This is a genomic window from Paenibacillus sp. NEAU-GSW1 (genome assembly GCF_009737085.1).
Taxonomy (GTDB): Bacteria; Bacillota; Bacilli; order Paenibacillales; family Paenibacillaceae; genus Pristimantibacillus.
On sequence record NZ_WOVL01000011.1, the window covers coordinates 1 to 57,381 of the forward strand.

The 57,381-nt window shown below is 51.8% G+C and carries 55 protein-coding genes, 1 pseudogene and 1 riboswitch; of the genes and pseudogenes, 48 read left to right on the top strand and 8 right to left on the bottom strand.

Annotated features, from left to right (window positions below; genetic code table 11):
* Nucleotides 1-498 (top strand): annotated as a pseudogene (locus GOM71_RS25135) (transposase); the annotation flags it as partial.
* Between the two features lie 67 nt (nt 499-565).
* Here the strand turns inward: GOM71_RS25135 and GOM71_RS10195 are convergent.
* On the bottom strand, nt 566-1,879 hold the full coding sequence (locus GOM71_RS10195) for a glycosyltransferase family 4 protein (RefSeq protein WP_253944789.1): 1,314 nt from the start codon (nt 1,877-1,879) through the stop codon (nt 566-568).
* A 187-nt stretch (nt 1,880-2,066) separates the two neighbouring features.
* On the opposite strand from GOM71_RS10195, the gene GOM71_RS10200 reads away from it, so the two are divergent.
* The 10 genes from GOM71_RS10200 to GOM71_RS10245 all read left to right on the top strand — a co-directional run bounded on the left by GOM71_RS10200 (nt 2,067) and on the right by GOM71_RS10245 (nt 12,359).
* A complete protein-coding gene (locus GOM71_RS10200; RefSeq protein ID WP_156280604.1) occupies nt 2,067-3,608 on the top strand; it encodes a spore germination protein in 1,542 nt (513 codons plus the stop codon).
* 19 nt (nt 3,609-3,627) lie between these two features.
* A complete protein-coding gene (locus GOM71_RS10205) occupies nt 3,628-4,842 on the top strand; it encodes a Ger(x)C family spore germination protein (RefSeq protein WP_156280606.1) in 1,215 nt (404 codons plus the stop codon).
* Nucleotides 4,843-4,862: 20 nt separating this feature from the next.
* Nucleotides 4,863-5,957 carry a GerAB/ArcD/ProY family transporter gene (locus GOM71_RS10210; RefSeq protein WP_156280608.1) on the top strand — a complete coding sequence of 365 codons (1,095 nt, stop codon included), beginning with the start codon at nt 4,863-4,865 and terminating at the stop codon, nt 5,955-5,957.
* 45 nt (nt 5,958-6,002) lie between these two features.
* A riboswitch (TPP riboswitch) is annotated at nt 6,003-6,114 on the top strand.
* A 153-nt stretch (nt 6,115-6,267) separates the two neighbouring features.
* Nucleotides 6,268-7,305: an ABC transporter substrate-binding protein gene (locus GOM71_RS10215; RefSeq protein ID WP_156280610.1), complete on the top strand. Its 1,038-nt coding sequence runs from the start codon at nt 6,268-6,270 to the stop codon at nt 7,303-7,305.
* Between the two features lie 54 nt (nt 7,306-7,359).
* Nucleotides 7,360-7,662 (top strand): thiamine-binding protein, encoded by a 303-nt coding sequence (locus GOM71_RS10220; RefSeq protein WP_156280613.1) that lies wholly within the window; start codon nt 7,360-7,362, stop codon nt 7,660-7,662.
* Complete coding sequence (locus GOM71_RS10225; RefSeq protein WP_156280615.1) at nt 7,652-8,431, top strand: ABC transporter permease; 780 nt, start codon at nt 7,652-7,654, stop codon at nt 8,429-8,431. The genes GOM71_RS10220 and GOM71_RS10225 overlap by 11 nt, the downstream gene beginning before the upstream one ends.
* Nucleotides 8,431-9,225 (top strand): ABC transporter ATP-binding protein, encoded by a 795-nt coding sequence (locus GOM71_RS10230; protein WP_156280619.1) that lies wholly within the window; start codon nt 8,431-8,433, stop codon nt 9,223-9,225. Before GOM71_RS10225 ends, GOM71_RS10230 begins: the two co-directional genes overlap by 1 nt.
* A gap of 4 nt (nt 9,226-9,229) precedes the next feature.
* Nucleotides 9,230-10,039 carry a TatD family hydrolase gene (locus GOM71_RS10235; protein ID WP_156280621.1) on the top strand — a complete coding sequence of 270 codons (810 nt, stop codon included), beginning with the start codon at nt 9,230-9,232 and terminating at the stop codon, nt 10,037-10,039.
* Nucleotides 10,040-10,376: 337 nt separating this feature from the next.
* Nucleotides 10,377-11,558: a glycosyltransferase gene (locus GOM71_RS10240; RefSeq protein ID WP_156280623.1), complete on the top strand. Its 1,182-nt coding sequence runs from the start codon at nt 10,377-10,379 to the stop codon at nt 11,556-11,558.
* Nucleotides 11,559-11,570: 12 nt separating this feature from the next.
* The gene (locus GOM71_RS10245) at nt 11,571-12,359 is read left to right on the top strand and encodes a glucosaminidase domain-containing protein (RefSeq protein ID WP_156280625.1); all 789 of its coding nucleotides are present in this window, start codon (nt 11,571-11,573) and stop codon (nt 12,357-12,359) included.
* An 82-nt stretch (nt 12,360-12,441) separates the two neighbouring features.
* On the opposite strand, the gene GOM71_RS10250 is transcribed toward GOM71_RS10245, so the two are convergent.
* The gene (locus GOM71_RS10250) at nt 12,442-12,780 is read right to left on the bottom strand and encodes a L,D-transpeptidase (RefSeq protein ID WP_156280627.1); all 339 of its coding nucleotides are present in this window, start codon (nt 12,778-12,780) and stop codon (nt 12,442-12,444) included.
* Between the two features lie 387 nt (nt 12,781-13,167).
* On the opposite strand from GOM71_RS10250, the gene GOM71_RS10255 reads away from it, so the two are divergent.
* Nucleotides 13,168-15,018 carry an acyltransferase family protein gene (locus GOM71_RS10255; RefSeq protein ID WP_367649542.1) on the top strand — a complete coding sequence of 617 codons (1,851 nt, stop codon included), beginning with the start codon at nt 13,168-13,170 and terminating at the stop codon, nt 15,016-15,018.
* A gap of 88 nt (nt 15,019-15,106) precedes the next feature.
* On the opposite strand, the gene GOM71_RS10260 is transcribed toward GOM71_RS10255, so the two are convergent.
* Nucleotides 15,107-15,286 (bottom strand): hypothetical protein, encoded by a 180-nt coding sequence (locus GOM71_RS10260; protein WP_156280629.1) that lies wholly within the window; start codon nt 15,284-15,286, stop codon nt 15,107-15,109.
* A 382-nt stretch (nt 15,287-15,668) separates the two neighbouring features.
* Here GOM71_RS10260 and rsmD point away from each other — a divergent pair, with 382 nt between their 5' ends.
* On the top strand, nt 15,669-16,262 hold the full coding sequence (rsmD, locus tag GOM71_RS10265; protein ID WP_367649543.1) for a 16S rRNA (guanine(966)-N(2))-methyltransferase RsmD: 594 nt from the start codon (nt 15,669-15,671) through the stop codon (nt 16,260-16,262).
* Entirely contained in the window at nt 16,249-16,770 is a 522-nt protein-coding gene (coaD, locus tag GOM71_RS10270) for a pantetheine-phosphate adenylyltransferase (RefSeq protein WP_156280631.1), read from the top strand. Before rsmD ends, coaD begins: the two co-directional genes overlap by 14 nt.
* Here the strand turns inward: coaD and GOM71_RS10275 are convergent.
* Nucleotides 16,765-18,009 (bottom strand): nucleoside recognition domain-containing protein, encoded by a 1,245-nt coding sequence (locus GOM71_RS10275; RefSeq protein WP_156280633.1) that lies wholly within the window; start codon nt 18,007-18,009, stop codon nt 16,765-16,767. The two genes, coaD and GOM71_RS10275, sit on opposite strands and share 6 nt — an antisense overlap.
* Before the next feature lie 126 nt (nt 18,010-18,135).
* On the opposite strand from GOM71_RS10275, the gene GOM71_RS10280 reads away from it, so the two are divergent.
* A complete protein-coding gene (locus GOM71_RS10280; RefSeq protein ID WP_156280635.1) occupies nt 18,136-19,203 on the top strand; it encodes a S16 family serine protease in 1,068 nt (355 codons plus the stop codon).
* Here the strand turns inward: GOM71_RS10280 and GOM71_RS10285 are convergent.
* Complete coding sequence (locus GOM71_RS10285) at nt 19,193-20,437, bottom strand: nucleotidyltransferase (protein WP_156280637.1); 1,245 nt, start codon at nt 20,435-20,437, stop codon at nt 19,193-19,195. The two genes, GOM71_RS10280 and GOM71_RS10285, sit on opposite strands and share 11 nt — an antisense overlap.
* Nucleotides 20,438-20,605: 168 nt before the next feature.
* On the opposite strand from GOM71_RS10285, the gene GOM71_RS10290 reads away from it, so the two are divergent.
* From GOM71_RS10290 to trmD, 18 genes are all read left to right on the top strand, one after another.
* A complete protein-coding gene (locus tag GOM71_RS10290; RefSeq protein ID WP_253944790.1) occupies nt 20,606-21,106 on the top strand; it encodes a YceD family protein in 501 nt (166 codons plus the stop codon).
* A gap of 37 nt (nt 21,107-21,143) precedes the next feature.
* Nucleotides 21,144-21,317: a 50S ribosomal protein L32 gene (gene rpmF / locus GOM71_RS10295; protein WP_042160385.1), complete on the top strand. Its 174-nt coding sequence runs from the start codon at nt 21,144-21,146 to the stop codon at nt 21,315-21,317.
* A gap of 208 nt (nt 21,318-21,525) precedes the next feature.
* Complete coding sequence (gene fapR, locus GOM71_RS10300; protein WP_156280952.1) at nt 21,526-22,122, top strand: transcription factor FapR; 597 nt, start codon at nt 21,526-21,528, stop codon at nt 22,120-22,122.
* On the top strand, nt 22,106-23,095 hold the full coding sequence (gene plsX / locus GOM71_RS10305; protein ID WP_156280641.1) for a phosphate acyltransferase PlsX: 990 nt from the start codon (nt 22,106-22,108) through the stop codon (nt 23,093-23,095). The genes fapR and plsX overlap by 17 nt, the downstream gene beginning before the upstream one ends.
* 10 nt (nt 23,096-23,105) lie before the next feature.
* Nucleotides 23,106-24,092 carry a beta-ketoacyl-ACP synthase III gene (locus GOM71_RS10310; RefSeq protein WP_367649544.1) on the top strand — a complete coding sequence of 329 codons (987 nt, stop codon included), beginning with the start codon at nt 23,106-23,108 and terminating at the stop codon, nt 24,090-24,092.
* 18 nt (nt 24,093-24,110) lie between these two features.
* Nucleotides 24,111-25,037, top strand: a complete 927-nt coding sequence (gene fabD, locus GOM71_RS10315) for an ACP S-malonyltransferase (protein ID WP_156280643.1) — start codon at nt 24,111-24,113, stop codon at nt 25,035-25,037.
* Nucleotides 25,038-25,066: 29 nt separating this feature from the next.
* On the top strand, nt 25,067-25,816 hold the full coding sequence (gene fabG, locus GOM71_RS10320) for a 3-oxoacyl-[acyl-carrier-protein] reductase (RefSeq protein ID WP_156280645.1): 750 nt from the start codon (nt 25,067-25,069) through the stop codon (nt 25,814-25,816).
* 126 nt (nt 25,817-25,942) lie between these two features.
* Nucleotides 25,943-26,176 (top strand): acyl carrier protein, encoded by a 234-nt coding sequence (gene acpP, locus GOM71_RS10325; RefSeq protein ID WP_042160396.1) that lies wholly within the window; start codon nt 25,943-25,945, stop codon nt 26,174-26,176.
* Nucleotides 26,177-26,365: 189 nt separating this feature from the next.
* Complete coding sequence (gene fabF / locus GOM71_RS10330) at nt 26,366-27,607, top strand: beta-ketoacyl-ACP synthase II (protein ID WP_156280647.1); 1,242 nt, start codon at nt 26,366-26,368, stop codon at nt 27,605-27,607.
* Complete coding sequence (gene rnc, locus GOM71_RS10335) at nt 27,597-28,295, top strand: ribonuclease III (protein ID WP_156280649.1); 699 nt, start codon at nt 27,597-27,599, stop codon at nt 28,293-28,295. Before fabF ends, rnc begins: the two co-directional genes overlap by 11 nt.
* Nucleotides 28,296-28,454: 159 nt before the next feature.
* On the top strand, nt 28,455-32,045 hold the full coding sequence (gene smc, locus GOM71_RS10340) for a chromosome segregation protein SMC (RefSeq protein WP_156280653.1): 3,591 nt from the start codon (nt 28,455-28,457) through the stop codon (nt 32,043-32,045).
* 256 nt (nt 32,046-32,301) lie between these two features.
* On the top strand, nt 32,302-33,306 hold the full coding sequence (ftsY, locus tag GOM71_RS10345; RefSeq protein WP_156280655.1) for a signal recognition particle-docking protein FtsY: 1,005 nt from the start codon (nt 32,302-32,304) through the stop codon (nt 33,304-33,306).
* Nucleotides 33,307-33,435: 129 nt separating this feature from the next.
* Nucleotides 33,436-33,804, top strand: coding sequence for a YlxM family DNA-binding protein (ylxM, locus tag GOM71_RS10350; protein ID WP_367649545.1), 369 nt, complete (start codon nt 33,436-33,438; stop codon nt 33,802-33,804).
* 17 nt (nt 33,805-33,821) lie between these two features.
* A complete protein-coding gene (gene ffh, locus GOM71_RS10355) occupies nt 33,822-35,195 on the top strand; it encodes a signal recognition particle protein (protein ID WP_156280659.1) in 1,374 nt (457 codons plus the stop codon).
* A 49-nt stretch (nt 35,196-35,244) separates the two neighbouring features.
* Nucleotides 35,245-35,517 (top strand): 30S ribosomal protein S16, encoded by a 273-nt coding sequence (gene rpsP, locus GOM71_RS10360; RefSeq protein ID WP_042160406.1) that lies wholly within the window; start codon nt 35,245-35,247, stop codon nt 35,515-35,517.
* A 25-nt stretch (nt 35,518-35,542) separates the two neighbouring features.
* Nucleotides 35,543-35,773, top strand: coding sequence for a KH domain-containing protein (locus GOM71_RS10365; RefSeq protein ID WP_156280661.1), 231 nt, complete (start codon nt 35,543-35,545; stop codon nt 35,771-35,773).
* 88 nt (nt 35,774-35,861) lie between these two features.
* The gene (gene rimM, locus GOM71_RS10370; protein ID WP_156280663.1) at nt 35,862-36,386 is read left to right on the top strand and encodes a ribosome maturation factor RimM; all 525 of its coding nucleotides are present in this window, start codon (nt 35,862-35,864) and stop codon (nt 36,384-36,386) included.
* 4 nt (nt 36,387-36,390) lie between these two features.
* Nucleotides 36,391-37,131 carry a tRNA (guanosine(37)-N1)-methyltransferase TrmD gene (gene trmD / locus GOM71_RS10375; RefSeq protein WP_156280665.1) on the top strand — a complete coding sequence of 247 codons (741 nt, stop codon included), beginning with the start codon at nt 36,391-36,393 and terminating at the stop codon, nt 37,129-37,131.
* A 75-nt stretch (nt 37,132-37,206) separates the two neighbouring features.
* On the opposite strand, the gene GOM71_RS10380 is transcribed toward trmD, so the two are convergent.
* Nucleotides 37,207-38,646, bottom strand: coding sequence for a CAP domain-containing protein (locus GOM71_RS10380; protein WP_173275480.1), 1,440 nt, complete (start codon nt 38,644-38,646; stop codon nt 37,207-37,209).
* Between the two features lie 240 nt (nt 38,647-38,886).
* Between GOM71_RS10380 and rplS the strand changes: the two genes are divergently transcribed.
* From rplS to GOM71_RS10415, 7 genes are all read left to right on the top strand, one after another.
* Nucleotides 38,887-39,228 carry a 50S ribosomal protein L19 gene (rplS, locus tag GOM71_RS10385; RefSeq protein WP_156280669.1) on the top strand — a complete coding sequence of 114 codons (342 nt, stop codon included), beginning with the start codon at nt 38,887-38,889 and terminating at the stop codon, nt 39,226-39,228.
* Nucleotides 39,229-39,342: 114 nt separating this feature from the next.
* On the top strand, nt 39,343-40,023 hold the full coding sequence (lepB, locus tag GOM71_RS10390) for a signal peptidase I (protein ID WP_156280671.1): 681 nt from the start codon (nt 39,343-39,345) through the stop codon (nt 40,021-40,023).
* A gap of 54 nt (nt 40,024-40,077) precedes the next feature.
* Nucleotides 40,078-40,989, top strand: coding sequence for a ribosome biogenesis GTPase YlqF (gene ylqF, locus GOM71_RS10395; protein ID WP_156280673.1), 912 nt, complete (start codon nt 40,078-40,080; stop codon nt 40,987-40,989).
* A 72-nt stretch (nt 40,990-41,061) separates the two neighbouring features.
* Nucleotides 41,062-41,676, top strand: a complete 615-nt coding sequence (locus tag GOM71_RS10400) for a ribonuclease HII (RefSeq protein ID WP_156280675.1) — start codon at nt 41,062-41,064, stop codon at nt 41,674-41,676.
* 146 nt (nt 41,677-41,822) lie between these two features.
* Nucleotides 41,823-43,850: a hypothetical protein gene (locus tag GOM71_RS10405; protein WP_156280677.1), complete on the top strand. Its 2,028-nt coding sequence runs from the start codon at nt 41,823-41,825 to the stop codon at nt 43,848-43,850.
* Nucleotides 43,847-44,158 (top strand): EscU/YscU/HrcU family type III secretion system export apparatus switch protein, encoded by a 312-nt coding sequence (locus GOM71_RS10410; protein WP_156280679.1) that lies wholly within the window; start codon nt 43,847-43,849, stop codon nt 44,156-44,158. Before GOM71_RS10405 ends, GOM71_RS10410 begins: the two co-directional genes overlap by 4 nt.
* On the top strand, nt 44,148-44,552 hold the full coding sequence (locus GOM71_RS10415) for a YraN family protein (RefSeq protein ID WP_156280681.1): 405 nt from the start codon (nt 44,148-44,150) through the stop codon (nt 44,550-44,552). Before GOM71_RS10410 ends, GOM71_RS10415 begins: the two co-directional genes overlap by 11 nt.
* Nucleotides 44,553-44,601: 49 nt before the next feature.
* On the opposite strand, the gene GOM71_RS10420 is transcribed toward GOM71_RS10415, so the two are convergent.
* Together GOM71_RS10420 and GOM71_RS10425 are read right to left on the bottom strand one after the other, a co-directional pair.
* On the bottom strand, nt 44,602-44,922 hold the full coding sequence (locus GOM71_RS10420) for a C40 family peptidase (RefSeq protein ID WP_173275483.1): 321 nt from the start codon (nt 44,920-44,922) through the stop codon (nt 44,602-44,604).
* Between the two features lie 186 nt (nt 44,923-45,108).
* The gene (locus tag GOM71_RS10425; protein WP_156280685.1) at nt 45,109-46,653 is read right to left on the bottom strand and encodes a YifB family Mg chelatase-like AAA ATPase; all 1,545 of its coding nucleotides are present in this window, start codon (nt 46,651-46,653) and stop codon (nt 45,109-45,111) included.
* Between the two features lie 337 nt (nt 46,654-46,990).
* Here GOM71_RS10425 and sucC point away from each other — a divergent pair, with 337 nt between their 5' ends.
* From sucC to codY, 8 genes are all read left to right on the top strand, one after another.
* Nucleotides 46,991-48,151, top strand: coding sequence for an ADP-forming succinate--CoA ligase subunit beta (gene sucC, locus GOM71_RS10430; RefSeq protein ID WP_156280687.1), 1,161 nt, complete (start codon nt 46,991-46,993; stop codon nt 48,149-48,151).
* Nucleotides 48,152-48,191: 40 nt separating this feature from the next.
* Nucleotides 48,192-49,127 carry a succinate--CoA ligase subunit alpha gene (sucD, locus tag GOM71_RS10435; protein WP_156280689.1) on the top strand — a complete coding sequence of 312 codons (936 nt, stop codon included), beginning with the start codon at nt 48,192-48,194 and terminating at the stop codon, nt 49,125-49,127.
* A gap of 181 nt (nt 49,128-49,308) precedes the next feature.
* Complete coding sequence (gene dprA / locus GOM71_RS10440; RefSeq protein WP_156280954.1) at nt 49,309-50,439, top strand: DNA-processing protein DprA; 1,131 nt, start codon at nt 49,309-49,311, stop codon at nt 50,437-50,439.
* A 25-nt stretch (nt 50,440-50,464) separates the two neighbouring features.
* A complete protein-coding gene (topA, locus tag GOM71_RS10445; protein WP_156280691.1) occupies nt 50,465-52,561 on the top strand; it encodes a type I DNA topoisomerase in 2,097 nt (698 codons plus the stop codon).
* Between the two features lie 127 nt (nt 52,562-52,688).
* Nucleotides 52,689-54,026 (top strand): FADH(2)-oxidizing methylenetetrahydrofolate--tRNA-(uracil(54)-C(5))-methyltransferase TrmFO, encoded by a 1,338-nt coding sequence (gene trmFO, locus GOM71_RS10450; protein ID WP_156280693.1) that lies wholly within the window; start codon nt 52,689-52,691, stop codon nt 54,024-54,026.
* A gap of 258 nt (nt 54,027-54,284) precedes the next feature.
* Nucleotides 54,285-54,833: an ATP-dependent protease subunit HslV gene (gene hslV, locus GOM71_RS10455; protein WP_156280696.1), complete on the top strand. Its 549-nt coding sequence runs from the start codon at nt 54,285-54,287 to the stop codon at nt 54,831-54,833.
* Between the two features lie 16 nt (nt 54,834-54,849).
* On the top strand, nt 54,850-56,250 hold the full coding sequence (gene hslU, locus GOM71_RS10460; protein ID WP_156280698.1) for an ATP-dependent protease ATPase subunit HslU: 1,401 nt from the start codon (nt 54,850-54,852) through the stop codon (nt 56,248-56,250).
* Nucleotides 56,251-56,284: 34 nt separating this feature from the next.
* Entirely contained in the window at nt 56,285-57,055 is a 771-nt protein-coding gene (gene codY / locus GOM71_RS10465; RefSeq protein ID WP_156280700.1) for a GTP-sensing pleiotropic transcriptional regulator CodY, read from the top strand.
* The last annotated feature ends 326 nt before the right edge of the window (nt 57,056-57,381 follow it).

Consider the following 57,381-nt stretch of genomic DNA (forward strand, 5'->3'; position numbering starts at 1 on the left):
CAAGACATTAGCAAATTCGAGCATTGGTTGTATGACGAGAAAGAAGACACGTGGACATGCGCAGCAGGACAGAAACTTCTATTCCGTTATGAAAGTCGAAGCACCACGGAAAGTGGTTATGAAATTACCACTCGCCATTATCGCAGCTTTTCCTGTGAAGGCTGCCCGCTGAAGGAACGATGTACGAAGGCACAAGGCGAGCGTGAAATATGGAATATCTTCGCCTCAAACGACAAGCGAGGGAGCAATTAAAGAGCGAGGATGGATATGCATTATCGGTTCGACGCATGCACGAACCAGAGCGTGTGTTTGGCCAAATCAAGAATAACCGAGGATTCCGCCGGTTCCTGCTTCGAGGCTTGCCGAAAGTCAGCCTAGAGGTCGGGTGGGCTTTCACTTGCCCATCATTTGCTGAAGAAAGCTGCAAAGGATAAAAATCTAAAAATAGCGTTGCAGGTCCACAACGCTATTTTTATGAAATTCACTTTTGTAATTTAGATGCGAGTCATTTCTCTAGCGAGCGAACCTCTTTTGAGACGGCCCCTTCTTGCTTAATGATTTACAATTAAAGCAAAGACAGCTGCAAAAGCCGCTCCCTCATTAGTCTGCCGGACGCTTGCGGCGAGTAATGGGTGCGGATCGTGTCTTTGCCGCGTTCAGCGATCTGGTTGCGCCACACCGGATCTTCGACGAGACGGCGCATATAATCGGCAGCGGCGGGCACATCGGGCTCAGCCCATATTTGATCGCGTTTATACGGCCCCCAGTCCTGGCCGACCTGAACAAGCTTATACGGAACGGGACAAGAATTCGATTCGTTCATGAAGTCGGTATTGCCCGACCAGTTCGTGCCGATAACAGGCTTCCCAAGATACATCGCTTCCGCGAGTCCAAGCCCGAAGCCTTCGGCACGATGCAAGGAAACGAAGCTGTCCGTGCATTGCAGCAGCGAATTGACTTCAATTCTGGACAAGGAGCTGTCAATTAAAAAAATATTGTTATGCTCGGCCGCCAGCGCCCGGACTGGCGCGAAGTCCTCCGGTCTAAATGAGGCATTGTTCAACTTGAGAACGAGACCGACGCGGCTGTCGTTTTTCGGGAATGCAAGCTTGAACGCTTCGATGACCGCTTGCGGATTTTTCCGCGATACCGAGCTTTGCGAATCATACATCATCAGAAATAGAAACCGCCCGCTTGGCAAGCCGAAGTGGCCTCGATTCAGCTCGGGGGCAGGAGTGACGGCCACGCCGTGCGGAATGGTAACGACCGGAACCGGCGATTTGCGGGCGATCGAGTCGGCGACAAACCGGCTGCACACCCATACCTCCTGCACAAGATTGAAAGCATGTGTGAACTCGTCGGGAAATTCGGGCAATTCCCAATGCCAGTAGCCGATATTGTACCGGCTATGCGGCAATGACGGGCCGAAATGCTCCAGTGCCGGACTCATAAAGTCGGCGTTAATATGAAAAAGATTCGTATTGTAAATCGCCTGTTGCAATTCTTTATGCGACCAGCTCGTATCGGCCATTCTTGATGATACTTTGATCGGAAAATCAAGCATGCCAAACGGAATGCCGGCCGCATCCGCCGATCTGGCCGCCAATCTCGCTGATTCGCCAATTCCCATCTCGGCGTGCAAAAAGCCGATAATATTGACGCCTTGCGGAAGCGGCGTTCTAGCGGCAAGCGGTTCAGCCCAATATTCCCGCCGGTTGCGCTGCGCGCTTCGCCGCTGTTTTCTGCGCGGCTTCAGCCTGCGCTTCTGCTTCAGACGAAGCCGAGAACGGCGCTGCCGTTTTTTCCGTTTATGAATCGATATTCGCGGCTTTGCGCGAGCGCGTTTTTTATGTTTGCGTCTTTTCGTAAGCTTAGTCAAATGCTCCCTTCCTCTCTAAAGAGCGGAAATGCGTTCGTCTATATCGTATTCATTGCTTCGCCTGATATGGCAGACACTGGCCCAAAGGCGTAAAAAATCGGCATATAACCCTATTCGCGACATTCCATTCATAATTTTTCCGAAAAAAAGCCAAAATAACGTCAACCTGGAATAGGGAGGTATATCGATGAGCAATGCGCCCAATCCGGGTAAAAAGAGTTTCGGAACGTCGCTGCAAGCGAACGTTGATGCCGTAAGCGCCATGTTTCGCGGCAGCAAAGATCTCGTCATTCGTTATTTAAGCAGCGATGCCGCCCCGGGAAGGGCGATGGCGCTGTTGTTCATCGACGGCATTGTAGATTCAGATACGATCAATACGAACATTATGAATCCGCTCATGTCGGTTTCGTTGCCACCTGATATTTCCGCGAAGGGCGATAAGTTGATCGCTGCGTTAGCTGATTGCGTCATTTCGATCGGGTCGGTACAATCCGTCAAGTCGCCGAACGACGCAGCGGAGCTGATGCTTAACGGGCTTTGCCTGCTGCTTGCCGAAGATTCCTCGGTCGCGTTAATGGCCGACGCAAACGGCGGGGAGCAGCGCTCAGTCACAGTGCCCCAAACGCAAACCGTCATTCGCGGACCGCAGCATAGCTTCACGGAAAATTTAAAGACGAACATAAGCTTGCTTAGGCGCATTATCCGATCCGTCGATTTGCATGTCGATATTCGTACAATCGGCAGACAATCGCATACGAACGTCGGCGTCATTTACATTCACGGACTCGCTGAAGTAGGCGTTGTGCGCGAGGTGTACCGCCGGCTTGAGGAGATCGACATCGATGCCGTGCTGGAAAGCGGCTATATCGAAGAGTTCATTCAGGACGAAACATTTACGTTATTTCCGACATTGCTTAACACCGAGCGGCCGGATACGGTTGCGGCGGAGCTGCTGGAGGGCAAGGTGTCGATTATCGTGGATGGCTCTCCGCTCGCATTGATCGCGCCGACAAGCTTTTTTGCCTTTTTTCAATCGCCGGACGATTTCTATCAGCGGTACGATATAGCTTCTTTTATACGAGTCATCCGCTATACTGCCTATGCTATTTCGATGCTGCTGCCCTCCATCTATATCGCGATAACGACGTTTCATCAGGAAATGCTGCCGACAACGCTCCTCATCAGCTTGGCGGCGCAACGGGAAGGCATTCCTTTTCCCGGCTTGGTTGAAGCGCTGCTAATGGAAATGACCTTTGAGGTGCTGCGGGAGGCCGGACTGCGCATGCCCCGGGCGATCGGACCGGCGATCTCGATTGTCGGCGCTCTCGTTCTCGGGCAATCGGCTGTACAAGCGGGAATTGTCTCTGCCGGCATGGTTATTGTCGTCTCCTTCACAGCGATATCCAACTTTGTAACGCCTGAATTCAATATGGCGGCAACCTCGCGGATCATACGTTTTTTGCTCATGCTGCTCGCAGGAATATTCGGCTTCTTTGGCATTTTTCTCGGCGTGCTGTTCGTTATGGTTCATCTGGCGTCGCTGCGTTCGTTCGGAGTGCCGTATATGACACCGCTCGCGCCGCTCAATATCGGCTTGTTCCGGGATATTTTCTTTCGCATGCCTCGATGGGCAGAAGTGTTTCGGCCGAGCGATATTAGCAAATCCAATCGGAGACGCGGCGGAAGCGGCAAAAAGCCGGAGCATCAGCGTCAATCCAAAAAGCCATAACAAAAGGGGGGCGTGACGGTTGAAAAAAATAATCGGAATTGTACTCGTCGCGCTGATGACCTTGACTTTGACCGGCTGCTGGAATCGGGTTGAGCTCAATGAAATCGCGATTATTTCCGGAACCGCCGTTGACTGGAAGGATGGACAGTTCCAGTTAAGCTATCAGATTGTCATGCCTTCGGCCATTTCGAGTCAAGTAGGCGGTTCGAGTCAAGGAGCGTCGGTCAATGTGTTTTCGACCCAAGGCGACAGCTTGCGAGGCGCAATTAATAAAGCGAGCAGGGAGCTGGCCAGGAGGCTGTATTTTTCCCATAATCAAGTATTGGTCATCGGCGAGAGCGCAGCTGCAAATGGGCTTGATTCCTTGTTTGACGCTTATTTGCGGAATACGGATTCGAGGGAAACGGTCAGTGTCTTTTTGACTAAAGGAAACGGCAGAACGATATTGGAGCAGCTCATTCCGCTCGAGAAAATACCGGGATCGGCCATTCAGCGAATGATGGAAAATGAAAGCCGGAACGGATCTGCCACTAAACAAATGACGATGCACGAAGTATTGGTCGAATTGTTTGGCGCCGCAAAAGCGACGGCTATCCCGGGACTGACAGTGGCGGGTACGCAAGAGAATATGAACGAGACGACGAAGCTCAGTCAGACGAATACGCCTTCAAAGGTAAGGCTTGCGGGAACGGGGCTTCTCTACAAAGACAAACTTTCTGGCTGGCTCACGCCTAAGGAGTCAATCGGCGTAATGTGGATTGCCGATCAGATTAAAAAGACGACGGTGTCGTTCAGTTGCCCAGATTCAGAGTCGCAAGAGAAAAGCTCCGCTATCCGAATCATTTATGCCAAAACAAAGCTAACGCCGAAGCTGATCGACGGTCAATGGAGCATGGACGTCAGCGTCAAAACGCAAGGATCGCTTGTTGAACTGAAATGCGACAATGATATGGGCAAGCCCAAGGAAGTTGCGAAGTTAGAACGGCAAATTGCAGCGGAAATTCAACGCATGATGGAATCAGGCTGGATGGCGCTTAGCGCAACGAAGACGGATGTTGTCGGCTTTGGCAAATTGCTTCGGGAGAAGCATCCGGACGAGTGGAAACAGCTTTCCGCCGATTGGCCGGAAAATTTTGCGGCAATGAAATTGAACTATAAGGTGAAAGTGAAAATTAACTCGACGGGAATGAGCGGGACAAGCTTTAAAAAGACGCAGGAGCAGTCCGGGCCGTAACGGAGGAGGTGAGGAGATCTATGCAAAAGATCGGCAAAAATCAGCTGGCATTCATGATTGTTTTGTTTATGATCGGCAGCACTCCGTTATTTGAGCTTGGCATTAAAGCGAAGCAGGACGCTTGGATGGCGATGACCCTTGCTGCAATTGCCGGCATGCTGATGACCGCTGTGTATGTTCTCCTTCATCGGAGGGCTCCGGAATTCGATTTGGCAGAGCTGTATCATATTCACTTCGGTCGAATAGTTGGAGCTATCGCATCGTCAATAACGGCAATTTGGTTTGCTTATGAGTCCATGCGAAATGTGCGCGATTTCGGCGAATTGACGATGCTTGCGCTGCTGGCATTTACTCCGAAATGGATTGTAATGCTTAGTATTATGACCGTTTCGTACTATACAGTCGGCAAGGGCATCGAAGTGTTTTTTCGCGTCGTGCAAATGCTGTTCCCGATTGCGATATTCAGCTACGCGGTAATCATTGTACTGTTGTTCACGGCCCGCCTTACAGACTTCCATCAGCTGTTTCCGATGCTAGAGAATGGCCTGGGACCGGTGTTTAAGGCGGCGTTCCCTGATTTGATCGCGTTTCCGTTCGGGCAGATGGTCATATTTCTAGTGTTCTGGAAGCATGTGCAGGAGAAAAACAGGCTAATTCGCAAAACCTTTGGCCCGCTGACATTTGTTTCCCTGTTTCTCATTGCAATGAACATTCTCATTATGACCGTACTCGGTCCAACCTTAGCCTCGGTTACTTCTTTGCCGTTGCTGGAGGCTGTGCAGTTAATCCGGTTGGCTAATTTTTTGGAACGTCTCGATATTTTAGTGACGCTGCTGCTGTATATCGGGCTTTATGTGAAAATTACGCTGCTCTATATGGCATCCGTTTTTACGATCAGTTCGGCATTTGGATTCACTTATCGGGCAGTAGTCCTGCCGGTAGGCATCTGCATTTATTTAACGTCGTTTCTGGAGCCGAACAATACGTATCATTTGTGGATCGGACTTGAAGTTTCGTTGAAAATCGTGCCGTTTTTCCAAGTGGTGTTCCCATTGCTCATGTTGATGGTTGGCGTTCGAAGCAAGTTCCGGCAGCAAATCGCATCGTTAAAGTGACTTTTCGAATCGGGTTTGTTATAATGGGGACATTGACGTAACGCGACATATTGTTAGGGGAGCTGGCGGAGGCCGGCTGAGAGGGAGTTCCTTAAACAACTCCGACCCATAACCTGATCTGGGTAATGCCAGCGTAGGAATGGAATTGCGCATCGCTGACAGGAGAAGAGGCCTGTTGGAACGGATGTGCAGAAGAGCTGACTGCATGCATTCTCCGATTGGGAGAATGCTTTTTTTTGTTTCAGGCATTCAAGCGGTATCTCCCCGACTCGTCAATGAAATCATCAAGAATAAGAGGGAGCGGAAGGAAATGAAGAAATTAAACGGTTTAAGGAAATGGAGCAAGCGGACGATTGTTCTGGCGGTCATTACGCTGCTTGCAGGCTGCGGAGCGGTGAACAACAGTAGCGAACAGAAGGAGAGCGAGGCCGGAGCGACCAAAAGCGCGGAATTGGAGAAAGTGAAGCTGGTTCTGGATTGGACGCCAAATACGAATCACACCGGCTTGTACGTGGCAAGAGACAAAGGTTACTTTAAGGAGCAAGGGCTTGAGGTGGAAATCATTCAACCGGGCCAGGACGGCGCTGATAAAATGGTTGCCGCAGGCGAGGCCGAGTTTGGCGTAAGCTATCAGGAATCGTTAACGATGGCGCGTATCGCGGGGATGCCGCTCGTATCGATCGCTGCGGTAATCCAGCATAATACGTCCGGGTTTGCGTCGCCTGTTGATAAAGGAATCGATTCGCCGAAACAATTCGAAGGAAAAACGTACGGCGGCTGGGGCGCTCCTGTTGAGGAAGCCGTCATTGATTCGATCATGCAAGAGGAAAATGCGGACGTAAGCAAAGTCAATATTTTGCCTATTGGCGATGTCGATTTCTTTACGGCGGTGAAGCGGGATATCGATTTTGCCTGGATCTACTATGCATGGACGGGCATTGAAGCGGAGCTTCGCGGCGATAAGCTGAACATGGTTTATTTGACCGATTATAGCGATAAGCTGGATTATTATACGCCAGTGCTGGCGACGAGCGAGAAGCTGATTGCCGAGAAGCCGGAGCTTGTTAAAGCGTTCGTTGCCGCCGCGGCAAAAGGCTACCAATTTGCCATCGAGCATCCGGAAGATGCCGCTGAAGTGCTTATTCATGCGGAGCCGGATTTGAATGCGGAACTTGTGCGCGCCAGCCAGAAGTGGCTGAGTCCGAAATACAAAGACGACGCGCCGCGCTGGGGAGAGCAAAAGCTGGACGTATGGAAAAACTATGCTTCGTGGATGTATGACCACAAGCTGCTTGAGAAGGAGCTTGAAGCGGAGAAGGCGTTTACGAACGATTTTTTGCCGCAATAACTTGATTGCCGATTAAGAATGCAGAAATGAAGATCGGATAAGGGGAGAGCTATAATGGCAAACGCATTAGTCAGCATTCAAATATTGCCGACAACGCCTGGGGGAGAAAGCGTTATTCCTTATGTTGACCGCGCTATTGAAATTATTAAAGCATCCGGCGTCGCTTACCGGGTTGCGCCGCTTGAAACGACGATGGAAGGCGAGCTTGGCCATTTGCTCGGCATTGTGCAGGAGATGAGCGAAGCGATGGCGGAGCTCGGCTGTCCTTCCGTCATTTCGCAAGTGAAAATTTACTACAATCCGGCGAACGGCGCTTCGATGGGAAGGCTGCTGGAGAAATATCCGGATGGACAATAATCGAAGCCTGCGGAGGCTGATCGGTCCGCCGGTATTTGTAATCGCATTGCTGTTTATCGTATGGGAGGCGGCAGTTGATCTCGGAAATGTTCCGAGCTGGCAGCTGCCGTCGCCCTCGGCTATCTTGCATGAAGGCGTTGCCGTATGGCCGCGCCTGATGGACCATACGGCAGCGACGCTTACGCTGACGGCAATCGGTTTTGCAGGCGGAGCGGCGGCGGGCTTTGTGCTCGCCGCTTTGCTGCATCTTTTGCCCGGCGCACGCAGGGCAGTGTACCCGCTTCTTGTGCTGTCCCAGAACGTGCCGGTAGTCGCGCTGGGACCGTTGTTGACGCTATGGCTCGGTTACGGCCTGCTGCCAAAACTGGTGCTTGTCTGGCTCGTATGTTTTTTTCCAGTTTCGGTATCGATGCTGTCCGGCCTTACGGATACCGACCCGACCTTGCGTAATTATATGCAAATGATTGGAGCATCCAAATCGCAGCTGTTCTGGCGCATGGAGCTGCCGAATGCGGTGACGCATTTGTTCTCCGGATTGAAAATCGCCGCGTCCTACGCTGTGCTGAGCGCCGTTGTGGCTGAGTGGATCGGCTCTCAAAAAGGGTTGGGACACTTTATGCTGCTGTCGTCTAAAGGGTACGAGGCAGACCGCGTATTTGCCGCAGTATTCCTCATTGTGGCGTTAAGCTTGACCATGTTCGGGTTAGTGGCGGGCGCGGAGAAGCTGATCGTTCGCTGGCGCCCCGCGGAAGAAAGGGGCGGCGCTTAATGGCAAAGGAGACAAAGAACGCTGCACTCGAGCTGAAATCGGTTTGCAAGAGCTTTGGGAGAGCAGGATCGCCATCTTATAAGCAAGTATTGACCGACCTCAGTCTGGAGGTAGCCGATGGCGAATTCGTAACCATAATCGGTCCTTCGGGCAGCGGAAAGACGACGCTGTTTCAACTCATTGGCGGATTGCAGCCGTTGACGAAGGGCGAGATATGGATCGGCGGCCGCGAGACGACGGGCTTGCGCGGCAATATTTCCTATATGCCTCAACAGGCAGCGCTTATGCCCTGGCTGTCTGTGCGCAGCAATATTGAGCTGGCGCTGCAGATTGCAGGAACGGCGAAGAAAGCTGCGAAAGCAGCGGCAGAGGAGTGGCTGGCGCGAATCGGATTGGACGCGTATGCGGACGGTTATCCGCATACGTTGTCGGGCGGCATGCAGCAGCGCGTATCGTTTCTGCGCGCACTGCTGTCGCCGCAGCCTCTCATGCTGCTGGATGAGCCTTTCGGCGCGCTTGATGCAATGACGCGCCAGCAGATGCAGCGCTGGCTGCTGTCGATTTGGGAAGCGAATCGACGCTCGGTGCTGTTCGTGACGCACAGCATCGAGGAGGCGCTTCTGCTGTCCGACCGGATTGTTGTGCTGTCGGCCGCGCCAGCGATTGTTGTGGAACATTTGACGGTGCCGTTCGCAAGACCTCGCGCCGAGTCGCTCTGGACCGATCCTGCGTTTAACGCGATGAAGCAGCATATTTACGATCTGCTTCAGCAGACGCCGAAAGAGGAGGGTTAGCCGCATGTATCGGGGAATTGACGCGCATATCCATCTGGATAAATATGAGCCGGCAGAACGCCAGCCGATGCTTGATTTAGCTTTTGAAAGCGGCATTGCAGCGGTTATAGCCGTATCTATGGATGAGCGTTCCTGCGAGGAGACGAGGCGGCTTGCGCAGCTGAATTCGGGCAGGGTGCATCCGGCTTACGGCTTTCATCCGGAGCAGCCTCTTCCCGATGAAGCATCATTTGAGCGGTTGTTTGGTTGGATTCGAGCCCGCCATCTGGCGGGCGAAGCGTTTGCTATCGGTGAGGTGGGCTTGCCTTATTATTCGCGAACGGAATGCGAAGAAAAAGGCGAGCCGTTCGACGAGGCGCCTTATGTTGCGCTGCTTGATCGCTTCGCTGCGCTCGCGGCCGAGTTGGATCGGCCGCTGGTGCTGCACGCGGTTTACGAGGATGGAGCGAAAGCTTGTGAAATAGCGGCACGGCATGGCGTTCGCCGTGTTCATTTTCATTGGTTCAAAGGCGACAAGGAGACGATCGCAACGATGATCGAGCGCGGTTATCGCATATCGGTCACGCCGGATGTCGCTTATGAAATAGAAATTCAGCAGCTGGTTCGCGATTATCCGCTCGAGCTTATGATGATCGAGACGGACGGACCGTGGCCTTTTGAAGCCGAATTTGCCGGAAGGCGAACGGAGCCGGTTATGGCGCTCGAATCCATTGCCCGGATTGCCGCGCTAAAACAGCAGGATCCGGAGGTTGCGGCGCGGATTTTGCTCCGAAATACAGCCGAATTTTACGGAATAGAATTAATGGACAGATAGACGGGGGCTACTCGTCTATTTCTTTTTGTAAAACCTTTATTGGAAAAATCCACTAACTTATGCTTGTTCGCCTTGATTTGGGGCTCTATGATGGAAAAACCCACTAACTTTCGCCCGTTCGCCTCAATCTGGAGCTCTATATTGGAAAAATCCACTAACTCGCGTCAAACCGCTTAAAGTGAGGCTCTATCCACTAAAAATCCACTAACTTTACCCGCCCCCATAACAATAATGAAAAATAGCCTTCGACACAGACGCTAATGCCTAGGTCAAGCCGTTACCTTTTGAATCATCCAAAATATGCTATATAAAACGCACGGGATATAGGAGGATATCGATGGTATCAATCGGGGTGTTTTGGGGCTACTCCTTCGCTGCATCGTTTGACAAGGAAGGGATAGGCAGATACTTCTTTCGCTTAATAGAAGGTATGCTCTCGAAGCAAGTCTATCAAATGAAAATAGCGTTTCAAGAATGCAACCGCGAAGAAATCGTCCGCGTTCTCCAGCCGCTGAAAGACATTTACGGCGATAAGCTGGAGCTGATTCGGTTCATTAACGTGCCGGAATTGAACATGCGGGCTAAAGTCGATCTTTGGATTGTGCCTTATGTGGGCTTGGAAAATGCGCTTCAGCTTGAAAAGCCTTATTTGCTCTGTCTGCATGACCTTGTGTACCGCCATCCGATCATGAGCGATATTTACCGTTCGAAGCATCCTGAAGCTTGCGCTCAATTGGATCGTCTCGCTCCGTTAATGTGCGCGAAGGCGGTTGCTGTTATTTTCAATTCGGAATATATTTTGCAATTTGACGGATTGCAAGGGATGGGACTGCCGAAATGGAAAACAGCGCTCATCCGCACATCCGCGCCGGTAGAAGAATTTCAGTTGTTCGGGTTAATGACGGAGCGTGCGCTTCGGCAAAAATATAACTTGCATCAGCCGTATTTCTTGTTCCCTTCCGCTGTGCGCTATCATAAAAATCATGACCGCCTCGTTCAAGCTTTTTTAAATTTCCTTCATTCGAGGGAAGGGCGCCGTTCGAACGTACAGCTCGTTTTCACCGATTTGCTTCACAATCATCCGATGGGAGTCGAAATCGAGAAGATCATAATGAGCTGCGGCATCGTATCCTATCGCAATCAAATTCGCTTTATCGGCCGCATCCCGTCGCAGGATTTGCCCAGTTTATACCGTTATGCGAAAGGGACGATCGTGCCTACGCTGTTTGAGGGCAACGTCCCTTTCCCGCTGCTGGAATCTTTAACGATGGATACGCCGCTTGCGGTCAGCCGAATTCCGGTGACGACGGAGCTTGTAAAAAATTTGGATCATTTCATTCATTTCGACCCGTATTCGGTAACGGAAATGCAGGAGGCAATATCGAAGCTGTGGCAAGCGGACGAATCGGTTGTGAAACGGCAGCAGCATGAGCTTCGCGACGTGCTCAAGCGAAGATGGTCCGATGTGGCAACGGAATACGGCAATGTCATCAGCAATGTGCTTAACGCTTTAAAGTAGAGGAGGGGGCGAATGGCTGCAACGAGCCGAAAAGACTTCATCGCGGCAATTGCCTCGACGGTCGTTCAAGTAAGCCGTGAGGGAGCGATTCTTCTGCCCTCGGTTAGGCTTGCGCAATGCTTGCTGGAGACTGGCGGCGTTATTCATCCATGGTACAATCTGGGCGGCATCAAGGCGAACGGCGTTCCGAACAAATATTGGCATGGCGATGCCGTCGTAAAAGGGACGTGGGAGCATGTCGATGGACGAAACGCGGATATGAAAGCCGCATTCCGCGCTTACAGCAGTGTGTATCATTATATGAAGGATCAGGAGCTGCTGCTCGCCAAGCCGCGCTACGATCGGGTGAAAGCGGCAGGGACTCCAGAAATGCAGGCGCAAATGCTCCGAGTTTGCGGCTATGCGACAGACCCTTCCTATGAAAGTAAACTGATATCGATCATTAACCAATACGGTTTACAACAATATGATATCGTAGCTTCCTCGGCGCCGGTCGATAGACCGTCTCTAACCGGACCGTTGAAAGGCGCGGCTGCTGCGCCGATATTAAGGAACGGCCTCGTCGTTTCGAATGGCTGGCGATTGTCTGGCGGCACCGTATGGGTGCCGGTCCGCAAGCTTGGCGAGTCGCTCGGCGGAGCGGTTGGATGGACCGGCACAAAGGCGACGGTTAATGGCACGGAGCTGGATACGCTGCTTGATGTCCGCACCGGCTATGTGGCCGTGCGGTCGCTGGCCGCCGCTTTGGGCATGCAGGCGGTATGGGAGCAGCAGACCGGAACGGTCACGCTGAAAAAATAACGGTTGCATTAGCGCGAAGCAACGCGCGCTTGCGCCAAAATAAATAAAAGCCCCGGCAAGGGGCTTTTGGCGTTATTTACCATTACGGTCGAATCGTTACTCTCGTGTGGATGGGCACAATTTGCGACAGGGCGACGACATCCTCGTTGTACATGCGAATACAGCCATGCGACACCAGCCGTCCAATGGAGGATGGATCATTCGTTCCGTGAATGCCGTAATGCGGCTTGGACAGTCCCATCCAAAAGGCGCCAAAAGGCCCTCCGGGATTCGGTTGTTTGTTTATAATTGTAAATTCGCCGGTTGGCGTCTGTGTGACCATGCGCCCTATGCCGACCGGAAACGAACGGACGACGATGTTTCCATCGAGCAAATGAAGCATACGGTCCGATAAGTCGACGATGATGCGGTATACGGGCATCGCTGCTGTCCACCTCTTTTTATCGGGATCTTTGAGCTCAAACATCTATATGAGCAAAGAAGCGATGCCGACACGGCTCTATTGAAGATGGGCTAGACTGCAGCTGTTTGACGACCGCGAGAAATAACGAAAGAATAAAACCCGATGTCATAAACGATGATCTTATCCCATCCAATTTCCTCCTAATCGTTATGACTCAGCTTAAATAGGTTACAACATATGTAATTAAAATGGAATCATTTAGGCGGAATTGAGTATGCGGAAATTGCCGGAAAGTTGAAAAAAATGTAACAATATCTGATTCTAAAAGGAAGTTTCGACTTTGGCAGGAATTGGCCGTTATGTCTCCGAAATGTACCATTTTATGCTTATAGAAGGAGGTGCGTCGTGCTCGATTCAGGCAAAGGCAGCAGAAGGTACATGCCAGGATTGGACGGCCTGCGCGCTCTCGCGGTGCTTGCCGTCATCGCTTACCATCTCCGTATTCCAGGCATGGAAGGCGGTCTGGTTGGCGTAACGATCTTTTTCGTGCTGTCCGGTTATTTGATTACCGATATATTGCTCATTCAAAGAGAACAGCACGGCGGCTTTGCCTTGCGGCTGTTCTGGATAAGGCGAGCTAGAAGATTGCTTCCGGCGATGCTGCTCATGCTTGCGCTAAGTTCGCTATGGTTGATCGCGAGCGATGCAAGCAGGCTTCTGTCCTTAAGGGACGAGCTGTTGTCCGGACTTGTCTATATGTATAATTGGCAAATGATTGCTCAGCAAGTTTCGTATTTCGAAAGCTTTGGACCGCCTTCTCCGTTCGGTCATATCTGGTCGCTGGCGGTGGAGGAGCAGTTTTATGTTGTTTGGCCGTTGGCCTTGGCTCTCTTGATTCGAATGGTCAAACGACGCGGCAAGCTTGTTCTTTGGCTGCTTGGCGGCGCGGCTTGCTCGGCAATGATGATGGCCATGCTCTATCACCCCGGCGAAGACCCGAGCCGAGTGTATTACGGAACGGACACGAGGGCATTTGCTTTGCTGCTTGGTTCTGCTTTAGCGGTTGTATGGCCGAGCCGCAGATTGTCGACCCGTTTGGACAAGCGCGGCAGTCAGGTGCTGGATGGGATCGGCATCGCCAGCTTGGCGGTACTTCTATTATTTATTTTGAGGGTGGGCCATTACAGCCCGTTTCTTTACCGAGGAGGCATGTTTGCCGCTGCTGTCGCGACGGCTGCGCTCACTGCAGTGCTCGCGCATCCAGCAAGCAGGCTTGGTAAATTAGCAAGCGGATTGAAATGGATTGGCGTCCGCTCCTACGGCATCTATTTATACCATTACCCGATCATCGTGCTGACGACGCCGCTTGCAGAGTCGCAGCAATTTCATCTGCTGCGTTCTTTGGCGCAGATGACGGCAACATTATTGCTTGCCGAGCTATCTTATCGGTTCGTCGAAATGCCGATTCGCCAAGGGGAATTAGCGAGCATGGTCACTCAGTTTCGCAGGCGAACCGGCCTAGTGAGGCTAGGTAAGGAATCTGTCGTTGCCATCGTTGCTTTAGTCGTGCTTGGGGCTTGCCTGGCAGCCAATTCCGACAATGGCCAACTGTTGAAGGTTAAAGCGGAGGCAGCCGAAACCGTGTCGACGGCTGCTGCGGATGCGATTGAACCTTTGGCAAGCGCGGAACAAATAGACAGCGAGGCAACGCCAACTCCAGAGCCTGCCCCTGTACAAACAATGGCTGCGACTGCAGGTGCTTCGTCACAACCGTCGGTCGTGCTTCAAGGCGACCGGATAACCGTAATAGGCGACTCGGTCATCTTGGGCGTCGTTTCGCACTTAGAGAAACGAATCCCGGGCATTGGGATTGATGGAAAAATCGGAAGGCAGCTTAAACAGGCGAATGCTGTTGTGGAGCAATTGAAAGAAGACGGACGTTTGGGCGAAACGGTCGTTATCGAGCTCGGCTCCAATGGCGCGTTTACGAATAAGCAGCTAACCGCTCTTATAAGCGCAATCGGCGATGACCGGCGCATAATGCTGATCAATACGAGAGTGCCGAAGGAATGGCAAAACACCGTCAATGAGATGCTTTCGGAAACGGCGGAAGCAAGTGAAGGCCGTGTTGAGCTGGTGGACTGGTTTGCGGCGAGCGAACAAGAAGAGGGCTATTTTGCCGATGACGGCGTTCACTTGACAAGGACCGGCGCTGAAGCGTATGCCGATATGTTGATGCAGTCGCTTCTTCAATAAAAAAATGGATTGCCGCAAGCTGCCGTTGGCCAGCCGTGGCAATCCATATATGTGTAGACGGCGGCTTGTACGACAGGCAGCCGTTTTTTTATTCGCTGGCGCCGAACAAGTAACTCGTTATTTTGGATATGTGGACAATGCAAATAAAATCAAGAAACAGCAGAATTGTGCCTTCGAATGCGGATATCGTCCCGTCATAGGCGAATAAAACGATCGACACCGCAGCAAGCCACAGATTCATAAGAATATACTCATAGAGCATTTTCACCGCTTCCAACGCCCCTTTCCCCGTAAACTCCTCCTACCATATATAATGATTTTATATCGCAATCGTGCATGTTATGTTGAAAATAGATTCGTGCAGGCCGAGGCGGTTGCGGAGCAAAAAAAATCGACCCTTGCCTTTCGGCAAGGGTCTTTCATGGGAGAGGAGAAACCGGACGAAGAGCTTATGGGGAAACGTAAGTCTTCTCCGCGGTTGTCTACGGCATCTTCCGACGCCGATGATTTTATCTTGTCCGCTTTGTGGGGGAATATACCTTCTCGGCCAAAAAAATATAGAACCATGACTGAAACGAGAGCAGAGCTTTTTCAACGAAAGGAAATTATGGTACGATAGCTTGGACAGCAAATGAAGGGGGCAAAAAGCAGTGAGAGTCATTGCGGGCGAGGCGAAAGGCCGCACGCTAAAGGCGGTTCCCGGGATGAATACGCGGCCTACGACGGATAAAGTGAAGGAAGCCATATTCAGCATGATTGGGCCGTATTTCGACGGCGGGTATGCGCTGGATTTGTTCGCGGGCACAGGCGGGCTCGGAATCGAAGCTTGGAGCCGCGGAGTTGCCAAGACGGTCTTTATCGACCGCGAGAAAATAAGCGTTGACATTGTGCGGCACAATACGGAAGCGGCAGGGATGGGAAGCGCGGCGGAAATTTACCGCAACGACGCGGAGCGGGCAATCAAGCTGCTGGAGAAGCGGGGTATCGCTTTCAAGCTTGTTTTTCTCGATCCGCCTTATCGGATCACGACGATGGACGAGCTAATGGTTGATTTGGCTGATCGTTCGATGCTGGAGGATGGCGCAGTGATCGTAGTCGAACATGATGCGGCCCATGAATACCCGGAGCATATCGAGCGGTTCGAGCAGATGAAGAAAACGAAGTACGGCGATACGGCAGTGACCATCTATCGATACATAGCTAACGGCAGCAAGAATGGAGGACTTGAAGATGCAAGCGAATGAGCAAGGAACTGCGGCTCAGCAATTGCGAATCGCTGTATATCCGGGAAGCTTTGATCCGGTTACGTACGGCCATTTGGACATTATCCGCCGTTCGGCGAAGCAATTTGACCAGCTAATCGTAGCTGTATTGAATAATACGAGCAAAAACCCGCTTTTTACGGTGGAAGAGCGCAAAGAAATGCTAAGAGAAGTGACGAGCGATATTCCGAACGTGACAATTGACAGTTTCCGCGACCTGACCGTACGTTTTGTGAAATCGCGCCAGGCAAATGTCATTATCCGCGGCATCCGCTCGGTGACGGATTTTGAATATGAGCTGACTCTCGCTTCAACGAATCGGCTTCTTGACAGCGAGATCGATACGATATTTATGATGACGAATCCAAAATATTCGTATTTGAGCTCCAGCATCGTAAAGGAAATCGCAATGTTCAAAGGGTACGTATCTGAGCTGGTGCCTGAAGAGATTGAAAAGCGTCTGGATGAAAAGTTTAAGTCCAGATCATAGCCGATTGCGGTGGGGTACGAGCTTTGCCAGCAGCATAATTGCGCTGGATACGGCAGCGAGCAGGCTTGCGGAGATAAGCGCGTACGGCCACATCGCAGGCAGATCGCCCGCCGCAAAAGAAATCGGCGAAATGAATCGGTCGCCATGCGAAAGCATGGCGGCTTCTGTTTTTTCGCCTGCTGCGTGAACGAGCGCGGATAATGCTGCCATCGCCGGCTTCCAAAGCAGCAGCGCGAATAATGCCGCGTGTGCGGCGTGAAGCACCCGCGCTCCGATAAACGGGAGCAGCTTGAGTCCTGTGCCGGCGATTGAATAGCCGGCCTGAAGGATAGCGCTGACGCCGCTCCACGCCAGTGCAGCGGCGATGAGCGCAACGTTGACCGCTGCGCCGGGCAGCGGCAGCAGTCCGCTGTTTCCTTGCCAGACAGCAGCCGCATAAGCGCCGATATGGCTTTCCAGCAAAGCTGGAAGCGCGACGTCAAGCGTTCCGTTACCTGCGGCGAGCTGAAACAGAGACTGAGCCAAGCGGGCGATTACGGCGGCAAATATCATAAAGCCGCCGATCGCCATAAGCTTCTGCACGCTGTTGTAAACGGCATCCCCAAGCGCTTTTCCAAAACTACGGCCGTCTTGCTCGCGAGCTGCGAGTATTGCGGCGGCAGTATCGGCGAATAAGCCGAGCGACGGATTATCGGAAGAGAGTCCTTCCTGCGTTGATTTATCGTCCTTCTTGCTGCGCTTGCGGAAGGCAGTCAGCAAGAAGGATGTCCAGAGGGCGGAAAGCCATACAGCAGCTGTGATCAAGACGCCTAGCTCCGGGCGATGCAGGAAACCGGCTCCGATGACGATAATCATAAACATCGGATTGGGTACATGCGACAAAGCAAGCAGCCGCTGGCCTTCTCCGACAGTTATTTTATGCTGCTTTCGCAGCGTTGCCGTGGCGTCGGCTCCAGCCGAAAAACCGGCTGACCAGCCGAATAAAAGAGGCATTGCACTTTCGCCGGGCAGCTTGAACAGCTTGCGCATCGGCGTGCGCAACAGGACGCCGAAACCGTGAACAAGCCCAAAAGCGCATAACAGTTCATATAAAACGAGAAACGGCAGCAAGCCGGGAAATACAATGTTCCACCAGATCGTCAATCCTTGCAGCGAAGCTTGAAATGCGGCGTCTGGCATGCGGATGACGGAGCCGATCAAAGCGAGAGACAAAAAGGCGAGCATAATCGTCCGGGACATAGCTAATCAACTCCAAATGCGCGTATATTGACGGCTTGCCCAAAGGCCCGCCGATTATAAATAGTACGCGCGGAGGGACAAGGTTAGACCAGGGCCGAATCGAACAAAAGAGCAGGAGGACGCAGGATGGATATTCAGCGTAAGCAAACGGCAATGCGTACGATTGCGCTTGCGGCAGCAACAGCCCTGTTTATGTGGTTTATTTTGTATGCGCCTTCTCCGTTTGTCATTTATGAGCCGGGAATTGCCGCTCCAGCCAAGCCGATGGTGCTTTTGAACAACAAAGCTGACAGCAAGGCGGATGCGAGAAGCGCCGCCCAAGATAGCGGAGCCTTTATGATCACAACCGTTAAATTGTCGGAGGTGAATTATTGGGAAGCGCTTCGCGCCAGCTGGAGGCCGAATGCCGAAAGCTTGGCCAAACGCAACGTGCTGAGAGGATATTCCAACGAGCAGTACTTGCGGCGGATGAGCGTTATTATGACGGGTTCGCAGCATGACGCTGTCGAAGCAGCTTATCGCTATGCGAAAATTCCTTATCATTCCGTCGCCGAATCGGTCGCCATTACGGATTCAAACGAGAAGAGCCCCGAAAGCTTATTAGCGGGTGATATCGTACTAAAACTTAATAATGCCGAAATTTATAGCATGAAAGACATCGAGGAAGCTTTAAAGCCAAATCGTCGCGGAGAACAAGTGACAGCCGAGGTTCAGCGAAGCGGGAAAATCGTTCGCTTGATATTGCCGACGAACCGGGATGGCAGCGAACTGAAGGAAGAAGCCGTACCGGGATTGCCTGGGGAGGTGAGGCTGTCGGAAATTCGCAGCTTGCAGCCAAGAGACGGGCGGATGTCGCTTACCGTCAATGCGGGAGAGATTGGCGGCCCGTCGGCGGGACTGATGTTCGCCCTGCAGGCGGTCGATTTGCTGACGGAGGGCGAGTTGTCGGGCGGGTTGAAAATAGCCGGTACAGGCACAATTGAGCCTTCCGGGAAAGTCGGCGCAATCGGCGGGATCCGTTACAAAATTGTCGCTGCCGATCAGGCTGGCGCGCAGCTGTTTATCGCGCCAGCCGAAAACTACAAAGAAGCTGCTGCGAAGGCGAAAGCAATCGGCAGCTCCATGCGCGTTATTTCGGCAACAACGTTATCGGAAGCTGTTGCCGCCATCGCGCTGCAGCAGCCTAAAGCATAATCGGCTTGTCCGTGTAATCGCGGAACATCGAGGCCGCCGAATCGTTGCCGGATTGGCCTAGCATATAAACAGCGGTCGCTTGCGTATCCAGCTCCAAATAGCGGTATGGCGTCTCGGTTCTGGCTGCGCTCAGCAATACGGGGAGCTTCGCTTCCTTGCGCATGCGGCGAAGAAGCCCGCGGCCTTTCTCCGTAAAGCCGAGGACCCGAATATATTCGACGCCGGCGGAAAGCTTGTCTGCAGTAAAATCCTCTTTCCGATGTCCAAGCAATATCGACAGCAGCGCACGCTGCAGTTTGGTTCTCGTATATCGTTTCGTTTTGATCAGATCGATAAACGGTTCGAAATCGAAGCTTTGAAGCGACGGAAGCGCCCCGAGCATTCGATGCTCCAATCCTTCGGTCATCTCACGCATTTCTGCCAACTGTCGAGGCGAACGGGTGACGATGCCGTGAAGCAGCGGGGCTGTGAACTCGGTCCAGCTGACCGGGCTTCTGCCGGCCGTCCATTCCCTTGCCATGACGTCATAGGTCGTTTCGGGAACGTATGCTTTGCAATCGGCAAGCTGCCGCTGCTCCAGCAGCAGTTTGCGAATGGCGGTGGCGCTTGCGATTTTCTGGTCAGTGACGGTTGTTTGGTTATAGTCTGATTTTTCTCGGCGCAGCGTATGCGGCTCCATGGCTCCGCCGATGCGTTCGAGCGCGATTAAGTAATGAAGGCCGAGCGTATGGTTCGGCTGGGCGAACGGGAAGCTGGCGGCTCGATCATTGCCGATGGATTGCAAATACGCCGATACGGCGGCGCTGTATGCGCTCGGATAAGCAGCGCCTTCGGCGAGCGCCCCCTTAAGCATCGACTGGAAAGCCGGAGGCTCATTTGCGATGACGCGGGCCGCTTCGCGGAGCGGATCAAGCTCTCCGCTTTCTGTGCCGAAACAGAAGGCGTCCACGACACCGGTTGCTTCAAGCAACGAGACAGCTCCGTATGCGAACCATTCGGCTGCTTGCGTTGCGTATGCGGCCGGCAGCTCGATAATGAGATCGCAGCCTCCGCGAAGCGCAGTTTCGGTTCGCGCCCACTTGTCCATGACAGCAGGCTCTCCGCGCTGCAGGAAATTTCCGCTCATGACGGCCACAACCGCTTCAGCGCCCGTTATTTTTTGCGATTGCTGCAAATGATATTGATGTCCGTTATGAAACGGGTTATACTCGACAATTAGTCCCACTGTACGCATGCGCTTTGTCCACCTTTTGGATATATGTCCCATCATAGCATAGAGAGGGCGGCAGATTCACGAAGCGAATACGAATGGTGTGAAAATGTTGACAAAACCTTGCCTAAATAGCTATAATAAATTTTGTTTGTTTGGGGTGATCTGATGCAGTTTCATATTCGAGAAACAATGTCCAAAGGGTTAAGAGAAAAGGTCGAGGAATCGATCGACGTATCTGCCCTGTTCGCAGGACGCAGCGATGTTATTCGCACGGGTCCGCTCCAGGTGTCGCTTCAAGTGACGGGGGGAGAAGACGTTATTGCGGTCGATGGCGAATTGTCCATCGATTGGGAGCTGGCTTGCTCGCGTTGTCTTGAACCGGTACAAGAGCACACGGTTATTCCGATCCATGAGCAGTTTAAACCGGCATCCGAATCGGACGGGGAAAACTTCGAAGAGGACGAGGATGACGACGTCATTGCGGTTGAAGGGGACAAACTGGACCTCAAACCTATCGTGGAAGAGGCCGTTCAACTCTTCATGCCTTTTGCGCCACTATGCAGTGACGATTGCAAAGGTCTCTGTCACAATTGCGGACAGAACTTGAATGAACATACATGCGGCTGCAAGACCGAGAAGATTGATCCTCGTCTGGCAGTGCTGAAGGATTTGTTCAAAGAAGAACAATAGCGTAAAAGCTACCGATTTTGTGAAGGAGGTGGGAAAGATGGCAGTACCTCAAAGAAGAACGTCCAAAACTCGCCGCGACAAACGTCGTACGCATTTCAAACTGGCTGTGCCGGGTATGGTTAAATGCGAGCAATGCGGAGAGCTGAAATTGGCTCACCACGTATGCAAAGTGTGCGGATACTACAAAACGAAAGAGATTATTGCTCAATAATCTTGGGGATTCCCACAATAATAGCACTTCATTGCGATGAGGTGCTATTTTTATTACCGCCGGTTAGTACCAGGTTATAATATCAGCTACATATCATGACAGCGAATAATGGACAAATAAATTAGGCGTACCGAATCGCCAAAAACATTTTGTCTTAAAATAAGAAGTGAGTCACTATAATGTAAAGGTGGTGCCGACAATCGAACGTATGCCCAAACGGCAGCGGCATCAGCTGCTGGCCCGGCTGATTGAAGAAAATCCGTTCATGACTGACCGGGAGCTGACCCGCCATTTGAAAATAAGCATTCAGACGATTCGATTGGACCGGATGGAGCTCGGAATTCCCGAGCTGCGGGAGCGCATGAAGCTGATGGCTGAGCGCTCGTACGATTCGGTTCGGTCGCTGCCGCTGCATGAGGTGATTGGCGACATCGTCGATTTGCAGCTTGATAAAAGCGGCATCTCGATTTTTGAAATACGCGATGAGCATGTTTTCTCCCGCACCGGCATTGCCCGAGGCCATCATGTGTTCGCGCAGGCGAACTCGCTGGCGGTTGCGATTATTGATGATAAAATCGCGCTCACGGTAACGGCGGATATCCGTTTCATAAGGCCGGTCAAGCTTGGCGAGAAATGCATTGCCAAAGCTTATGTTCGTTCCATTTCCGGCGAGCGCAATAAATCGAAGGTTGAACTGTTTACTTACGTAGGCGATGAGATGGTCTTCCAAGGCAATTTCGTCATTTATCGTTCCGCGGGAGATGCGGAAAACGAAGGAGGAGACGGACATGCGGATCGCCATTGACGCAATGGGCGGCGACCACGCTCCCGGTCAAATTGTGCTGGGAGCGCTAGAAGCGGCAAAGGAGTGGCCGGATACGGAGCTTGTGCTCGTAGGAGACACTGCCGTAATTGAAAAGCTGCTCCAAGAGCAAAAACCGGCAAATCTCATTCTTCTGCACGCGGACGAGGTTATCGGGGCGGATGACGAGCCGGTAAAAGCGGTGCGCCGCAAAAAAGGCTCCTCAATGGTAGTGGCCGGGCAGCTTGTGAAAGACGGTCAGGCGGATGCGATGCTGTCGGCTGGCAATACCGGCGCGCTTATGACGACGGGGCTGCTCGTCGTTGGCCGCATGGACGGGATTGAACGTCCGGCGCTGGCTCCGATGCTGCCGACGATGGATGACATCGGCGTGCTTGCGCTCGATCTTGGCGCCAATATGGACGCTAAGCCGGAGCATCTTCTGCAATACGCAATTATGGGCAGCATTTATCGGTCCAAGGTTCATGGCCTCAAAAATCCTCGCGTCGGCTTGCTAAATGTCGGCACCGAGGAAAAGAAAGGCAATGAGCTTACTAAAGCCGCCTATGATTTGCTCGCGTCAGCACCGATCCATTTTATCGGCAATGTGGAATCTCGCGATATTTTGCAGCGCAGCTGCGACGTTCTCATCTGTGACGGCTTTGCGGGCAATATTATGCTCAAGTCGATGGAAGGAACGGCAGGAGCGTTGTTGAATTATTTGAAGGAAGCGTTCGGCGAGTCGATGATGACGAAGCTTGCGGCGGCGATCATGCTGCCGAGGCTGAAAAAGCTGAAGAAAAAGATGGATTACAAGGAGCACGGAAGTGCGCCGCTGCTTGGTCTTAACGGGCTAGTCATGAAATGCCACGGTTCATCCGACAGCGTTGCGGTAAAGAACGCGGTTCGCCAAGCGCGAACGGCGATCGGCGCCCGGCTGACAGATGCGATTACGGCGGAAATAAGCGGGAAGTGAGTGTGTTAGCGTGAATTTACATCCTGTAGGCATTATTGGAACGGGAAAATATGTACCCGATCGCATTTTAACGAATCAAGAACTGGAACAAATGGTTGAAACGAACGATGAATGGATCGTTACCCGTACCGGCATCCGCGAGCGCAGGCTGGCGGCTGAGGAGCAGGCAACCTCTGATCTCGCTTATGAAGCTTCGCGTATTGCGATTGAAGCGGCTGGCTTGACGGCGGAAGACATCGATCTCATCCTTGTGGCGACGATAACGCCGGATATGTTTTTCCCTTCGACCGCTTGCCTTCTGCAAGATAAGCTTGGCGCAAAGCGGGCGGCGGCATTCGATTTATCCGCGGCATGCTCGGGCTTTATTTACGGTCTGGCTACTGCATCGAGCATGATTGCTACCGGCATGTACAAGCATGTGCTTGTTGTTGGCGCGGAAACATTGTCGCGCATTACCGATTACACAGACCGCAACACTTGCATTCTGTTCGGCGACGGCGCGGGCGCAGTTGTGCTCGGTCCTGTACCGGAAGGACGCGGATTCAAATCGTTCGTGCTGGGCGCGGACGGCAGCGGCGGCGAGCTGCTTAAAGTAAGCGGCGGCGGTTCCCGTACGCCGGCTACGGCTGACAGCATTGAATCGAAGCAGCACTATATCCATATGGCAGGCAACGACGTATTTAAGTTCGCCGTGCGCATTATGGGCGGAGCTGCGGAAGAAGCGCTTGAAAAAGCCGGCTTGACGAAAGAAAATATTGATTTGCTCGTGCCGCATCAAGCGAATATCCGTATTATTCGTTCGGCGCTTTCCCGTCTGGAATTGCCGGAGGAGAAAGCGATGATCAATCTGGACAAGTACGGCAACGTATCGGCGGGATCGATTCCGATTGCGCTGGCTGAAGCGGTCGAGGAGGGCCGAGTGAAGGAAGGCGATTGCCTGGTGCTCGTCGGCTTCGGCGGCGGCCTTACTTGGGGCGCTTCGGTGTTGAACTGGTAACGGAGGGAATGAAAGATAATGAGTAAAACAGCTTTTGTATTTCCCGGTCAAGGAGCGCAAGCGGTCGGAATGGGCAAAGACGCTTACGATTCAGCGGAAAGCGCGCGCGTCATTTTCGAGCAGGCCGACGAAGCGCTTGGCTTGGCGATTAGCGACATTATTTTTAACGGCCCGGACGAGCTGTTGAAGCAAACGGCGAATACCCAGCCTGCACTGCTGACGGTCAGCGTTGCCTTGCTTAAAGCGTTGGAAGGCCGAGGCCTTACGCCGGATTATGTGGCCGGACACAGTCTTGGCGAATACAGCGCGCTCGTTGCAGCTGGCGTGCTGTCGTTCGCTGATGCTGTTCGCACGGTTCGCGCGCGCGGCGAATTTATGGAACAGGCCGTTCCAAGCGGGCAAGGCGCAATGGCTGCCGTTCTTGGGGCTGAGCGCGACGCGCTTGCGGCGTTATGCGCCAAAGTAACGGAAGAGGGCGCTGCGGTGGAGCTTGCCAACGTGAACTGCCCTGGACAAATTGTCGTCTCCGGAACTGCAGCAGGCGTACAAGCAGTCGTCGAGCGCGGCAAAGAGGAAGCCGGCGCTAAGCGGGTCATTCCTCTTGAAGTCAGCGGCCCGTTCCACTCTTCGTTGATGAAGCCTGCAGCCGACAAGCTTGACGGCGTTCTTAACGGCGTAAGCATGGGCGACGCTGCAGTACCCGTGGTGGCCAATGTTACGGCTTCAGAGGTTACGGAAGCTTCCGCTATTCGCAGTTTGCTGGTGGAACAGGTATATTCACCTGTTTTATGGGAAGACAGCGTTCGCTACTTGATCGATCAAGGCGTCGACCATTTTGTCGAAATCGGCTCGGGAACTGTTCTGGCAGGACTGATCAAGAAGATCGACAAAAATGTGCGAGTTACTTCGATTAACAGCGCAGCTGCAATTGAAGCTTTGGGTTAATACTTATTGATGTCGAAGGAGGGTATGCTATGTTTGCCAGTCTGGAAGGCAAGAAAGCTCTTGTGACGGGCGCGTCGCGCGGAATCGGCAGAGCGATTGCGATTGCGCTAGCGGAAGCGGGCGCGGACGTTGCAATCAACTATTCCGGCAGCGAAGCAGCCGCAGCCGAGACGGCGCAAGCGGTTGAGGCGCTTGGACGCCGCGCGATTATTTTGAAAGCCAACGTCGGCAAAGCGGATGAATTCGAAGCGATGGTGAAAGAAACTGTCGAACAATTCGGCGCGCTCGATATTTTGGTGAATAACGCGGGCATTACAAGAGATAATTTAATTATGCGCATGAAGGAAGAGGAATTTGATCAAGTCATCGAGACGAACCTAAAAGGCGTCTTTAACGGGATCAAAGCGGTTACCCGCACGATGATGAAGCAGCGTTCGGGCCGAATCATCAACATTTCCTCTGTCGTCGGCGTGCTCGGCAACCCGGGGCAAGCCAATTATGTCGCTGCGAAAGCAGGCGTAATCGGTTTGACGAAGGCGAGCGCGCGCGAGCTGGCTTCGCGGGGCATTACGGTCAACTGCATCGCTCCGGGCTTTATTCAGACGGACATGACTGACAAGCTGTCTGAGGAGACGCGCGAATCGCTCTCCAAAGAAATACCGCTTGCTCGCCTCGGCGGGCCGGAAGATATCGCGAACGCGGTTCGTTTCCTGGCCTCCGATGCTGCTTCTTACATGACAGGACAGACCGTGCATGTAGACGGCGGAATGTACATGTAAGCAGGCCGCAGCGCTTGCCGCACGCGGGAATTAAGCTGAACGGATACCGTCTGAACAGGATTAAAACGGTTACGTATGGCATTTTATCTTTAATTCTCGTATAATACCAAAGAGGAGGTGAACCGGATGTCCGAAGTAGTAGAACGTGTAAAACGTATCGTCGTCGACCGACTGGGCGTAGACGAAGCGGAAGTCACGCTGGAAGCTTCCTTTAAAGATGACCTCGGCGCTGACTCTCTTGACGTCGTAGAATTGGTCATGGAGCTGGAAGACGAGTTTGATATGGAGATCTCTGATGAAGATGCAGAGAAAATCACTACAGTGGGAGAAGTTGTTAATTACATACAATCTCTTAACTAAGTAAGCCGGGGGTCCCGTTGAATAAACGGGACTTCTCTCCATATGAACGACTGTTCAGGCTGTAAATCCAAGCGCGACAATGAATGTATGAACTGAGCTTTAACGCTTTTTATATAAATAGAAATAATAATTATGTATGGCATTAAGTGCGAATTAAAGATCATGATGTTATATTTTGAGGTGAATGAAATGAAAAAGAGAGTTGTCGTAACCGGCATGGGGGTCATGACCTCGCTCGGATCGGAATTGGAGCAATTCTGGGGCAATTTGCTGGAAGGGAAATCGGGCGTATCTAACATCGAAGCGTTTGACGTTTCCGAGTATCCGACGCAAATTGCAGCTGAAATTAAAAACTTCAATCCTGAAGATTTTCAATTGGATAAGAAAGAAGCTCGCCGGATGGATCGTTTCGTCCAATTTGCTTCTGTAGCAAGCTTGTCGGCGATTAAAGATTCCGGCATCGTTATCGGCGAGAACGTTGACGCTGAGCGCGTCGGCGTAATGATCGGTTCCGGCATCGGCGGTCTGGGCACATGGGAAGATCAACATAATATTCTTCTTGAAAAAGGCCCTAAACGCGTCAGTCCATTTTTTATTCCGATGATGATCGCGAACATGGGCTCGGGACAAGTGTCGATTCTGACCGGCGCAAAAGGTCCGAACAGTACAGCTGTTACCGCTTGCGCGACCGGAACGCATTCGATTGGCGATTCATACAAATTGATCCAACGCGGCGAAGCTGACGTTATGATTTGCGGCGGCGCGGAAGCAACAATTCGCCCTACCGGCCTGGCCGGCTTCTGCTCGATGCGGGCAATGTCGGTTCGAAACGATGAGCCGCAAAGAGCGAGCCGTCCGTTCGATACGGACCGCGACGGATTTATTATGGGCGAAGGCGCTGGCGTTCTTATCCTTGAATCTTTGGAGCATGCGCAGCAGCGCGGCGCCCGCATTTATGCGGAAGTAATCGGTTACGGCATGAGCGGCGACGCTCATCATATGACGGAACCGGATCCGGAAGGCGCAGCACGCTGCATGGCGCGTGCGCTTAAAGACGCAGGCATTGAGCCGGAAGCGATCGATTACATTAACGCGCACGGCACGTCTACTCCGGTAGGCGACCGTTCGGAGACGAAAGCGATCAAGAAAGCGCTTGGCGACCATGCTTATAAAGTAGCGGTTAGCTCAACGAAGTCGATGACCGGACATTTGCTCGGCGCAGCAGGCGGCGTTGAAGCGGTTATTCTTGGCCTAACGCTGCAAAATGGCGTGATCGCTCCGACAATCAATCTTGAAAATCAAGATCCGGAATGCGATTTGGATTATGTGCCAAACAAGGCGCGTAAAGCCGACGTTCGCACGGCGCTGTCCAATTCGTTCGGCTTCGGCGGCCATAACGCAACGATCGTGATGAAAGTATATGAAGCGTGATAACTTCCATGAGCTCCAGTCCAGGCTGGAGCTCAAATTTAAACAGCTGAAATTGTTGAAGCAAGCTTTCACGCATACTTCGTATGTCAATGAGCATAAGCACAGCTCGATTGAGCATAACGAACGCCTAGAGTTTCTCGGCGACGCGGTGCTTCAGCTTCTTGTTTCACAATATTTGTTCACGGCTTATCCTCAGCGTCCGGAAGGCGAATTGACCCGAATGAGAGCTTCGGTTGTTTGCGAGCCATCGCTTGCGCAATTTGCGGAGCGGCTTGATCTCGGATCGCATGTCATGCTTGGCAGGGGCGAAGAGCAGCTTGGCGGGCGCCAACGTCCTGCTCTGCTTGCCGATTTGTTCGAGGCATTCGTCGGCGCCATCTATTTGGATGCCGGGATTGATCGGACGCGCGAATTTTTGGAAGCGCATATGTTTCCTTTTATCGAATCGAACGACTATGGCTTGCTCGTCAAAGATTTCAAGTCGAAGCTGCAGGAGCGGGCGCAGCATAACGGCCTTGGACCGGTTGAATACCGTATAACCGAAGAACGCGGCCCTGCGCATGATCGCGAATTTGTCGTTGAAGTATATCTTGGAGATACGCCTTACGGCAGCGGAGCAGGCCGTACGAAAAAGGAAGCGGAGCAACGGGCGGCATCGCAAGCTTGGCAATCGTTGTCAGCGGAATAGTGGATCCTGATGTCACGGGTTCGTCTCGGATGTGTCGAAGGTGCGGCACATGCGAAATGAACCCGTTTTTCGCATTCAGAAAGCGTTAAGCTTGTCTGAAAGAGGTTACGGAGCACGTACAGGTTGTGTTACAATGAGGGATGAGGTGAAAGCCAAATCATGTTCCTGAAACGGATCGAATTAGCTGGATTTAAATCGTTTGCCGACAAAACCGAAATGGAGTTTGTTACCGGCATAACGGCTGTTGTCGGACCGAACGGCAGCGGCAAAAGCAATATTTCTGACGGAATAAGGTGGGTGCTTGGCGAGCAAAGCGCCAAAAGCTTGCGCGGCGGAAAGATGGAAGACATAATTTTTGCCGGAAGCGATGCGAGAAAAGCGGTCAACTACGGTGAAGTGTCCTTGACGCTCGATAATGGGGACGGCGCGCTTCCGCTTGAGTACAATGAGGTCACTGTTACACGCCGCGTTCATCGAAGCGGCGACAGCGAATATATGATTAACAAACAGCCGTGCAGGCTGAAGGATATAACCGAGCTCTTCATGGATACGGGTATCGGCAAGGAAGCGTATTCGATTATCGGGCAAGGCCGGATCGAAGAAATTTTGAGTACGCGTTCCGAGGACCGCCGCGGCATTTTTGAAGAAGCATCCGGTATTGTTAAGTATAAGTCGCGTAAGCGCGAAGCGCAGAAGAAGCTTGAAGAGACGGAAACGAATCTGCTGCGCATTCACGATCTCGTGACGGAGCTTGACGATCAGGTCGGGCCGCTGCGCGAGCAATCGGCGAAGGCCATTCACTTCAAGCAGCTGAGAGAGCAGCTCAAGACGCAAGAGATTTCGATGTATGTGCATAATATCGAGAACGTACATAAATCTTGGGCGGAAGCCAATGAAAAGCTGAACCGGTTAAAGCGCGAGCAGCTTGAATTGTCCACCGTTGTCAGCAAGCATGATGCGCATCTGGAGAAGGATCGCCATGCGCTTCGCGAGCTGGAGGAGGAGCTCGACAGGCTGCATGAATCGATGCTTCAATTCAGCGAGGAATACGAGAAATGCGAAGGGTACGGCGAGGTGCTTAAAGAGCGCAAGCGCAACCTTGAGCAAAATAAGCGTCAGCTGGAAGAGACGATTGCCGCGCAAGACGAGCGAATCGGTGCCTTAACCAAGGAGGAAGCGGAATTTCGCGGCCGTGCCGCTGTGCTTGAGCTTCAATTGGCAGAGCTTAAAGTTAAGCTTGCTGATGAAGAGTCCAACCTGCTTGGCGTAGCCGGCGGCACAAGCGTTGACGCGGAAGAATTGCTGAAAGGCGAATTGCTCGAAGTGCTGAGCACGATGTCGCAAATCCGCAACGAAATTCGTTATGCGTCGCAGCAGCAAGAAGCGGTTCAACGGCGAATGGAGCGGCTAACGGAGGAAGAAGCGAAATGGAACGAGCAGAACGATAAGCTGAAGGTACGACGGACAGAGCTGGATAAACAGCTGGAAGCGACTTTGAAAGCGATCGATGCTAACCGCACGAAATATATTGGCGAAGCGGAAAAATCGAAGGAAATTTCGCAATATATCGAAGATGGATTGGCTGCTATCCGCAAGTGGGAGCAGAAGCTCGATTCGCAAATATCTCGCCGCGATACGATGAAGGAAATGCAAGATGCCCTTGACGGGTTTATGCAAGGCGTTCGAGAGGTGCTAAAGGCGTCAAGACGCGCTTCCGGCGGCATTAGCGGCGTGCATGGCGCGGTTGCAGAGCTTGTCCGGGTTCCGGAGCGGCTGGAGACGGCCGTTGAGACGGCGCTAGGCGGCGCGATGCAGCATATTGTCATGGAAGATGAAAAATCGGCGCGGATTGCCATCGGCTTCTTGAAGCAGCGGCAGCTTGGACGCGCGACGTTCCTGCCGCTTGACGTTATTCGGGGCCGACAAGTTCCCGATCACGAGCGCAGAATGGCCGAAGGCGTCGAAGGCTTTGTTGGCGTCGCTGCCGATCTTGTATCCTGCGATCCGAAATATGAAGCCATTATCAATAACTTGCTCGGCAACGTTTTGCTTGCTGAAACGTTGGAGCAGGCCAACCGAATCGCATCGAAATGCCAATATCGATATCGGGTAGTGACGCTTGAAGGCGATGTCGTCAACGCAGGCGGCTCGATGACAGGCGGCAGCTTGCAGAAGAAGGGAGCAAGCTTGCTCGGCCGAGGCCGGCAAATTGAAGCGCTTGATAAAGAAATCGTTGAAGCGCAATCGATGATCGCTCAATTGAGAGACAAGTTAAGCGATTTGCGCAAAGAGCAGTCGATTCTGTCGCACAAAATGGAAGAGTTAAGAGCCGCTTCCGAGCAAAGTCGGATTGACGAGCAGCAAATTCGCGCTGAGCAGCAGCAGCTGCAAAACGAAGCCAAGCATCTCGGCGAGCAGGCGCAGCTGTTTACTTCCGATCGCAGCAGCCATCAGGCCGAGCAGCAGACGATGAAGCAATCGGCGGAAGAAGCGGAAGCGCGGCTGGTGGAGTTGACTGCCGAGGAAGCGCGTCTGCAGGAAGCGATCCGCCTCGCGGAAGAACGGCGCAAAGCGAGCGAGACGGCGAAGGAAGAGCTGCAGGGCCAGCTCACCGATTTGAAAATCGCCGTCGCCAAAACCGATCAGGAGAAGCTGAGCTTCGAGGATCAGGCTTCGCGCGTGCGCAGCGATATTGGACGAGCTAAGCAAGAGCTTGGCGGTTACCGTTCGCTGCTGGCGCAGCAAGAAGAAGAGCTGGCGCGCCACGGCCAAGAAACGGTCGAGCAAATCGAGCAGTTGAACGCTTTGCGCCTGAAGAAGCAGGAATGCGCGGAGCAGACTGATCTGAAACGTTCGGCCCGTGCAGATCGGACGCGTGAGCTTGAACAAGGCGAGAGCGAGACGAAGGAGCAGCGCGCTCAGCTGCGCAATGTCGAAGACCAGTTGCGGCAAACAGAAATCGCGGCTAACAGGCTTGACGTTGAGCTAGACAATCTGTTGCGAAAGCTGAGCGAGGAATACGAACTGAGCTTTGAGCTGGCAAAAGAGCGTTATCCGGTTCCGGAGGACGTTGTCGGCACGCAAAACGCGGTTCGCGATTTGAAACGGCAAATAACGGCGCTCGGCGATGTGAACTTAGGCGCAATTGACGAATATGAACGCGTGAAGGAACGTTTTGACTTCCTGACCGAGCAGAAGGATGATTTGGTTGAAGCCAAGACGACGCTTTATCAAGTAATTAAAGAGATGGATGACGAAATGTCGAAACGTTTCAAGACGACATTCGAAGCGATCCGCGGCCATTTTGTCGTCGTTTTTGCCAAACTGTTCGGCGGCGGTCGAGCGGATCTTGTCCTTGTTGAACCGGATCGCGTGCTCGATACCGGCATCGACATTGTTGCTCAACCACCGGGGAAAAAGCTGCAAAATCTGCAGCTGCTGTCCGGCGGCGAGCGCGCATTGACAGCAATTGCGCTGCTCTTTGCGATTCTGCAAGTGAAGCCCGTTCCATTCTGCGTCCTTGACGAGGTTGAAGCGGCGCTAGACGAAGCGAACGTTGCCCGCTTTGCCCAGTATTTGCGCGAGTTTTCCGGGCTTACGCAGTTTATCGTCGTTACGCATCGCAAAGGAACGATGGAAGAGGCGGACGTGCTGTACGGCGTCACGATGGAAGAGGGCGGAGTATCGAAGCTCGTCTCTGTCCGTCTTGAGGAGCAGGAAGAAGAAGAGGACGAGCCAGTAACGGCTTGATGTTCCAGCTCTAATTGGATAAATCCAATATAGGGCTGAGAAATGACTGCTTTGGGGCAAAGTTATTGGATAGATCCAATATAGAGCTGAGAAATGACTGGTTTGGGGCAAAGTTATTGGATAAATCCAATATAGAGCTGAGAAATGACAGCCTTTGGGCAAAGCAAAGTTATCGGATAAATCCAATATAGTGCCGGCGAACGGCGGTTTTGGAACGAAGAGTGAAGTTACGTTCATTTAGGAGGATAACAATCGAATGAGTTTTTTCAAAAAGCTTAAGGAAAGCATCGCTTCCAAGACGGAAGCGGTCACCAATATATTTAAAGAAGGTCTCACAAAGACGCGCACGGCCATCGTAGAGAAAGTCGAGGAGCTCATTACGAGACGAAAAAAAATCGACGAAGAGTTCTACGAGGAGCTGGAGGAAATTTTGATCGGCGCCGACGTAGGCGTCAATACGGTTATGCAGCTGATCGACGATTTGCGCGTTGAAGTGAAGAAGCAGAAGATCGAGAATGCGTCCGATTTGCAGCCTATCTTGTCTGAGAAGCTGGTCGGCTTGCTGAAAGGCGACAACAATCCGGGCTTGCAAATGTCGAAGAACGGCGGCATTACCGTCATTCTGTTCGTAGGCGTTAACGGCGTCGGTAAAACGACGACGATCGGCAAATTGGCGCATAAGTACAAGAGCGAAGGCAAAAGCGTGCTGCTTGCGGCAGGCGACACCTTCCGCGCGGGGGCGATCGAGCAGCTGGAAGTATGGGGCCAGCGCGTCGGAGTAGACGTCATTAAGCAATCGTCGGGCTCCGACCCGGCAGCCGTTATGTTTGACGCCGTTCAGGCGGCCAAGCAGCGCGGCGTTGATATTTTGCTGTGCGACACGGCAGGACGCCTCCAGAACAAGACGAACCTGATGGAGGAGCTGAACAAAATTTTCCGCGTCATTCAGCGGGAAATTCCCGATGCGCCGCATGAGGTGCTGCTCGTTCTTGATGCGACGACCGGCCAGAACGCATTGAGCCAAGCGAAGCTTTTCGGCGAGAAGAGCGGCGTTACCGGCCTCGTGCTGACCAAGCTTGACGGTACGGCTAAAGGCGGTATCGTCATCGCCATCCGCAATGAGCTGAACTTGCCGGTTAAGCTGGTCGGACTCGGCGAGAAAATGACCGATTTGCAAGAGTTTGACTCCGAGCAATTCGTACACGCTTTGTTCGCCGGGTTGATCCAACGCGAAACTGAAAATGCCTCTGAAGAGCAGTGATTAAGGTGACAAGGAGAAAAGCTTGACAGTGATGCGGGCCATCGTGTAATATAATATTCGTTGCGCAGGTGTAAAGGTTTTTGCCTTGACGGACTCGCAACGACGGGAAATCGCGATGGAGGGATAAAGGTGACACTTGCAAATCAAGAGCCAGATGCCCTTGCAAAAACGAACCGAATCAATTTGCTGTTCGATTTCTATGAGCCTTTGCTCACCGAGAAGCAGCGGACGTTTCTCAAATATTATTTTCACGACGATTACACGCTGGGCGAAATAGCCGCGGAATCCGGCATTAGCCGCCAAGCGGTGTACGAGCATGTAAAGCGTGCGGAGCAAGCGCTTGAGAGCTATGAAAGCAAGCTCCAGCTGCTTGCAAAGCATGAATCGCGGCAGAAGCTTGCAGCGGAGCTCGCGCAAAGCGTCGACGCGCTGCAAATCGGCGAAGCCGACAAACAGCAGCTGCTGGCTGCAATTGAACGTTTAACGATGACAGAATGAAGATGGGGTGATGGATCATGGCGGCATTTGAGAGCTTAACGAACCGATTGCAAAATGTGTTCGGCAAGCTGAGAGGCAAAGGAAAAGTAACCGAGGATGATATTAACGAAGCGATGCGCGAAGTACGGCTTGCGCTGCTCGAGGCCGACGTTAACTTTAAAGTCGTCAAAGATTTTATCGCCAAAGTGAAAGAGAAGGCTGTTGGTCTGGAAACATCGAAAAGCTTTACGCCAGGCATGGTCGTTATTGACATCGTCAATAAAGAATTGACGGAGCTGATGGGCGGCACGCAAAGCAAGCTTGCAAAAGCGAACAAGCCGCCTACCGTCATTATGATGGTCGGCTTGCAGGGCGCGGGTAAAACGACGACGACCGGCAAACTGGCGAGATTGCTGCAAAAGAGCAATAACAAGCCGTTGCTTGTTGCAGCCGACATTTATCGCCCTGCGGCGATCAAGCAGCTGCAAGTGCTCGGCGAGCAGATTGGCGCTCCGGTATTCTCGCTTGGCGATCAGACGTCGCCGGTTGAAATCGCGCGGGCTGGCTTGCAGCATGCCAAAGACAACGGCAATGATTATTTGATCGTCGATACGGCAGGACGGCTTCATATCGACGAAGCGCTGATGGAAGAGCTTAAGCAAATCCATGCGATTGTTAAGCCGGATGAAGTGCTGCTCGTAGTCGATGCAATGACAGGTCAAGATGCGGTTAACGTTGCGCAAAGCTTCCATGAGCAGCTCGACTTGACCGGCGTTGTGCTGACGAAGCTCGACGGCGATACGCGCGGCGGCGCAGCGCTGTCGGTAAAAGCAGTTACCGGCAAACCAATTAAGTTTGCGGCAATGGGCGAGAAGATCGATTCGCTCGAGCCGTTCCATCCGGACCGGATGGCATCGCGTATTCTCGGCATGGGCGACATGCTTTCCCTGATTGAGAAGGCGCAGCAGAACATCGATGCCGAGAAAGCTGCGGAGATGGAACGCAAAATGCGCAATGCCGAGTTTACGTTTGACGATTTTCTCGAGCAAATGGCGCAAGTCCGGAACCTTGGACCGCTCGATCAGCTGATGGATATGCTGCCGGGAATGAACAAGGTCAAAGGGCTCAAGGACATGAAGGTGGATGAGAAACAAATCGACCGCGTCGAGGCGATCGTCCGCTCCATGACCAAAGCTGAAAAGCAAAACCCGGAAATTTTGAACCATAGCCGACGTCGTCGGGTTGCGGCGGGCAGCGGTACTTCGGTAGCGGAGGTTAACCGTCTGATCAAGCAGTTCGACGACATGCGCAAAATGATGAAGCAGTTCTCGTCGATGATGGGCAAAGGCGGTCCTAAAGGGCTTAAAGGCTTGAAGGGCTTAATGGGCAAAGGTAAGAAATTTCCTTTTTAATGCATAACAACGGCAACAGCCGTTTACCTTTCGAAGGAGGTGAATTTCCATGGCAGTACGTATTCGTCTGAAACGCATTGGTGCTCATAAAGCTCCATTCTACCGCGTTGTCGTTTCCAACTCCCGTTCCCCGCGTGACGGTCGCTTTATCGAAGAAATCGGTACTTACAATCCAGTTGCACAACCGGCTCAAGTAACGATCGATGAAGAGAAAGCGTTGAAATGGCTGCAAACAGGAGCACAAGCTTCTGATACAGTTCGCGACTTGCTTTCCAAAGCAGGTGTCCTGAAAAAGTTCCATGAGCTTAAGCAACAGAAATAACTGTTGAACGGCGGAGGGCCTTGAGATGAAAGATTTGATTCTTGTCATAGCAAAGGCGTTAGTGGATCATCCTGAGGACGTACGCGTCAATGTGAAGGATGACGAACGAGGCACTGTATACGAATTGTCGGTACATGCCGACGATGTCGGGAAAATTATCGGCAAGCAGGGCCGCATTGCGAAAGCGATGCGTACCGTCGTAACATCCGCGGCCGTCAAATCACAGAAACGCGTTATCGTTGACATTATATCGTAATTGCATAAGAGAGAGGGTTAGGATCTTGATCCTAACCCTTTTTCAAAATATAAGCATTGAATTGTACGCAAAGGGCTGGTCATAGAAGATGAGCGCAAAATGGTATACAGTCGGCAAACTGGTCAACACGCACGGCTTGCGCGGCGAAGTGAAAATTATGCCGAGCACCGATTTCGCGGACGAGCGCTTCGCCGTTGGCAGTAAGCTGTCTCTTCAGGACGAACAGTCGGGCAAAGCGATTGAAATTGAAATTACGGCTGCTCGTGAGCATAAAGGAACCTACATTGCCAAGCTGAAAGGCTTTAACGACATCAATGAGGTAGAGAAGTACAAAGGCTGGTTGCTTAAAATTTCCGAAACAGAGCAGGCTGAGCTTGAGGATGGACAGTATTACTATCATCAAATAATCGGCTGCAAAGCGGTTACCGAGGATGGCGAGGAGCTTGGCGTCATTTCGGAAATTTTAAGCCCGGGCGCGAATCACGTATGGGTGGTTGATCGTGTTAAGCCGAAGGGCAAGCAAATTTTGCTGCCGGTAATCGACGATGTTATCCTCGATGTAGACGTGGCCGAGAAGGTCGTTACGGTTCGTTTGCTGGAAGGGCTGATTTAACAAAATGAAAATTGATGTGTTAACGCTGTTTCCGGAAATGTTTCAAGGCGTTTTTAGCGCCAGCATTCTCGGTAAAGCGAATGAAAAAGGAATTGTATCGCTGAATGCAGTTAATTTTCGCGAGTATGCGAACAATAAGCATAATACGGTTGACGACTACCCGTATGGCGGCGGCGGAGGAATGGTGCTGAAACCCGAACCGGTATTCGCGGCTGTAGAAGAGCTTGTTCATGCAAGCGGGAATAGCGGCAATAAACCAAGGGTCATTCTGATGTGCCCGCAAGGCGAATCCTTCACGCAAAAAAAAGCGGAGGAGCTGTCCAAAGAGGAGCATCTTGTTCTTATTTGCGGTCATTACGAAGGCTACGATGAACGGATTCGTGAATATCTGGTCACGGATGAGCTGTCCATCGGCGATTATGTGCTGACAGGCGGCGAAATTCCGGCGATGACTGTTATTGACAGCGTCGTTCGGCTTCTGCCGGGGGTGCTTGGCAATGAGACTTCCGCAGTTACTGACTCATACAGCACCGGATTGCTGGAATACCCGCATTACACACGGCCTGCCGTGTTTCGTGACTGGGAAGTGCCTGAAGTGCTGTTGTCGGGCCATCATAGCCGCATTGAGGGTTGGAGACGCGAGCAATCGCTTCTGCGAACGCTGCGCCGCCGCCCGGACTTGCTTGAGTCTGCCGAGTTGACCGCGAAAGAGCGGCAATGGCTTGAAACGATAAAAAAGGAATAACAAAGGGACCGGTTTGACCGCGCAGTCGAAGAGACGATTGGCGGGTGAACGGTCCCTTTATATTTTTTATGCGAATTATGGCTTGTAGAAATTTTGGGTATAATAAATACGGTAAGTACCGCCAAAAACAACGCCTGTGCCCAGTTTGGTCATTTTTGCGTGCAAAATGTTGCTGCGGTGGCTGGCGGAATTCATCCAGGCGAAATGAGCGTAAATGCTGTTCGTATGGCCTGCAGCTATATTTTCCGCGGCATAATGGTATGAAATGCCTTCGTCCTCCAATCGGTCGAACGGTGAACGGCCGTCAGGATCGGTATGGGAGAAGTAGCTTCTGTCAACCATGTCCTTGCTGTGTGCCCGGGCCGCTGCTGCCGCCTTGGTGTCCCAAGACAAAAGGTCAATTCCGCGTCTTTTGCGTTCGGCATTGGTTAAATCCATTATTTGCTTCTCGTAGCTGCTCTGGAGCGCGGTTTGATTGGCAACGCTCGTTTGGGACAAGGATGACGGTCTCATCTGCAAAATGCCGATGATGCGATCCGAATTATTGCGATCAATGAACAGCGTCGTCGCTATTCCGTCCTTATCGTAAGTGTAATAATCATTCGTCTCTGTACCGTTTATGCCGCTTAACGCCTTTCGCGCTTCAGAGAGCGTTACGCCCATATATACATTTTCGCTTGCTTGCCATTGCTTGACGGCGTTTGTGAACAGCCCGACTACTTTATTGTTGCGAATGCCGTACATCGCAAATGAATCATAATTGGCATTATAGACCTGCCATGTAAAATCGCCGTCTGCAGCATCGCTTCGCGAAGCTTTTCCGAGCAGAAAAGACAGCTTATCTGCAGAATCGCCGATTGCAATGCCGTTCAGCAACGAAGAGTCATTCGATTCGGAGGAGAGCTTGTTGGCGGACAGCACTGACGTATGCTCTTTGATTCGATAAATAAAGGTGAGCGCTTCTGCCCTGGTCAATTGTCCTTCGGCATAAAAGCCTTGAACCGTAGGCGCGGTGCGTCCGTTCGTAATCTCTTCGTCAAGCAGCCATTGTATCGCGCCTGTCTCGGACAGCGCTTTGCCTGTAGCTGCGGTTGCGAGAAGTCGCGCGGCCTCTCCGCGACGGAATACGCCGCTGTTAATGTCAAACACAAGCGGCCAGCCATGCTGGCGGGCGTAGCTGTAATAAGGCTTGTACCAAAGCTCGCCAGTCTGGGCTTGTCCCGCCAAGCCGTAGGCGCGCAGAAGCAGAGCTAAATATTCAGCTTCGTTAATCGCGCGGTCAGGACGGAAGGTGCCGTCATCGTAGCCTGTTACTAATCTCTCGTTAATGGCCCAATCAATATATTCTGAGGCCCAGTGGCCCCGCATATCAGAAAACAATACGATTGAGGCTGTATCGACTGGTGCGGAGAACTCGCTGATTGTAGCGGATGCTTGAACTGGCGGGCTTACCGGAATAGCGGCTGACGATGCGACGAGTAAGGAAAGAGCAGCGATTGCGCTCGATTTTGCCATTCGTGAACGATAAAACAAAGATGACATCCTCTCTAGTTCTTGGTTTATTTTAGTATACAATAGAGTTCGGCTGCCCTGCCAATTTTCATGCCATGAAAAACAGGTTGTATTTATCCTCGCGATATGATAAAATTTCAAATGTTGTTTGTAATATTCGGGCGGTCCGCTAATAGCAGTGATTCTGTTCAGTGGAACAAGGGAGCTATTAAGAACGTCTATGGTGGAAGGAGTGAATCCAAGATGAATCTCGTACAAGCGATTACGCAAGAGCAGCTTCGCAAAGACCTTCCTAACTTTCGTCCCGGTGACACGTTGAAAGTTCACGTTAAAGTTATCGAGGGATCCCGCGAGCGGATCCAGCTTTTCGAAGGCGTCGTTATTAAACGTCGCGGCGGAGGCATCAGCGAAACGTTTACAGTGCGCAAAATTTCCTACGGTGTTGGCGTGGAAAGAACTTTCCCGCTGCACTCGCCTAAACTCGAAAAAATCGAAGTGGCACGCCGTGGTAAAGTACGTCGCGCGAAACTGTATTACCTTCGCAACCTGCGCGGTAAAGCTGCAAGAATTAAAGAAATTCGCTAAGATTGAACGACAAGAGGGGCTTGCGCAAACAAGCCCCTTTTCGTTATTTTCAATGACCGATTCTCACTGCCCATTGCCTTAAATATGGATTACAGACGAAGGAAGGCGTAAAGAATGAACCCAGAGCAGCGAAATACAGAAGTTGAGGCGTCAAATACGCCAGCATCGGAAACTACGGAGACAACGAACGGAAACGCGGCCAAGGGTACGGGCGGACGCGCCTATAAGGAAATCGTCGAATGGATCAAAGCGCTCGCAATTGCGATCATTCTCGTCTTCGTTATTAGGCAGTTTTTGTTCTCGCCGTTCATTGTCGAGGGCCCTTCTATGGAGCCGAATTTTGTGACGGGCGAGCGAGTGATTGTCAACAAATTGCTTTTTAATATACGGGAGCCGAAGCATGGCGAGGTTGTCGTATTCCACGTGCCGGACCAAGGACGCGATTTCATTAAACGGGTAATCGCGCTGCCAGGCGAGACGATCCGCGTTGACGGTGACGATGTGTTTGTTAACGATCAGAAAATTGAGGAACCTTATATTAAGGAAGCCATTGAGGCAGCTCATGCCGAGGGGCGTCTGTATAACGAAGAGAATAACAATTCCAACTATCCGAACGAATTGAATACGGAAGTAACCGTGCCGGAAGGCTACATATTCGCGATGGGCGACCATCGCAACAATAGCCAAGACAGCCGCCAAATCGGGTTTATATCCGAGAAGGAATTGATCGGACGAGCTGACGTTATTTTTTGGCCGGTAAACAAATTAAGCTTTATCAAGCACGACTACAACTAATCAATGAATAATGCTTCAAGCGGTATGGCGAAGGCGAAGAGGTGAAATGAGAAAATGACCATTCAATGGTTTCCCGGTCACATGACTCGGGCCAAGAGGCAAATACAGGATAAACTTAAGCTGATCGACATTGCCATTGAGCTGTTGGATGCGCGCGTTCCGCTGTCTAGCCGAAATCCTATGGTAGATGAAATATTAGGCGGCAAGCCTAGATTGATCGTATTGAATAAATCCGATTTGGCGGATCCAAAGATTACTGAGCAATGGATTGCGTATTTCAAATACGAAGGCCATGAAGTGATTTCGGTCGATTCGTCGACAGGAACGCGGGTATCGGAAATTCCGGTAATGGCGAGACATATTTTGCGTGAAAAGATTGAACGCCAGCTTTCAAAAGGAATCAATCCGAGAGCGGTGCGCGGTTTGATCGTAGGCATTCCAAACGTCGGCAAATCGACGCTTATTAACCGGCTTGCCGGCCGGAATATTGCGATTACAGGCGATCGTCCAGGCGTGACCAAAGGCCAGCAATGGATTAAGGTCGGCACGGAGATGGAGCTTCTCGATACACCGGGCATTTTGTGGCCGAAGTTCGAGGATATGCTTGTCGGTTACCGGCTTGCAATGACAGGCGCGATTAAAGAGCAAGTGTTGAACATCGAAGATATCGCTTTTTTCGCCGTTCGCGATTTGGCAGACCGTTATTGGCCGGCTTTAAAGGAAAGGTTCGAGCTCGATAAGCCGCCTGCGGATTTGGAGGACGCCGACGAAATTGTCCGTCTGATGGAAGAGATCGGTCGTCGCAGAGGCTGTCTGCTGGGCGGAGGAAGAGTAGATCTGGAGAAAACATCGGGCATCATTTTGCGCGAGCTGCGGGCCGGGAAGCTTGGCCGCATCACGTATGAAACGCCGTATCCGGCTGAGACTCGCTCGGGAGAGCCAAACGGAGAGCGCAGCAGAGAGTAGCATGCAGGCGGCGTTCGGTTAAAACGTAAGACAACACGCAGCTGCACAATTGGGGAAAATGGGGAAAAAGATATGCTGGAGTATGAGCAAAGGCTATGGTCGGAAGGCTATTCCGCCATTGCTGGCGTTGACGAAGTGGGGCGCGGCTGCTTGTTTGGCGACGTCGTGGCAGCTGCTGTAATTTTACCCCCGCATGTGACGCTGGAGGGAGTTAATGACTCCAAGAAGCTGTCGGAGAAAAAACGCGAGCAGCTTTATGATGTTATCACCCGCGAGAGCGTCGCTTGGGCGGCAGCGCGAGTTGATTCGGTGACGATTGACCGTATCAACATTAAGCAGGCTTCGCGGCTGGCAATGAAGCTTGCGGTTGAGGCACTCCAGACGAAAGCGGATTATTTGCTGGTTGACGCTGAAAAGGTTGACGCTCCTCAGCCCCAGATGGCTATCATCAAAGGGGATGCGACGAGCCAATCGATCGCCGCGGCGTCGATTATTGCGAAAGTGACGCGAGACCGGTTATGTGTCGGGGAATGGGAGCAGCTATATCCGGAATATGGCATCGCGATACATAAGGGTTATGCGACTAAGCTGCATCGGGAACGGTTGATCACATATGGCGCAAGTCCGCTGCATCGGCGAAGTTTTCTCGGTAAAATAGTGATGGAACAGCAGGAGCTGCTGTTCTGATTGCAAAGGGAGCAAGCGATTCTGTTACGGATCGCTTGCTCTTTTTTGCATCACGAAGAATAGCCAAACTGCTCCTTCACTGATCCCTCAAAATAACCGATAATAGAAATAATAGTAACGCGGAACGAGAGCGGGAGTTGATATAGATGAATATCAGCCAAATGATGAGAGGCTTGCTCGGAGAAACAACTCCGGGCGAAACTCGGGCTATGGAGCTGAAAGCCGGACAGGTGGTGCGCGGCGTCGTCGTTCAAGTGATGGAAAATAACGAAGCGGTTGTGCAAATTAACGGCGTACAGGTCAAAGCGCAGCTTGAAGCGCCGCTGCAGCAGGGACAAGCCGCTATGCTCCAGGTACAGCCGCAATCGGACAGCAGCTTAATTGTTCTGAAGCCGGTCGATCCGAGCGTTGCAGGCTCGCCGGAAAGCGAGCTGAAAGATTTAGCGAAGCTGCTCGGCCTTCCGGAACAAAAGTGGGCGATTGAGCTGGTTAAGGAGCTGCGGCGAGAGGGGTATACGATAAACCGTGAAGCGGCTCGTCTGTTTATGGAAGCCGCTGCGGCGATGCCAAAGGGCGCGGATGCCGAGCAGTGGATGCAGGCGGCAGCTGCGGCGTTCAAGCGGGGCCTGCCAATGACGGCTGGCACGGTGAGCGGGCTGCTGCAGGTGAAGTTCGGGCGCCCTGCGCACGAGCTTCTTGAGTTGCTGCAGCAGCAGTTGGCGGATGTAACCGCAAACGGCAGCAGCGATGCGGACGCGCCGGGAACGGCGAATGCGGCGGCTGAAAAGCGGCTGCCGCAGTTGGCGGCTCGTCTGCAAGCGATGTTAAGCGGCGGCGCTGATCTTATGCGAGTCGTTGCGGACGGAGCGGAGCATATGGCTGGCCGCGCAGCGGCACGCGAGAGCGGCTTGCCAGCGAATGCAGGGTTAAAGCTAGAAGGTCAAGCTGCAGGAAATGCAGCTCCTGGAGCAGCGGCAGAATCAGCCAGCCGCATTTCTGCGGCGAGCAATGGCGCCAATAAGGGTATGACAAACCTCGTTAACGGCGCTTCACTCGAGGTGTCGGGGGAGACTGAGGCTCAAGCCGCGAATTCAGCTAAGCGTGCTGAAGCCGAAGCCTCTCCGCCGCGGAATGCCATGTTGAATGCGGCGGCAGGAGGCTCGGACGCTTCAGAACATGATGCTGGCATTGCGACTGCCCGTCAAGCAGCGTTGACGCCAACGGGCGGCGCAGCTGCTTCGAACTGGCTCGGCCAGATGATGAAATGGATGGGGGTCGACTATGAGAATCAGCTGTTAAAGCAATTGCCTTCGAATAGTCCAGCTTCTGCGCCTGCAGCTGCAGCGATACCGGCAAACCCGGCTGAACAGCCGCAATCGACGGTTCCGAATAACGTAGGCAGGCAAATCGATGCTGAAGTCCCAGTCCGCGGCGGCGCGGAGCTAGCAACGGTTAAACCGGATGCTCCGCAGACGACCGCGCATGTCTCCACTGTTGCAATGCAGCAATCGGCACATGAACGAGCAGCGGAGGTCAATAAGCTGCCGCAAGCAGCGGGCATGGAATTGGAGCGGCTTGCCGCAAGCGGAGAGCTGCTGCACAATGACACAAAAGTTGCGTCGCATGATTCGTTGAAAAGCTTGCTTCTCGCCGTTGCCGCTTCAGATGATGCGCCGGCGGCGCTGCGTGATACCGCTCAGCAGTTGGTACAGCAAATTACCGGTCAGCAATTGATGCTGACACCAGAGCGTAATGGCGATCTGTTCTCGCACATGACGATGTACATTCCGTTAAACGGACCGGACGGAAACCAGACCGCTTCCGTGCAAATTCAGACGAGACGCGGCCGCAAAGGGGAATTGGATGCGGAAAATTGCCGCCTGCTCTTTCATTTATCCATGCGCAATCTGGGCGAAACGATCGTTGACGTTAACGTGACGGACAAAATTGTCAGTCTAACCATATGGAATGATCACCCGGCAATTGGCGCGTTGACGGAAGCCTCGCGCTCCGAAGTGGCGGAAAGCTTGGGTAAATCCGGCTATCAATTGCTTTCCTTGCGCACAACGCCAACCTTTAAAGGAGAGTCCGCAGGAGAGTTGGAGAAGAATGCGGCGGCGGAGCCTTCGACGCTAGCTTCCGGGCGTTATAAAGGAGTCGACTTTCGCATATGACGAATGCCAATCGCAATGAAAAGAATAAACCGACCCCGATCCGCAAAGCGGTCGCGCTTAAATATGATCCGGGTGACAATGCGGCGCCGGTTGTCGTAGCGAAAGGGAAAGGCCACTTAGCGGAACGTATAGTCGGCGCAGCGCAGGACAACGGCGTGCCCATTCAAGAGGACGCTTCGTTGGTGGAGGTGCTTTCCAAGCTGGATATAGATCAGACGATTCCTCCTGAGCTTTATACGCTAGTAGCTGAAATACTAAGCTTCGTCTATCGTTCGGATCGTAAAGCGAGGGAATGGAATGAAGGATGATTCGATCCGCCGTCGCGATGCTGCGCCAACTGGAAGGGCTGACGGCCGGAAACGAACGGGAAAGCTCGGAGAAGATGCCGCTTGCGCTCACTTGGAGGCTGCCGGACTGACAATCGTCGAACGCAATTGGCGCTGCCGCATCGGAGAAATTGATATTATTGCGAGTCGCGAAGGAATATTGCATTTTATTGAGGTCCGCACCCGAAGAGCAGGCGGACGATTCGGCACGGCGGCCGAATCGGTAGACCGGCGCAAACAGAGCAAAGTAACCGCGGCGGCGCAATTTTATTTGCGTCAGGCCGGGGTAATACAATGCCGATTTGATGTTGTTGCTATTACGCTTGACAGTCAGGATGCAATCGTCGAGCTTAACTATTTGGAATCTGCATTTTAATAGAAGCAAGCCGCGGACGGATGCGTCGATCCCGCGGCTTGCTTCTCGTTTAATAGCGGTTTGCCCGCAATGCGGATATGCGCTTCGAGAACAAATACGTCTTTTTCCAATACGGTTTTGACATTTTCGTTATTACGACTTTGTATGGGGCGACGCAATGGATGAACGTTTGGTTGCCGGCATAAATCGCGACATGGCCAACGATGTCTTTAAACGGGTATTTGCCAGGGACGTAGAAAAACAAGAGATCGCCGATTCGTAAGTCGTTTTTTGGGACAAATGACCCGAATAGCGATTGCTCTATTGCGGTCCGAGGCAGCGAGATGCCGTACTTGGCATATACGCTTTGAACGAACGAAGAACAGTCCATTGCGCGTTGCGGCGGGTGCTTCCTATACCTTAGACCTACAAAATGTTTGCCATAATTCACGATACAGCTTGCTTTATTCGTTTTAATCAACCCCTCGTATACATAGCGTCATTAGAAGAAAAGGAATTTTCACTATTTCATAACGTATGCGACAAGCTGTTGAAACGAATAGTCTCTAGCACTGCTCTAGTAATTTAGTCCTCTATATTGAATAGCTTCCGCTACATGCTCGGCTTCGATCTGCTCGCAGCCGCAAACGTCAGCGATCGTCCGGGAGAGACGAACAATTCGGTCGTGCGTCCGCATGCTGATTCCAAGCGCGTCCAGCGCATGATCGAGAAGACCGGCGGCATCACGTCGCAGCAGAATCGATCGGCGAAGCGGGATGCCGGTCAGTCGGCGGTTTGGATGAATGCCTTGCTCTTTATTTCTTTGCTGAGCCCGCGTTCTGGCGGCCAGCACCAGCTCTCGCATTTGCGCGGAGGTCAGCTTGTCCTCATGGGTGTCGTTGCAAGTTGCTTCTAGCGGCCGCGGAACTTCAAGCTGAATGTCGATGCGGTCAAGCAGAGGGCCGGATAGCCTTGAGCGGTACCTTGCAATTGTTTTATCGGTGCATGTACAACGCTTATCGTTCGTTTCATGTCCGGCGTAGCCGCATGGACACGGATTGTACGAAACGGCGAGCATGAGCTCCGCCGGGAAATGGAAGACCGCTTTGGAACGCGCGATCGTAACGATTCCGTCTTCCAGCGGCTGTCGCAGCACCTCGAGCACCTGGCGAGAAAATTCAGGAAATTCGTCCAGATAGAGAACGCCGCGATGAGCGAGAGTGACTTCCCCAGGCTTCGGAACCGATCCTCCGCCGACAAGCCCTCCTGCGGAAATCGTATGATGGGGAGAGCGAAAGGGCGGAATCCGGATTAAACCCTGGGCATCGGTGGAAAGCTTGCCCGCCGCGCTGTATATTTTCGTCACTTCAAGCGCTTCCTCTTCCGCAAGCGGCGGCAGGATGCCGGGCAGCCTGCGTATCATCATCGTTTTTCCGGTTCCTGGAGGGCCGGAAAAGAGCACATTATGCCGTCCGGCGGCAGCAATAAGCAGCGCTCTCTTGGCTTGAGCCTGACCAATCACATCGCTGTAATCTCCGCAGCTAGGAATGAAGGACAGTAGATCTTCATCATCTGTTGCGGGACGGTCATTGCCGGTGTCCCAACGAAGATGTTCCCAGTTGCGGCGATCGCGCAATTCATTTAGGTGCGTCAGTGCATACAGCTCCATGCCAGCAATCCATTCGGCTTCCTTTACGTTTGCTATTGGGAGAAGCACCTTGCGGATGCCGCTTAGTTTAGCCTCCTCGACCATCGACAGCACTCCGGGAACAGGTCTGAGCTGCCCGTTGAGCGACAGCTCGCCGATCAGCATAACATCTTCGAAGGGCTTGCCGTCTATTTGTCCGCTCGCGGTAAGAACGCCGGCAGCGAATGCGAGATCGAAAGCCGTTCCTTCCTTGCGCAAGTCGGCAGGAGCGAGATTAACGGTAATGCGATCCAGAGGAAAAACGAAGCCGCTGTTTTTAATTGCAGCGCGGACTCGTTCGACCGATTCCCGCACAGCAGGGTCCGGGAGGCCGACTACATTTACTTGCGGGAGACCGCTTGATATATCAACTTCGACAGAAATGCGCTTGCCTTCGACGCCGTGCACGCTGCTGCTTCTTATTAAACTGAACATAAAAAAAGCACCCCCAATAAATGGATGAAGGTGCTTCCTTACAGTCCTGAATGGCCTTGAACTATTATTAATGCAATCATAGCGGGGACAACCAATATATGTCAATAGCGCGTTGGATCGGAACAGTAATAATCGTATATATTTCCTTAGACAAACGCACATAATATTCAGCGTGATTAGGGCTGTAAAGCTTGTCGTTTAATCTCATTTTGAGATGAAATCCATATCAAAAAACCGAAACTGGAAGGCTCGAAATCTCACAGGAAAGATGCTACAATAGTCAAGGATTGTGTACCTATGACTGAATTCAGTCTGTGAAATGGAGGATTTCAAACAAATGAATATCCATGAGTATCAAGGCAAAGAGGTCCTGAAACAGTATGGTGTAGCTGTACCGGAAGGTAAAGTGGCATTCTCCGTTGATGAAGCGGTAGAAGCGGCGCAAGCGCTGGGTACTCCAGTCGTTGTCGTGAAAGCGCAAATTCATGCGGGCGGCCGCGGCAAAGCCGGCGGCGTTAAAGTAGCGAAAAACTTGGATGAGGTACGCGCTTATGCCAGCGAAATTTTGGGCAAAGTGCTCGTAACTCACCAAACCGGTCCTGAAGGCAAAGAAGTTAAGCGCTTGCTTATTGAGCAAGGCTGCGACATTAAGAAAGAATACTACATCGGCGTAGTCGTTGACCGTGAAACGGGACGAGTCGTTATGATGGGTTCGGAAGAGGGCGGCACTGAAATTGAAGAAGTGGCCGCGCATTCCCCTGAGAAAATTTTCAAAGAAGTTATCGATCCTGCGATCGGTCTGCAAGTGTTCCAAGCTCGCAAACTCGCTTACGCAATAAACATTCCGGGCGAATTGGTCAATAAAGCGGTTAAATTCATGATCGCATTGTATACTGCATTCGTGGAAAAAGATTGCTCCATCGCCGAAATCAATCCGCTCGTCGTAACTGGCGACGGCAACGTTATGGCGCTTGACGCGAAGCTGAACTTTGACTCCAACGCGCTGTACCGCCGCAAAGATATTGTTGCGCTGCGCGACCTGGAAGAAGAAGATGCGAAAGAAATCGAAGCTTCCAAATACGATCTGAGCTACATCGCGCTTGACGGCAACATCGGCTGTATGGTTAACGGCGCTGGTCTTGCAATGGCGACGATGGATATTATTAAATACTATGGCGGCGACCCTGCCAACTTCCTTGACGTTGGGGGCGGTGCTACGAAAGAGAAAGTTACTGAGGCTTTCAAAATCATTTTGTCCGACGAGAACGTAAAAGGCATTTTCGTTAACATTTTCGGCGGTATTATGCGTTGCGACGTTATTGCCGAGGGCGTAATCGCTGCTGCGAAAGAGCTCGGTCTGGACCGTCCTCTCGTCGTTAGACTTGAAGGCACGAATGTCGAACTTGGCAAAAAAATGTTGAACGAATCGGGACTGAACATTGTTGCGGCGGACTCCATGGCAGACGGCGCGCAAAAAATTGTCGCTCTCGTGAAATAAGTACGCGTACGAGAATTCATTAACGGGGATGTGAAATTCGATGAGCATTTTGGTCAATAAAGATACAAAAGTCATCACGCAAGGGATTACAGGCGCAACTGGTCTGTTCCATACTAAAGGCGCATTGGAATACGGCACGCAGATGGTAGGCGGCGTAACTCCAGGCAAAGGCGGAACGAACGTTGATATTACGCTTGACAACGGCTCCGTTGTTTCGCTTCCGGTATTCAACACGGTAGGACAAGCGGTTGCAGCTACAGGCGCGACAGCTTCGGTTATTTACGTACCTCCTGCATTTGCAGCTGACTCGATCATGGAAGCGGTAGACGCCGGCCTTGATCTTGTTATCTGTATTACAGAAGGCATTCCGGTTCTCGATATGGTTAAAGTAAAACGTTATATGGAAGGCAGCAAAACGACACTGATCGGACCAAACTGCCCAGGCGTTATTACGCCAGATGAATGCAAAATCGGCATCATGCCGGGATACATCCATGCAAAAGGCCATGTTGGCGTCGTATCGCGCTCCGGAACGCTTACTTATGAAGCGGTTCATCAGTTGACGACTCGCGGCATCGGCCAATCGTCCGCAGTTGGTATCGGCGGCGACCCGGTTAAAGGCTCCGAGTTTATCGACATTTTGAGCCGTTTCAATGACGACCCTGAGACTTATGCGGTTATTATGATCGGTGAAATCGGTGGAACAGCGGAAGAAGAAGCTGCGAAGTGGGTTAAGGCTAACATGAAAAAGCCGGTTGTCGGCTTTATCGGCGGCGCAACTGCGCCTCCAGGAAAACGCATGGGCCATGCAGGCGCAATTATTTCCGGCGGCAAAGGTACTGCTGCTGAGAAAATTGAAACGCTTGAAGCTTGCGGTATCCGCGTAGCGCCAACGCCTTCCGATATGGGCTCGACGCTCGTTGCTGTTCTGGAAGAGCAAGGCCTGCTTGAAAAATGCACAAACGTAGCGAAATAACTGTCGCTTCAATTGCATAGCAAGATCTAAAGGTAAGCAACCTTTCAATTCCCCTCAAGGGGTTTGAAAGGTTGCTTTTTTTATGTCATAATACAGGGCGACTTGCATTCTTATTCGCAGTAACGCAAAATAGGTAAGAATGCTAGCCGTTCCTCGACAAGGGAGAGGGATGGTTCAAATGATGACAGCTGAACGAACGATGGCCAAAAATTTAATGGTTGCCCTGCATGAGTTGCCGGGTGTTGGCTGGCATACGCTTCAGAAAGCGGCAGCGCATCAGCTATGGCGGGATCCGCAAACGTTATATAAGGAGCAAACTTGGCTGGATGCCGGATTTCAGCCTGCGCAAGCGCGCAAGTCTGCAGAACGGATGCTGCAGCTGACAAACGGAGCGGAGCATCCGAACGAGAAGGCAAAGAGCATTGGCGCGACAATCGTTACGCCTTTTGACGAAGTCTATCCGGAACGGCTGCGTCAAATGCCTCAGCCGCCATGGGTGCTTTACGCAATCGGCAGACTTGAATTGTTGAATAGGCCCTCAATAGCAATCGTTGGCACACGAAATCCGACGGCTTATGGGCGGCATACGGCGTCGTTAATGGCTCGCCAATTGGCGGAGCGGGGTTTGACCATAGTAAGCGGTTTGGCTCGCGGAATCGACAGCCAGGCGCATGAGGCAGCCCTTCATGAAGCAGGCGGGACGATCGCCGTACTTGCAAGTGCTGTAAATTGTTGTTATCCTTCTGAGAATAGGAAGCTTTACAGCCAAATCCAAGAGTTTGGGTTACTGCTTTCGGAAGCTCCGATCGGCGCAAAGCTGCATCCAGGGATGTTTCCTTTGCGCAATCGTATTATCGCGGGTCTCACGCTAGGGACGCTGGTTGTCGAAGCGGCGCAAAGCAGCGGATCGCTAATTACAGCCGATCAAGCCGTTGAGATGTCCAGGGAAGTATTTGCGATACCGGGTCCGATCAATTCTCCCAAAAGCGAAGGGGCGAATGAGCTGATCGGAAAAGGCGCAAAGCTTGTAAGCCGCGCGTCACATATAATAGAAGAATTTCCTTGGCTGACCGCTGCGCTGGATCGCGATACAGCCGAGAAAACGGCAGTCTCGCATCGGTCAGCGGGCAATGGAGAGCTTAGCCGCGATGAGCTTAAAGTCATCGAGCTGCTGCAGGATAAACCGATGACGATGAATGAACTGCATCAGCGCACTGCATTCCCGTTTGGACATTTGAGCGCACTTCTGATAAATTTATGTATAAAACGGAAAATCGCAGAGCAACCAGGATCACTTTATATAGTAATGTAACAAGCAGTGGAGAGGGGGCGCCTAAATGGCAGATTCACTCGTAATCGTAGAATCACCGGCCAAAGCAAAAACAATCGGCAAATATTTAGGCAGCAAGTATATCGTAAAAGCGTCGATGGGTCATATTCGCGATTTGCCTAAAAGTCAAATCGGCGTCGAGGTTGAGAAAGATTTTCAACCGAAATATATAACGATACGCGGAAAAGGCAACGTCCTGAAGGAATTAAAGGACGCCAGCAAAAAAGTTAAAAACGTCTATCTCGCAGCCGACCCCGATCGCGAAGGAGAGGCGATCGCTTGGCATTTGGCGCATTACTTGGAGCTTGACGAGACGGAAACCTGCCGAGTCGTATTTAATGAAATTACGAAGCAAGCCGTTAAGGATGCGTTTAAGACACCGCGCAAAATCAATATGGATTTGGTTAATGCGCAGCAAGCAAGGCGGATACTTGACCGGCTTGTAGGCTATAAGATTAGTCCTTTGCTATGGAAAAAGGTGAAAAAGGGACTGTCCGCCGGACGCGTACAATCGGTTTGCGTCAAATTGATTATTGATCGCGAGAACGAGATTGACGCATTTATTCCCGAAGAATATTGGTCGATTACGGCAAAGCTGACGCAGCAAGGCGTTCCGTTTGAAGCGAAATATATTTCAATCGGCGGAGAGAAGCGGGAGCTCGGCAACGAGCAGGAAATGCAAGCGGTATTGAATGCGATGTCAGGAAGCAGCTTCAACGTATCTGAAGTGAAAGAGAAGGAGCGTCTTCGCAATCCTGCACCGCCGTTTATTACGAGCTCGCTGCAGCAGGAAGCGGCGCGCAAATTAGGCTTCCGCGCTTCAAAGACGATGTCGGTTGCTCAGCAGCTGTATGAAGGCGTAGAGCTTGGCAAAGAAGGCACTGTCGGTTTGATTACATATATGAGAACCGATTCAACCCGGATTTCGCCGGTAGCGCAAGAAGAAGCGAAAGAATACATTACGGGCAAATACGGCGCAACGTATGTGCCGGATCAGCCGCGTATTTATACGAAGAAGAACAGCAATGCGCAGGATGCGCATGAAGCGATTCGGCCAACTTCGGTGCTGCGGGATCCGGAATCGATGAAGCCGTTTCTTAGCCGCGACCAATTGAGGCTCTACAAACTCGTTTGGGAACGCTTTGTCTCGAGTCAAATGTCTTCAGCCGTGCTCGATACGATGACAGTGGATCTAGTGTCCGGCGACGTTGTTTTCCGGGCGAACGGCTCCAAAGTTAAGTTTGCCGGTTTCATGAAGGTTTACGTAGAAGGCAATGACGACGGCGCGGAAGAGGAACATAAGTTTTTGCCTCCATTCGCCGTTGGAGACGTTGTGAAGTCCGAATCGATTGAGCCGAAGCAGCATTTTACTCAACCGCCGCCGCGTTATTCGGAAGCCAGACTTGTTCGAACGCTTGAGGAGCTCGGAATCGGGCGGCCGAGTACGTATGCGCCGACGCTGGAGACTATTCAGAAACGCGGATATGTGGCGATCGAGGAAAAGAAATTTATACCGACGGAGCTTGGAGACTTAGTCATCCAGCTGATGGAGGAATTTTTCCCGGAAATATTGGATGCTGAGTTTACGGCCCATATGGAAGGCGATCTTGACCATGTAGAAGAAGGCAGTCAGGATTGGGTGAAGGTGCTGGCATCCTTCTATGAATCTTTCGAGAAACGGCTTGAAGTAGCGGAAGAGGAAATGAAGGAAATTGAAATTCAAGATGAAGTGTCCGATGAGGTATGCGAGAAGTGCGGACGCCATATGGTATATAAGATGGGCCGTTTCGGTAAATTTTTGGCGTGCTCCGGATTTCCGGACTGCCGAAATACGAAGCCGATCGTTAAAGATATTGGCGTAACCTGCCCTAAGTGCAATAACGGTAAAATTATCGAGCGCCGAAGCAAAAAAGGACGTATTTTCTATGGCTGCGATACGTATCCGACTTGCGACTACGTTTCCTGGGATAAGCCAACCGGAAAGCCATGTCCGAAATGCGAGACGATGCTGGTCGAGAAACGAAACAGAAGCGGCGTAAAGCTGCAATGCCCGTCCTGTGATTTCTCTGAAGAAGTAGAGGAAGACGAACAAGAACAAGCATAAGCGTCAGCGCTGCGCCAATAGTCCTCCCCTCGCGGGGAGGACAACTGTGTTTTATCGCGGTTTAACAGTGAAAATGCATCAATCCAGCAAAGAATAACGTTTCATCCCAATATTGGAGGTACTAACATTGTCGCAACAACAACAGAAAGTTACAGTAATCGGAGCAGGCCTGGCAGGCAGCGAGGCTGCTTGGCAAATTGCAGCGCAAGGGGTTCCAGTCGTTCTCTATGAGATGCGTCCGGAGACGAAAACGCCGGCTCATCATACGAATAATTTTGCCGAACTCGTTTGCAGCAACAGCCTTCGCGCCAACGGTCTTGCGAATGCAGTCGGCGTGCTGAAAGAAGAAATGCGCCGTTTGGATTCGCTTATTCTTGGCAGCGCTGACCGTAATGCGGTGCCGGCGGGCGGCGCGCTAGCTGTTGATCGCGACGGCTTCTCTGGCGAAGTAACCCGCTTGCTTCATGAGCATCCGCTTGTAGAAGTGCGCAATGAAGAAGTGAAAGAAATTCCGCAAGACGGTATTGTCGTTATTGCAACGGGCCCGCTGACTTCGCCGTCACTTTCGCAGCAAATTCGCGAACTGCTTGGCGAAGAATATTTTTATTTCTATGACGCAGCTGCTCCGATCATCGAGAAAGACTCGATCGATATGAGCAAAGTTTATCTTGCGTCCCGTTATGATAAAGGCGAAGCCGCATACTTAAACTGTCCGATGACAGAAGAAGAATTTAATATTTTCCATGAAGCGCTGACGACCGCAGAAAAAGCGGAACTTAAAGAATTCGAGAAGGAAGTGTACTTCGAGGGCTGCATGCCGATCGAGGTTATGGCAAGCCGCGGCAAGCAGACGGTATTGTTCGGCCCGATGAAACCTGTCGGCCTCGTCAATCCGCATACAGGGAAACTGCCGCATGCTGTTATCCAGCTGCGCCAAGACAATGCTGCAGGCACGCTCTATAACATGGTTGGCTTCCAGACGCATTTGAAGTGGGGCGAACAGAAACGCGTATTCTCGCTCATCCCGGGTCTTGAAAATGCTGAGTTTGTCCGTTATGGCGTTATGCACCGGAACACGTTCATTAACTCGCCGAGCATGCTTAAGTCGACATACCAGCTGAAAAACCGTGAAAATCTGTTTTTTGCCGGCCAAATGACTGGCGTGGAAGGTTATGTGGAATCCGCAGCGTCCGGCCTGATTGCCGGCTTTAATGCGGGCCGTCTTGCACGCGGACTGGAACCGCTTGTTCTTCCTGCGGACACAACGCTTGGAAGCATGGCGAATTATATAACGACGGCAGATTTTAAACATTTTCAGCCGATGAACGCGAACTTCGGGCTTTTCCCGCCGCTTGAGAACCGCATTCGCAACAAGAAAGAGAAGAACGAAGCGATTGCGAATCGCGCGCTGGAAGGAATTGAACAATTTAAACGGGAACATTTCGATCATTTAGCCGTAAAGTAAACTGTTGGTCATCAATATGAAAATGGCTAGAAAGATAAACGCATGAAACAAAGAATTGAGGATGAGGCACGGAGAGAATGATTGAGCTGGAGGAGCGGAGCGTTCGCCTTAGTATTCGGATTTTTACCACTTTGGAGGTATTCAATAAAAAATCGGAAAACAACAGCGACCGGAAGTCCAATCATTCTCGTAGTGTCCGATACATCTGAAACAATTCATCATTCGTGAGGCTTTCGATAGTCGATGGAGGTGCGGAGAATGGAAATGGAATTTCATGCAACGACGATATGCGCCGTACGGCATAACGGGAAAGGCGCCATCGCTGGCGACGGACAGGTAACATTCGGCAACAGCGTCGTGATGAAAAATAAAGCGAAAAAGGTACGCAGGCTGTACCGAGGACAGGTTATCGCCGGTTTCGCTGGCTCCGTTGCCGACGCTATTACATTGTTCGAGAAGTTTGAAGCTAAGCTGGAGGAGCATCACGGCAACTTGCAGCGCGCAGCGGTAGAACTGGCCAAAGATTGGCGTTCGGATCGCATTTTGCGCAAGCTGGAAGCGCTCATGCTGGTGATGGACCAGACTGGACTGCTGCTAATTTCCGGCAACGGTGAAATTATCGAACCGGATGACGGCATTCTGGCAATCGGCTCTGGCGGCAATTATGCGCTGTCGGCAGCGAGAGCGCTGCAAAAGCATGCGCCGCAAATGACGGCGAAGGAAATGGCTTTGGCCTCATTAGAAGTGGCAGCTGATATTTGCGTATATACGAATCACAATATTATTGTTGAAGAAATCGGTTCATAGAGCGGAGGAGATTAAGATGACGAATGAAGCGTTGACACCCCGTCAGATTGTTGCCGAGCTGGATAAATATATCGTTGGTCAGAAGCTGGCAAAGCGCTCCGTAGCGATCGCGCTGCGCAACCGTTATCGGAGAAGCAAGCTGGATGAAAATCTTCGCGATGAAATCGTACCGAAAAATATATTGATGATTGGACCGACTGGCGTCGGCAAAACGGAAATTGCCCGCAGGCTGGCGAAGCTTGTCAAAGCGCCGTTCGTCAAGCTGGAAGCGACGAAATTTACCGAGGTCGGCTATGTCGGCCGCGACGTAGAATCGATGGTCAGGGATTTGATTGAAACTGCGATTCGAATGGTAAAGGCGGAACGCACAGAGCAAGTCAAAGACAAAGCGGAGAAGCAGGCGAATGAACGTCTTGTTTCGTTGTTAGTTCCGTCTAAACAAAAGGAAAAGGCGGGCAAAAATCCGTTTGAAATGCTTTTTGGCAATCAAAGCCAAACGAAAGAGCCGGTAGAAGAACCGGAGCAGGATCAGACGATCATTACGAAACGTTCGCAGGCGAAAGAAGATTTGGCTGCTGGCAAGCTTGAAAACGAAGTCGTTGAAGTCGAAGTGGAGGACGCGACTCCGAATATGCTCGACATGCTGGGCGGTCAAGGACCTGAAGGCATGGGCATGAATATGCAGGAACTGTTTGGCCAGCTTCTGCCAAAGAAAACGAAGAAGCGGAAGCTGCCGATCAAAGAAGCGCGCAAAATATTGATTCAAGAAGAAGCGAACAAATTGATCAATATGGATGAAGTTATCGCGGAGTCGGTGACGAGAGCCGAACAGTCTGGTATTATTTTTATTGATGAAATCGACAAAATCGCAAGTCCTTCGCGCGGTTCGGGTCCGGATGTATCCCGAGAGGGCGTGCAGCGCGACATCTTGCCGATCGTTGAGGGCTCTACGGTCATGACAAAATACGGTCCGGTCAAAACGGACTACATTTTGTTCATCGCTGCAGGCGCATTCCACGTTTCAAAGCCTTCGGATTTGATTCCGGAACTTCAAGGGCGTTTTCCGATTCGTGTCGAGCTGACTTCGCTCAGCTTGGACGACTTTGTCAGCATTTTGAAAGAGCCTAAAAATGCGTTGACGAAGCAGTATGCGGCATTGCTGCAAACAGAGGGTATTGCGATTGAATTTTCGGACGATGCGATAAAGGAAATTGCTTCAATCGCGGCGGACGTCAACCGCAACACCGAAAATATTGGCGCTCGCAGGCTGCATACGATTCTGGAGAAGCTGCTGGAGGATCTCTCGTTTGAGGCTCCAGACATCACGCTTGATCAGATGACGATTACTCCCGAATATGTTCGCGAGAAAGTCGGAGGCATTGCGCAAAATCGCGATTTGAGTCAATATATATTGTAGTTGGCATTTGGTATGAGTTTTGGGAGGCAGTAGCATGACTTTACTTACAAAAACAAGAACGCTAAACCGGCTGCTCCAGCGAGCGGCCGGCAAAGCGGTTAATTTCCGAGAGATGGCTGAAGTGCTAAGCAGCACGATTCAAACGAACGTATTTGTCGTCAGCCGCAAAGGCAAAGTGCTTGGCTGCGCGGCGGTCAATGCGTTTGATCATGATTCGCTTCGTTCCATGTCGGTCGAAGAGCTTCGTTTTCCGCAAGCGAGCAACGTTCTTTTTTTGGACATGCAGGAATCGGTAACGAACGTATCGCCTGATGCAGGCGTATACGAAGCGTTTCCTGCTCTTGGCCAGCAGGAAATTATGACCGTTGTTCCGATTACAGGCGGGGGAGATCGGCTTGGAACGTTGGTTCTGACGCGGCATAGCGGACATTTCGACGATGATGACCTTGTTCTTGCGGAATATGGATCAACTATTGTCGGCATGGAAATATTGCGTGAACGTGCCGATGAAGTGGAGCAGGAAGTGCGGAGCCGCGCGGTCGTATCGGTTGCTGTCGGTTCGCTGTCGTTTAGCGAATTGGAGGCAGTGGAGCATATCTTTGAGGAGCTGGAGGGCAAGGAAGGCTTGCTAGTCGCTTCGAAGATTGCGGACAGAGTCGGCATTACGCGTTCGGTAATCGTAAACGCTTTGCGCAAACTGGAAAGCGCAGGCGTAATCGAGACACGGTCGCTTGGCATGAAAGGCACTTACATCCGAATTTTGAATCAACAATTGCTCCAGGAATTAGAGAAAATAAAAGCTTAATACGAAGAATGGGACGTTGTTCCCATCTAAGCCCTATCTATTATTAAAGATAGGGCTTTTTTCTTATTGTAATAAATTAGGTAATTGTTGAATATTATCTTGTCGGCAAATCTCGACACCTACGTCTCATTTTTTTCATAATTATGTGTCGAAGAAGCAGGAATGATGCTTAATCTGTTGAATACCTATTTAACCACATCAGAATAATTAAGCGGTTTACAGCGATAAAGCTTAAAGGAGATGATTCTGATTGGCGATAAAAACATCCGCATAAACGCGGTCGAACATCGTCGAAATACTCCGATAGGAGTTTTTCTCATATCTTC

Coding starts and splice junctions, on each gene's coding strand:
- GOM71_RS10200 (WP_156280604.1), top strand. CDS start 2,067: ATGAGCAATGCGCCCAATCCGGGTAAAAAGAGTTTCGGAACGTCGCTG.
- GOM71_RS10210 (WP_156280608.1), top strand. CDS start 4,863: ATGCAAAAGATCGGCAAAAATCAGCTGGCATTCATGATTGTTTTGTTT.
- GOM71_RS10215 (WP_156280610.1), top strand. CDS start 6,268: ATGAAGAAATTAAACGGTTTAAGGAAATGGAGCAAGCGGACGATTGTT.
- GOM71_RS10220 (WP_156280613.1), top strand. CDS start 7,360: ATGGCAAACGCATTAGTCAGCATTCAAATATTGCCGACAACGCCTGGG.
- GOM71_RS10225 (WP_156280615.1), top strand. CDS start 7,652: ATGGACAATAATCGAAGCCTGCGGAGGCTGATCGGTCCGCCGGTATTT.
- GOM71_RS10230 (WP_156280619.1), top strand. CDS start 8,431: ATGGCAAAGGAGACAAAGAACGCTGCACTCGAGCTGAAATCGGTTTGC.
- GOM71_RS10235 (WP_156280621.1), top strand. CDS start 9,230: ATGTATCGGGGAATTGACGCGCATATCCATCTGGATAAATATGAGCCG.
- GOM71_RS10240 (WP_156280623.1), top strand. CDS start 10,377: ATGGTATCAATCGGGGTGTTTTGGGGCTACTCCTTCGCTGCATCGTTT.
- GOM71_RS10245 (WP_156280625.1), top strand. CDS start 11,571: ATGGCTGCAACGAGCCGAAAAGACTTCATCGCGGCAATTGCCTCGACG.
- GOM71_RS10250 (WP_156280627.1), bottom strand. CDS start 12,780: ATGCCCGTATACCGCATCATCGTCGACTTATCGGACCGTATGCTTCAT.
- coaD (WP_156280631.1), top strand. CDS start 16,249: ATGCAAGCGAATGAGCAAGGAACTGCGGCTCAGCAATTGCGAATCGCT.
- GOM71_RS10275 (WP_156280633.1), bottom strand. CDS start 18,009: ATGTCCCGGACGATTATGCTCGCCTTTTTGTCTCTCGCTTTGATCGGC.
- GOM71_RS10280 (WP_156280635.1), top strand. CDS start 18,136: ATGGATATTCAGCGTAAGCAAACGGCAATGCGTACGATTGCGCTTGCG.
- GOM71_RS10285 (WP_156280637.1), bottom strand. CDS start 20,437: ATGCGTACAGTGGGACTAATTGTCGAGTATAACCCGTTTCATAACGGA.
- GOM71_RS10290 (WP_253944790.1), top strand. CDS start 20,606: ATGTCCAAAGGGTTAAGAGAAAAGGTCGAGGAATCGATCGACGTATCT.
- rpmF (WP_042160385.1), top strand. CDS start 21,144: ATGGCAGTACCTCAAAGAAGAACGTCCAAAACTCGCCGCGACAAACGT.
- fapR (WP_156280952.1), top strand. CDS start 21,526: ATGCCCAAACGGCAGCGGCATCAGCTGCTGGCCCGGCTGATTGAAGAA.
- plsX (WP_156280641.1), top strand. CDS start 22,106: ATGCGGATCGCCATTGACGCAATGGGCGGCGACCACGCTCCCGGTCAA.
- fabD (WP_156280643.1), top strand. CDS start 24,111: ATGAGTAAAACAGCTTTTGTATTTCCCGGTCAAGGAGCGCAAGCGGTC.
- fabG (WP_156280645.1), top strand. CDS start 25,067: ATGTTTGCCAGTCTGGAAGGCAAGAAAGCTCTTGTGACGGGCGCGTCG.
- acpP (WP_042160396.1), top strand. CDS start 25,943: ATGTCCGAAGTAGTAGAACGTGTAAAACGTATCGTCGTCGACCGACTG.
- fabF (WP_156280647.1), top strand. CDS start 26,366: ATGAAAAAGAGAGTTGTCGTAACCGGCATGGGGGTCATGACCTCGCTC.
- rnc (WP_156280649.1), top strand. CDS start 27,597: ATGAAGCGTGATAACTTCCATGAGCTCCAGTCCAGGCTGGAGCTCAAA.
- smc (WP_156280653.1), top strand. CDS start 28,455: ATGTTCCTGAAACGGATCGAATTAGCTGGATTTAAATCGTTTGCCGAC.
- ftsY (WP_156280655.1), top strand. CDS start 32,302: ATGAGTTTTTTCAAAAAGCTTAAGGAAAGCATCGCTTCCAAGACGGAA.
- ffh (WP_156280659.1), top strand. CDS start 33,822: ATGGCGGCATTTGAGAGCTTAACGAACCGATTGCAAAATGTGTTCGGC.
- rpsP (WP_042160406.1), top strand. CDS start 35,245: ATGGCAGTACGTATTCGTCTGAAACGCATTGGTGCTCATAAAGCTCCA.
- GOM71_RS10365 (WP_156280661.1), top strand. CDS start 35,543: ATGAAAGATTTGATTCTTGTCATAGCAAAGGCGTTAGTGGATCATCCT.
- rimM (WP_156280663.1), top strand. CDS start 35,862: ATGAGCGCAAAATGGTATACAGTCGGCAAACTGGTCAACACGCACGGC.
- trmD (WP_156280665.1), top strand. CDS start 36,391: ATGAAAATTGATGTGTTAACGCTGTTTCCGGAAATGTTTCAAGGCGTT.
- GOM71_RS10380 (WP_173275480.1), bottom strand. CDS start 38,646: ATGGCAAAATCGAGCGCAATCGCTGCTCTTTCCTTACTCGTCGCATCG.
- rplS (WP_156280669.1), top strand. CDS start 38,887: ATGAATCTCGTACAAGCGATTACGCAAGAGCAGCTTCGCAAAGACCTT.
- lepB (WP_156280671.1), top strand. CDS start 39,343: ATGAACCCAGAGCAGCGAAATACAGAAGTTGAGGCGTCAAATACGCCA.
- ylqF (WP_156280673.1), top strand. CDS start 40,078: ATGACCATTCAATGGTTTCCCGGTCACATGACTCGGGCCAAGAGGCAA.
- GOM71_RS10400 (WP_156280675.1), top strand. CDS start 41,062: ATGCTGGAGTATGAGCAAAGGCTATGGTCGGAAGGCTATTCCGCCATT.
- GOM71_RS10405 (WP_156280677.1), top strand. CDS start 41,823: ATGAATATCAGCCAAATGATGAGAGGCTTGCTCGGAGAAACAACTCCG.
- GOM71_RS10410 (WP_156280679.1), top strand. CDS start 43,847: ATGACGAATGCCAATCGCAATGAAAAGAATAAACCGACCCCGATCCGC.
- GOM71_RS10415 (WP_156280681.1), top strand. CDS start 44,148: ATGAAGGATGATTCGATCCGCCGTCGCGATGCTGCGCCAACTGGAAGG.
- GOM71_RS10420 (WP_173275483.1), bottom strand. CDS start 44,922: ATGGACTGTTCTTCGTTCGTTCAAAGCGTATATGCCAAGTACGGCATC.
- GOM71_RS10425 (WP_156280685.1), bottom strand. CDS start 46,653: ATGTTCAGTTTAATAAGAAGCAGCAGCGTGCACGGCGTCGAAGGCAAG.
- sucC (WP_156280687.1), top strand. CDS start 46,991: ATGAATATCCATGAGTATCAAGGCAAAGAGGTCCTGAAACAGTATGGT.
- sucD (WP_156280689.1), top strand. CDS start 48,192: ATGAGCATTTTGGTCAATAAAGATACAAAAGTCATCACGCAAGGGATT.
- dprA (WP_156280954.1), top strand. CDS start 49,309: ATGACAGCTGAACGAACGATGGCCAAAAATTTAATGGTTGCCCTGCAT.
- topA (WP_156280691.1), top strand. CDS start 50,465: ATGGCAGATTCACTCGTAATCGTAGAATCACCGGCCAAAGCAAAAACA.
- hslV (WP_156280696.1), top strand. CDS start 54,285: ATGGAAATGGAATTTCATGCAACGACGATATGCGCCGTACGGCATAAC.
- hslU (WP_156280698.1), top strand. CDS start 54,850: ATGACGAATGAAGCGTTGACACCCCGTCAGATTGTTGCCGAGCTGGAT.
- codY (WP_156280700.1), top strand. CDS start 56,285: ATGACTTTACTTACAAAAACAAGAACGCTAAACCGGCTGCTCCAGCGA.